Source organism: Rhodococcus sp. ABRD24, from assembly GCF_004328705.1.
Taxonomy (GTDB): domain Bacteria; phylum Actinomycetota; class Actinomycetes; order Mycobacteriales; family Mycobacteriaceae; genus Prescottella.
This window is the reverse complement of the sequence record NZ_CP035319.1, coordinates 2,876,807-2,934,477: the sequence shown is the minus strand read 5'-3', so window position 1 is coordinate 2,934,477 and position 57,671 is coordinate 2,876,807. Positions and strand designations below refer to the sequence as shown.

Annotated in this window: 48 protein-coding genes and 1 tRNA gene (2 of these 49 running past the window's edge); 22 read left to right on the top strand and 27 right to left on the bottom strand. The window is 64.9% G+C overall.

Features of this window, described 5'->3' with window-relative positions; translation table 11 throughout:
- The 6 genes from ERC79_RS12890 to ERC79_RS12865 form a co-directional block, all read right to left on the bottom strand.
- Positions 1-473, bottom strand: the 5' portion of a protein-coding gene (locus tag ERC79_RS12890; protein ID WP_131578721.1) for an adenylate kinase. The gene continues 127 nt to the left of window position 1, outside the view; the window shows 473 of its 600 coding nt (coding positions 1-473); its start codon is at positions 471-473; its stop codon lies off the left edge, out of view.
- 82 nt (positions 474-555) lie between these two features.
- On the bottom strand, positions 556-2,493 hold the full coding sequence (acs, locus tag ERC79_RS12885) for an acetate--CoA ligase (RefSeq protein ID WP_131581081.1): 1,938 nt from the start codon (positions 2,491-2,493) through the stop codon (positions 556-558).
- A 98-nt stretch (positions 2,494-2,591) separates the two neighbouring features.
- The gene (locus ERC79_RS12880) at positions 2,592-4,127 is read right to left on the bottom strand and encodes a glutamine synthetase family protein (protein ID WP_165497111.1); all 1,536 of its coding nucleotides are present in this window, start codon (positions 4,125-4,127) and stop codon (positions 2,592-2,594) included.
- A gap of 10 nt (positions 4,128-4,137) precedes the next feature.
- Positions 4,138-5,568 (bottom strand): amidase, encoded by a 1,431-nt coding sequence (locus ERC79_RS12875; protein ID WP_131578718.1) that lies wholly within the window; start codon positions 5,566-5,568, stop codon positions 4,138-4,140.
- A gap of 47 nt (positions 5,569-5,615) precedes the next feature.
- Positions 5,616-6,269, bottom strand: a complete 654-nt coding sequence (locus ERC79_RS12870; RefSeq protein ID WP_131578717.1) for an AmiS/UreI family transporter — start codon at positions 6,267-6,269, stop codon at positions 5,616-5,618.
- A 35-nt stretch (positions 6,270-6,304) separates the two neighbouring features.
- Positions 6,305-7,060 (bottom strand): type 1 glutamine amidotransferase, encoded by a 756-nt coding sequence (locus ERC79_RS12865; RefSeq protein ID WP_131578716.1) that lies wholly within the window; start codon positions 7,058-7,060, stop codon positions 6,305-6,307.
- Between the two features lie 124 nt (positions 7,061-7,184).
- On the opposite strand from ERC79_RS12865, the gene ERC79_RS12860 reads away from it, so the two are divergent.
- Complete coding sequence (locus ERC79_RS12860) at positions 7,185-8,597, top strand: PLP-dependent aminotransferase family protein (RefSeq protein ID WP_165497108.1); 1,413 nt, start codon at positions 7,185-7,187, stop codon at positions 8,595-8,597.
- A 37-nt stretch (positions 8,598-8,634) separates the two neighbouring features.
- Here ERC79_RS12860 and ERC79_RS12855 read toward each other — a convergent pair whose 3' ends face one another.
- From ERC79_RS12855 to ERC79_RS12840, 4 genes are all read right to left on the bottom strand, one after another.
- A complete protein-coding gene (locus tag ERC79_RS12855; RefSeq protein WP_131578712.1) occupies positions 8,635-9,843 on the bottom strand; it encodes a hypothetical protein in 1,209 nt (402 codons plus the stop codon).
- Between the two features lie 115 nt (positions 9,844-9,958).
- Positions 9,959-11,437, bottom strand: coding sequence for an amidase family protein (locus ERC79_RS12850; RefSeq protein WP_131578710.1), 1,479 nt, complete (start codon positions 11,435-11,437; stop codon positions 9,959-9,961).
- Between the two features lie 217 nt (positions 11,438-11,654).
- On the bottom strand, positions 11,655-12,665 hold the full coding sequence (locus ERC79_RS12845; RefSeq protein WP_131578708.1) for a LuxR C-terminal-related transcriptional regulator: 1,011 nt from the start codon (positions 12,663-12,665) through the stop codon (positions 11,655-11,657).
- A 101-nt stretch (positions 12,666-12,766) separates the two neighbouring features.
- On the bottom strand, positions 12,767-14,152 hold the full coding sequence (locus tag ERC79_RS12840; RefSeq protein ID WP_165497107.1) for a PLP-dependent aminotransferase family protein: 1,386 nt from the start codon (positions 14,150-14,152) through the stop codon (positions 12,767-12,769).
- An 84-nt stretch (positions 14,153-14,236) separates the two neighbouring features.
- Here ERC79_RS12840 and ERC79_RS12835 point away from each other — a divergent pair, with 84 nt between their 5' ends.
- Both ERC79_RS12835 and ERC79_RS12830 read left to right on the top strand, forming a co-directional pair.
- On the top strand, positions 14,237-15,496 hold the full coding sequence (locus tag ERC79_RS12835) for a benzoate/H(+) symporter BenE family transporter (RefSeq protein WP_242676544.1): 1,260 nt from the start codon (positions 14,237-14,239) through the stop codon (positions 15,494-15,496).
- 88 nt (positions 15,497-15,584) lie between these two features.
- On the top strand, positions 15,585-16,319 hold the full coding sequence (locus ERC79_RS12830) for a sulfite exporter TauE/SafE family protein (RefSeq protein ID WP_131578706.1): 735 nt from the start codon (positions 15,585-15,587) through the stop codon (positions 16,317-16,319).
- A 30-nt stretch (positions 16,320-16,349) separates the two neighbouring features.
- Here ERC79_RS12830 and ERC79_RS23460 read toward each other — a convergent pair whose 3' ends face one another.
- A complete protein-coding gene (locus ERC79_RS23460; protein WP_242676543.1) occupies positions 16,350-16,670 on the bottom strand; it encodes a hypothetical protein in 321 nt (106 codons plus the stop codon).
- Positions 16,671-17,556: 886 nt separating this feature from the next.
- On the opposite strand from ERC79_RS23460, the gene ERC79_RS12820 reads away from it, so the two are divergent.
- On the top strand, positions 17,557-17,772 hold the full coding sequence (locus ERC79_RS12820) for an IS3 family transposase (protein ID WP_131578704.1): 216 nt from the start codon (positions 17,557-17,559) through the stop codon (positions 17,770-17,772).
- 4 nt (positions 17,773-17,776) lie between these two features.
- Here ERC79_RS12820 and ERC79_RS12815 read toward each other — a convergent pair whose 3' ends face one another.
- The 4 genes from ERC79_RS12815 to ERC79_RS12800 form a co-directional block, all read right to left on the bottom strand.
- Positions 17,777-18,535, bottom strand: a complete 759-nt coding sequence (locus tag ERC79_RS12815) for a hypothetical protein (protein ID WP_131578702.1) — start codon at positions 18,533-18,535, stop codon at positions 17,777-17,779.
- 239 nt (positions 18,536-18,774) lie between these two features.
- Positions 18,775-18,864, bottom strand: a tRNA-Ser gene (locus ERC79_RS12810).
- 42 nt (positions 18,865-18,906) lie between these two features.
- On the bottom strand, positions 18,907-19,401 hold the full coding sequence (locus ERC79_RS12805) for a MarR family transcriptional regulator (protein ID WP_207390313.1): 495 nt from the start codon (positions 19,399-19,401) through the stop codon (positions 18,907-18,909).
- A gap of 19 nt (positions 19,402-19,420) precedes the next feature.
- The gene (locus tag ERC79_RS12800) at positions 19,421-20,602 is read right to left on the bottom strand and encodes an alpha-hydroxy-acid oxidizing protein (protein WP_165497106.1); all 1,182 of its coding nucleotides are present in this window, start codon (positions 20,600-20,602) and stop codon (positions 19,421-19,423) included.
- Positions 20,603-20,639: 37 nt separating this feature from the next.
- Between ERC79_RS12800 and ERC79_RS12795 the strand changes: the two genes are divergently transcribed.
- Positions 20,640-21,635, top strand: a complete 996-nt coding sequence (locus ERC79_RS12795; RefSeq protein ID WP_131578700.1) for an NAD(P)H-quinone oxidoreductase — start codon at positions 20,640-20,642, stop codon at positions 21,633-21,635.
- Between the two features lie 16 nt (positions 21,636-21,651).
- Here ERC79_RS12795 and ERC79_RS12790 read toward each other — a convergent pair whose 3' ends face one another.
- Positions 21,652-22,854, bottom strand: coding sequence for a cysteine desulfurase-like protein (locus tag ERC79_RS12790; RefSeq protein WP_131578698.1), 1,203 nt, complete (start codon positions 22,852-22,854; stop codon positions 21,652-21,654).
- A 136-nt stretch (positions 22,855-22,990) separates the two neighbouring features.
- On the opposite strand from ERC79_RS12790, the gene ERC79_RS12785 reads away from it, so the two are divergent.
- From ERC79_RS12785 to ERC79_RS12760, 6 genes are all read left to right on the top strand, one after another.
- Complete coding sequence (locus ERC79_RS12785) at positions 22,991-23,575, top strand: bacterial proteasome activator family protein (RefSeq protein ID WP_131578696.1); 585 nt, start codon at positions 22,991-22,993, stop codon at positions 23,573-23,575.
- Positions 23,576-23,621: 46 nt separating this feature from the next.
- Positions 23,622-24,503, top strand: a complete 882-nt coding sequence (locus ERC79_RS12780; protein ID WP_131578694.1) for an ABC transporter permease — start codon at positions 23,622-23,624, stop codon at positions 24,501-24,503.
- Between the two features lie 11 nt (positions 24,504-24,514).
- Complete coding sequence (locus ERC79_RS12775) at positions 24,515-25,345, top strand: ABC transporter ATP-binding protein (RefSeq protein WP_131578692.1); 831 nt, start codon at positions 24,515-24,517, stop codon at positions 25,343-25,345.
- Entirely contained in the window at positions 25,342-26,250 is a 909-nt protein-coding gene (locus ERC79_RS12770) for a glycosyltransferase family 2 protein (protein WP_131578690.1), read from the top strand. The genes ERC79_RS12775 and ERC79_RS12770 overlap by 4 nt, the downstream gene beginning before the upstream one ends.
- Before the next feature lie 152 nt (positions 26,251-26,402).
- Entirely contained in the window at positions 26,403-28,910 is a 2,508-nt protein-coding gene (locus ERC79_RS12765) for a LuxR C-terminal-related transcriptional regulator (RefSeq protein ID WP_131578688.1), read from the top strand.
- A gap of 114 nt (positions 28,911-29,024) precedes the next feature.
- Complete coding sequence (locus ERC79_RS12760; protein ID WP_131578686.1) at positions 29,025-29,885, top strand: class I SAM-dependent methyltransferase; 861 nt, start codon at positions 29,025-29,027, stop codon at positions 29,883-29,885.
- A 7-nt stretch (positions 29,886-29,892) separates the two neighbouring features.
- Here ERC79_RS12760 and ERC79_RS12755 read toward each other — a convergent pair whose 3' ends face one another.
- From ERC79_RS12755 to ERC79_RS12730, 6 genes are all read right to left on the bottom strand, one after another.
- Entirely contained in the window at positions 29,893-31,779 is a 1,887-nt protein-coding gene (locus tag ERC79_RS12755) for a glycosyltransferase (RefSeq protein ID WP_131578684.1), read from the bottom strand.
- 127 nt (positions 31,780-31,906) lie between these two features.
- On the bottom strand, positions 31,907-32,533 hold the full coding sequence (locus ERC79_RS12750) for a pentapeptide repeat-containing protein (protein ID WP_131578682.1): 627 nt from the start codon (positions 32,531-32,533) through the stop codon (positions 31,907-31,909).
- A gap of 113 nt (positions 32,534-32,646) precedes the next feature.
- A complete protein-coding gene (gene rfbB, locus ERC79_RS12745) occupies positions 32,647-33,642 on the bottom strand; it encodes a dTDP-glucose 4,6-dehydratase (RefSeq protein WP_131578679.1) in 996 nt (331 codons plus the stop codon).
- 15 nt (positions 33,643-33,657) lie between these two features.
- Positions 33,658-34,224, bottom strand: coding sequence for a RidA family protein (locus tag ERC79_RS12740; RefSeq protein ID WP_131578677.1), 567 nt, complete (start codon positions 34,222-34,224; stop codon positions 33,658-33,660).
- A 51-nt stretch (positions 34,225-34,275) separates the two neighbouring features.
- On the bottom strand, positions 34,276-35,208 hold the full coding sequence (locus ERC79_RS12735) for an alpha/beta hydrolase (protein ID WP_131578675.1): 933 nt from the start codon (positions 35,206-35,208) through the stop codon (positions 34,276-34,278).
- A gap of 35 nt (positions 35,209-35,243) precedes the next feature.
- Positions 35,244-36,887, bottom strand: coding sequence for an NAD(P)/FAD-dependent oxidoreductase (locus tag ERC79_RS12730; RefSeq protein WP_131578673.1), 1,644 nt, complete (start codon positions 36,885-36,887; stop codon positions 35,244-35,246).
- A gap of 413 nt (positions 36,888-37,300) precedes the next feature.
- Between ERC79_RS12730 and ERC79_RS12725 the strand changes: the two genes are divergently transcribed.
- A complete protein-coding gene (locus ERC79_RS12725; RefSeq protein ID WP_165497105.1) occupies positions 37,301-40,606 on the top strand; it encodes a protein kinase in 3,306 nt (1,101 codons plus the stop codon).
- Between the two features lie 95 nt (positions 40,607-40,701).
- On the opposite strand, the gene ERC79_RS12720 is transcribed toward ERC79_RS12725, so the two are convergent.
- Complete coding sequence (locus ERC79_RS12720) at positions 40,702-42,066, bottom strand: DUF2254 domain-containing protein (RefSeq protein ID WP_131578669.1); 1,365 nt, start codon at positions 42,064-42,066, stop codon at positions 40,702-40,704.
- A gap of 208 nt (positions 42,067-42,274) precedes the next feature.
- A complete protein-coding gene (locus ERC79_RS12715; RefSeq protein WP_131578667.1) occupies positions 42,275-43,645 on the bottom strand; it encodes an FAD-binding oxidoreductase in 1,371 nt (456 codons plus the stop codon).
- 328 nt (positions 43,646-43,973) lie between these two features.
- On the opposite strand from ERC79_RS12715, the gene fdxA reads away from it, so the two are divergent.
- From fdxA to ERC79_RS12690, 5 genes are all read left to right on the top strand, one after another.
- Complete coding sequence (gene fdxA, locus ERC79_RS12710; RefSeq protein ID WP_131578665.1) at positions 43,974-44,297, top strand: ferredoxin; 324 nt, start codon at positions 43,974-43,976, stop codon at positions 44,295-44,297.
- Between the two features lie 30 nt (positions 44,298-44,327).
- A complete protein-coding gene (locus tag ERC79_RS12705; RefSeq protein ID WP_207390312.1) occupies positions 44,328-45,701 on the top strand; it encodes an FAD-dependent oxidoreductase in 1,374 nt (457 codons plus the stop codon).
- Positions 45,702-45,818: 117 nt separating this feature from the next.
- Positions 45,819-46,694, top strand: a complete 876-nt coding sequence (gene rfbA / locus ERC79_RS12700) for a glucose-1-phosphate thymidylyltransferase RfbA (protein ID WP_131578663.1) — start codon at positions 45,819-45,821, stop codon at positions 46,692-46,694.
- A 2-nt stretch (positions 46,695-46,696) separates the two neighbouring features.
- A complete protein-coding gene (rfbC, locus tag ERC79_RS12695; RefSeq protein WP_131578661.1) occupies positions 46,697-47,293 on the top strand; it encodes a dTDP-4-dehydrorhamnose 3,5-epimerase in 597 nt (198 codons plus the stop codon).
- 4 nt (positions 47,294-47,297) lie between these two features.
- On the top strand, positions 47,298-48,401 hold the full coding sequence (locus ERC79_RS12690) for a trypsin-like peptidase domain-containing protein (RefSeq protein WP_131578659.1): 1,104 nt from the start codon (positions 47,298-47,300) through the stop codon (positions 48,399-48,401).
- Positions 48,402-48,413: 12 nt separating this feature from the next.
- Here the strand turns inward: ERC79_RS12690 and ERC79_RS12685 are convergent, their stop codons facing one another.
- Together ERC79_RS12685 and ERC79_RS12680 are read right to left on the bottom strand one after the other, a co-directional pair.
- On the bottom strand, positions 48,414-49,265 hold the full coding sequence (locus ERC79_RS12685; protein WP_131578657.1) for an LLM class F420-dependent oxidoreductase: 852 nt from the start codon (positions 49,263-49,265) through the stop codon (positions 48,414-48,416).
- An 84-nt stretch (positions 49,266-49,349) separates the two neighbouring features.
- Complete coding sequence (locus tag ERC79_RS12680; protein ID WP_131578655.1) at positions 49,350-49,820, bottom strand: GtrA family protein; 471 nt, start codon at positions 49,818-49,820, stop codon at positions 49,350-49,352.
- Positions 49,821-49,915: 95 nt separating this feature from the next.
- Here ERC79_RS12680 and ERC79_RS12675 point away from each other — a divergent pair, with 95 nt between their 5' ends.
- From ERC79_RS12675 to ERC79_RS12665, 3 genes are all read left to right on the top strand, one after another.
- Positions 49,916-50,545, top strand: a complete 630-nt coding sequence (locus tag ERC79_RS12675; RefSeq protein ID WP_131578653.1) for a superoxide dismutase — start codon at positions 49,916-49,918, stop codon at positions 50,543-50,545.
- Positions 50,546-50,693: 148 nt separating this feature from the next.
- A complete protein-coding gene (locus ERC79_RS12670; protein ID WP_131578651.1) occupies positions 50,694-52,118 on the top strand; it encodes an FAD-binding oxidoreductase in 1,425 nt (474 codons plus the stop codon).
- Positions 52,119-52,137: 19 nt separating this feature from the next.
- Complete coding sequence (locus ERC79_RS12665) at positions 52,138-52,899, top strand: decaprenylphospho-beta-D-erythro-pentofuranosid-2-ulose 2-reductase (RefSeq protein ID WP_131578649.1); 762 nt, start codon at positions 52,138-52,140, stop codon at positions 52,897-52,899.
- A gap of 72 nt (positions 52,900-52,971) precedes the next feature.
- Here the strand turns inward: ERC79_RS12665 and ERC79_RS12660 are convergent, their stop codons facing one another.
- A complete protein-coding gene (locus tag ERC79_RS12660; RefSeq protein WP_131578648.1) occupies positions 52,972-53,844 on the bottom strand; it encodes an alpha/beta hydrolase in 873 nt (290 codons plus the stop codon).
- 132 nt (positions 53,845-53,976) lie between these two features.
- On the opposite strand from ERC79_RS12660, the gene ERC79_RS12655 reads away from it, so the two are divergent.
- Entirely contained in the window at positions 53,977-55,836 is a 1,860-nt protein-coding gene (locus ERC79_RS12655) for a galactan 5-O-arabinofuranosyltransferase (protein ID WP_131581069.1), read from the top strand.
- Positions 55,837-56,280: 444 nt separating this feature from the next.
- Positions 56,281-57,671 carry the 5' portion of an ABC transporter substrate-binding protein gene (locus ERC79_RS12650; RefSeq protein WP_207390311.1) on the top strand. It continues 76 nt past the right edge of the window, so the window shows 1,391 of its 1,467 coding nt (coding positions 1-1,391); it begins with the start codon at positions 56,281-56,283; its stop codon lies beyond the right edge, outside the window.

Below are 57,671 nucleotides of genomic sequence, written 5' to 3'. Positions count from 1 at the left end.
ATCGGCCCGTAGTGCCCGAGTATCGTCTCCCGTTCCTTCTCATACACGGTGAGGCGGCGCCGAATCACGTCCTCGGTATCGTCACTACGGCCACGGGCCAATAGTCGTGACTCTAGTTCCGCATTGTCGAGGACGAACTCGATGACGTGGTCGACCTTGTCTCCCCGCCGCGCAAGGATGGCGTCGAGGACACGCGCTTGATCGTAGGTGCGAGGAAACCCGTCGAGAATGAACCCTGCCGCTGCATCGTCTCTCAACAGTCGTTCTGCGACGATACGTTCAGTAGCGACACCCGGGACAAGCTCACCTGCATCGATGTACGACTTGACGGACTTGCCCAGCGTGCTGCCGTTCGCGATGTGCCATCGAAAGAGATCACCAGTCGAGATGTGAGGAATCTTGAGGGTGCGGGCGAGCAAATGGGACTGCGTCCCCTTCCCGACCCCCGGCGGCCCGCTCAGGATGATGCGCATTCAAACTCTCCAATCATTCGATGATCGACCGTCAACATCAGTGTTGGACAGACAGGTTGACAGATGAAAGAACAAGAACTCGTCACCTGGGCGAGCGGTGCATCCGGATTGCGTCGAACACCTTGGGGTCGACCAGCGTCGAGGTGTCACCGAGGTCGCGGCCTTCCGCGACGTCGCGCAGCAGCCGGCGCATGATCTTGCCGGAACGCGTCTTGGGTAGCTCGGGCACCACGGTGATCTGGCGCGGCTTCGCGATGGGGCTGATCTCGGTGGACACCTGGGCCCGCAGTTCGGCGATCAGAGTCTCGCCCGTGTTTTCGCTGCCCTCCCGCAGGATGACGAACGCGACGATGCCCTGACCGGTGGTCTCGTCGGCGGCGCCGACCACAGCGGCCTCGGCAACGGCGTGGTGCCCGACCAAGGCCGACTCCACCTCGGAGGTCGAGATTCGGTGCCCGGAGACGTTCATGACGTCATCGACGCGGCCCAGGACCCACAGTGCGCCGTCCTCGTCGTACTTGGCGCCGTCTCCGGCGAAGTACCAGCCCTCCTCGGCGTACCGGGACCAGTAGGTGTCGCGGTAGCGGTCCATATCGCCCCAGATCCCGCGCAGCATCGCCGGCCACGGCTCGTCGAGCACGAGATAGCCGCTGCCGCCGGGGCCGAGCGGGCGGGCCTCGTCGTCGACGATCTTCGCGGAGATGCCGGGCAGCGGTGCCATCGCCGACCCGGGCTTGGTGGCGGTGAGGCCGGGCAGCGGGGAGATCATGATCGCGCCGGTCTCGGTCTGCCACCACGTGTCGACGATCGGGGCCTTGTCGCCGCCGATGACGTCGCGGAACCAGCGCCACGCTTCCGGATTGATGGGCTCGCCGACGCTACCGAGCAGGCGGATCGACGACAGGTCGTGCGCGTCGGGAATTTCCCTGCCCCACTTCATGAATGTGCGGACCAGTGTGGGCGCGGTGTAGTAGATGCTGACACCGTACTTTTCGATGATCTGGAAGTGGCGGTGCTCGTCGGGGGAGTTGGGGGTGCCCTCGTAGACGACCTGCGTGACACCGTTCGAGAGCGGGCCGTACACGATGTAGGAATGTCCGGTGACCCAGCCGATGTCAGCGGTGCACCAGTAGACGTCCTCGCCGGCCTTGTGGTCGAAGACGTTGTGGTGGGTGTACGACGCCTGCGTCAGGTAGCCGCCGGAGGTGTGGATGATGCCCTTGGGCTTACCGGTGGTACCGGAGGTGTAGAGGATGAACAGTGGGTGCTCCGCGTCGAAGGGCTGTGCCACGTGCTCCGGGGAGGCCTTCTCGACGGTCTCGTGCCACCACAGGTCCCGACCGTCGGTGAAGTCGACGTCGATGCCGGTGCGCTTGACCACCAGCACGTTCTGCACGGATGCCGCCCCGGTTACCGCCTCGTCGACGGCCGGCTTGAGCGGGGCGGCCTGCCCGCGCCGCCACTGCCCGTCGACGGTGACGACGAGCTTGGCCTCGGCATCGTCGACGCGCGAGCGCAGTGCGGTCGCGGAGAATCCGGCGAACACCACCGAGTGGGTCAGTCCCAGTCGGGCGCACGCGAGCATCGTCACGATGGCCTCGGGGATCATCGGCATGTAGATCGCGACGCGGTCGCCGGCGACGAGGCCGAGGTCGGTGAAAGTGTTTGCCGCCCGGCTCACTTCGGCGAGTAGATCGTTGTAGGTGACGTCACGGCTGTCGCCGGGCTCGCCTTCGAAGTGGATCGCGACCCGGTCACCGTTGCCGGCGAGTACGTGCCGGTCGACGCAGTTGTAAGCGACGTTCAGGCTGCCGCCGACGAACCACTTCGCGACGGGGGCGTCCGACCAGTCGAGGACCTCTGTCCACGGAGTGACCCAGTCCAGCCGACGTGCCTGCGCGTCCCAGAACGCGAGCCGGTCGCGGCCGGCCGCGGCCTGCAACTCGGGGCCCGCGTTCGCGGCGGCGGTGAACTCCGCGCTCGAAACGAACACATCACCGATCTGCCGGGAACCACTCATCTCAGACATAGAACCTTCCAACACATCCAACCATCCAGCAATGAACCTCGGAGAAGACTCGGGAACCCCGCCGCCGACAGAGCGGCGGGGGCGCCCGATCAGTAGCTGCGGAAGTACTCCCGCTGCTCCCACTCCGTCACCGAATTCTGATCTTCACGAATTCCGTTCTCTTCCAGGTACTGGATGTACCTGCGCCATTCGTTCCGCTTCAGCCCCAGGTAGAAGTCGACGAACGCATCGCCCGCGCTGCGCCGGAACAACTCGCTGGCATCGAGCGCATCTGCCGCCTGCGCCAGGCTCGACGGCAGACGCGGCAGATCCTTCTCGTGTGGATTGTCGGTCAGCGGTCCCGGATCGATCTTGTTGTCCACCCCGTCCAGCCCGGCAATCAGCTGAGACGCCATGTACAGGTAGGGATTGGCTGCCGGTTCACCGAGCCGGTTCTCGAAGTGGGTTGCGGGGTCACCGGGACCGCCCAGCACTCGCAGATAGGTTCCGCGGTTGTCAGCGGACCACGTCGCCCTGTCGGGTGAGAGCGAGAATCGATCGCTGAATCTCTTGTAACCGTTTACCGTCGGTGCCGCGAAGATGGCGGTCGCCGCCGCGTGATGAACGAGCCCGCCGGCGAAGTGTGTGGCGAACTCGGAGACGAAGTCGCCTTCCTGCTGAGCCACGAACACATTCTCACCGATGCCCTTGTCGAAGAGCGACTGATGGAGGTGCCACCCGCTCGCGTCGAACCCGCTGAGCGCAGGAGCGCACATGAAGGTCGCGTGGTAACCGGCGCGTGCGCACAGCTGCTTGACAGTGGTCCGGAACAGGAGCATCGCGTCCGCGGCCTCGAGGGCCGGCATCGGGTCGAACGTGAACTCCATCTGGCCCGGGCCGGACTCGTGCTCTGTCGTCCGTAGCGGGATACCGAACGACAACAGCGTGGATCGAATCTCTCGAATCAGACCCTCCACTTCATCGATCAGATTCTCGCTGTTGAACTGATAGCCCAGGTTGACCGGTGCGACAACCGGCGCGGCACCTGGGGACCCGAAGCCGCCCACGGACTCGAGATCGTTCTTCAGGTCGACCAGGCGGGTGAGATACCACTCGACCTCGAGACCCACGACGTACTGCAAGTCTCGTGCCTCGACCTCCGCCAACATCCGCTTCAGCAGTTGTCGCGACGAGAACGGCACCGGGCGCCCCGACTTGAAGTACTCGTCACCGATGATCCATCCCACCTTGTCCGCCCAGGGGAGGACACGAAATGTTTCCGGATCCGGAACCAGCACGAAGCTGCTGGCACCCGTCATCTCGTCGTCGTTGAGTCCACCACCGCGTTCGAACGGATTGAACACCAGGTCCAGACCGGTGTCGAAGATGAACGGACCAGGACTGCAATCGATCCCGTTCCTCAGGACCGACGCGAAGGAAGAAGCAGTCACTGCCTTGCTTCGCGACAGGCCGTGGGGATCACAGAAGGACATGCGGATCACCTCCAGCCCGCTGTCCTCGATCTGCGCAAGGATCTCGGCGGCCTTGGCCTTCTGCCGCGGTGTCCACAGATTGTGCATCTCGATGAACCCCGAACGGCCGGTGCTCAGGTTCTTCAGTGTCGCGGTACTGATGTTCTCGGACATGTGCATTCCTTCAGTAGGTCGAGTGATTGACGAGCTCTGGATAGACGGGCTTCCATGCCCGGTTGGCCTCGTAGTCGGCGGCAATGCCGAGGACGCAGTGGTCGTCGCCGAACCGCCCCACGAACTGGATTCCGATCGGAAGTCCGCGAGGGTCGAGTGCGGCCGGCATGCTGACCGCGGGCTGCCCCGTCAGATTGAAGGGGTACGTGTACGGCGTCCACGAAAGCCCCTCGGAGACCTTCCCGTCGACGACGACGGACTCGCCCTGATCGGACGGGAACGCGGTGATCGGTGTCGTCGGCGTCAGGAGGATGTCCACGTCACGTGTCGCCGTCCGCACAGCCATCGTGTAGTCGTGGCGAAGATCGTGCGCACGCGCGAGTTGACCGGCACCGAGCTTCCGACCTCTCCGGATCAAGCTCGCGTACCCCGGGTCGAGTAGGTGCGCGATCTCGTCGAAGTTCTCCCAGTGACTCGCGGCCTCGTGACCGGCCCAGATGGTGTCGAGAATCCGGTAGGGGTCCGGAAGGTCGATATCGAGTTCGACAGTGTCGTAGCCGATCTCGCGCAGCAGTGCCGCTGCGTCGTAGAGTGCGCTCTCCACGGATGCATCTGGTTGTACGTTTCCGAGCGAACTCGTGACACCTACTCGCAGCGAACGCGTGCCGGCACCGCTGCGCGTCAGAAGCTCGACCCGATCACCGATACCGCTCAGACGATCTCGAGGATCTGGGCCACTCATGACCGCCACCGATCGAGCCGCGTCCTCGACGCTGCGGGTGAGCACCCCGATGTGGGACAGGCCGTCGGACGAATGAGGCCAGTACGGGATGCGTCCTAGTGTCGGTTTGAAGCCGACGACCCCGCAGAAGGCTGCGGGAATCCGCACGCTACCGGCGCCGTCCGTCCCGACCGCGACCGGCCCGAAACCCATCGCTGCGGCGACACCCGCACCGCCGCTCGAGCCGCCGGCGGAGCGCTCGTGAGCCCACGGGTTGAGCGACGGTCCGACAAGTTGGTTTGCAGCATCACCCTTCCAACCACCTTCACTGGTGTTGGTCTTCCCCACTATCACAGCTCCGGCTTCCCGTAGTCGCGCTACGGACGGAGAATCCTCGTAGGGTACAAAGTCTTTCGTGACAAGCGATCCGCGCGTCGTGCGGAGACCACGGGTGCGAATCAGGTCCTTGACGGTGACAGGGATGCCCAGCAGAGGCTTCTCGGGGGTCGGCCCGTGGCGTTCGAGCGCTCGTGTCGCCACTTCCGCCTGCGCTCTGCATCCGTCTTCATCCAGGGTGATGAAGGTATTCAACGACTCGAAAGCCCGCGCACGGCGGAGGATGTCGTCGACCACCTCGGATGGCGTGAATTCTCTCGTCCGGTAGGCATTGTGAAGCTCGGAGATCGAGTAAAACCCCGGCTCCACTCGCGGTACGGTCATCTTCTTCTCGATTCGGTTTCTTGGTGGGCATGATCGCGGTGCGCACGTCACCGATGCAGTTCGAGATCCCTTTTCTCGCCGACTGTTTCAGGTTCCAGGTGCGTCGTCCTTGCGCGTGCCACGAGTGCCAGAAAGACGGCGACAACGATGACCTGAACGGCGACGACCACCGTCGTACTCAGTTCGTTCCAGGTCCCCGTGAGCTGCATAGCACCCGGGATCGTCGTTGTCGTGAACGCCTGCAGCACTGCCAGCCAGCCAGTTGGGCGCTGTAGCCACTCCTGTCCCAATGCGAGAACGAAGAAGAAGGCCGAGAACAGAACCACCCACGACAGCCAGATGAATCCGAACTTGACGTCCGAGAATCGGACGAAGTTGACGGCAGCCAGGAACGCGGATACCAAGGCGGCCCACCCGCAGTACCAGCCGAGACCATCTCCCGGCAGACTTCCGAAGTTGTTGAATGCCACGTAAAGGTAGGTGAAGGCGAAGAGCAGGAACCCCGTGACACCCAGCACGACATCGAGCTGCCCGGCCTCCGCTTTCAGACTCGAGAGCACCGCAGACAACACGGTGATCACCAGAGCTGAACCGATGAACACGTTGACCGGAGCGGTTGCCTTCGGTCCGACAACACCCAACAGGCCGAGGCCGTTCAACAGTAGGACGGACCCCACGAACATGAGAGACAAGCTGGACATTACTTCTCCTGATCATTCCCTGATGAATGCACCGATTACCGATCCACGAAATTGTCGAGCCATGAGCTGAAGATCTTCCTGGCAATTTTCATATTTCCGTCGATGTTCAGCCTCAACTCTTCCAAGATCTTCCGCGAGGCGCCCTCACCGTGAATGGACTCCAAAGCCTCCTTGTATTCCGGGATATCGCCCCACTCCGCCGCAAGTGACTCGGTCACTTCGACATGGAACTGGACCCCATAGGCCGCGCCGCGGGCAATGACCTGATTCTCGTACAGCTTCGATTCGCACAGCCGAGAGAATCCCTCCGGAAGCACGAAGGAGTCCGAATGCCACTGAAACACGGGAAACGAGGATGGCAGCTCGGAAAACACCGGGTCCCGCTCGGCCACTGCGGTCAGAGCAACCTCGTTCATGCCGACCTCCGGCACCTCACCTGTGTAGATCTCGGCACCGAACGAGGCAGCCAGGAGTTGCGCTCCCAGGCAGACGCCCCAGTACGGCATACCGGCCCGCACGGCATCTTCGATGAATTTCCGCTCGTCGACGAGCCAGGGAAATTCTTCGTCGTCGACCGCACCCATCGGTCCGCCCATCGCGATGATGGCGTCGTACAACCGCCAGTCGGGCAACGTATCGCCCCGATCCAACTCGATTCGATCGATTTCGATGCCGCGTTCGACGAGCACATCTTCGAAGGCTGCCGGCGGCTCACATTCGACGTGCTGAATAACGAGAACCTGGTGACCGGTTTTCCCGTTGAAACCTGCAGCGGAGTTCTGTTTCGACATATACGCCTCTCACATTTCATGGTTGCAGTGGTGGCCTCTGCAGACGATGATGTAGCTGTGATGCCCAGCACACAAGAGGCCACCCATTCGAGATTGGACTTGTTTCTTGTCGACCATGAATAGAATGATCATCTGGCACTTGCTCCGAACCGAAGGCGTTCCTGGACCCCGGTATCGGAGCATCGCGGAGTGCTTCGAGGCATTGATCTGCGCCGGACACATCCGAGTCGGCGAGAAGCTCCCCGGCGAGAGGGACATAGCCGACGCCCTCACCGTGAGCAGAACGACGGTGGTGCAGGCCTACAGGAGACTCAAGGAGATGGGCTGGGCCGAGAGCACCACGGGGAGAGGGACCTTCGCCCGTCGCCCGGTGAAGGAGCGCGCGACCAGGATGATGGACTGGGTCGAAACCCCCGAGAGTGACCCAACCGCCGGGTCGGCCGTGCATTCGCCAGTTGTCGATTTCGTCAGTCCCACGCCACCTGCCCCGATCGAACTCCACGACGCCGTCACATCCAGCGCTGCCGAGGTTGTTCGGCTCGCCGACAGCGCCGTGCACTATCTGCACGGGCTGCCCGAGCTGCGGCAGTGGATCGCCGAGTGGTACACGGCCCGAGGACTGCCCACCCGATCGAACGAGGTGGTGGTGACGTCGGGCGCACAACAAGCGCTCGCACTGGTGTGCCGGCTCTTCATGCGTCCGCGCGGATCCGTTATCCTCGAAAGTCCCACGTACCTGGGGGCATTGGATCAGATGCGCTCGCGCTCTGCGCACATCGTCTCGGTCCGGTCCGGTTCCGCAGGGTTCGATCCCGACCACCTCACGGAAGCGATGAGGAGTCACCGACCGGATCTGATCTACACGATGTCGACCTGTCATTCCGTGACCGGAACCGCCATGACCGACGAGCAACGCCAGCACGTCGTCGACCTCGCAGCGGCATCCTCGACCGTGATCGTCGACGACGATGTCTACGCGGGTCTGTCGCGAAGCGGTGCCCGCCAGACGCCGCTGGCCGCCACGAATCCGGATGCACCGATCATCACGATCGGCGGAGTCGGAAAGCTCTTGTGGGACGGACTCCGAGTCGGATGGCTGCGCGCACCTGCCCCCATCGCCGAGCGTCTCGCTCGACTCAAGGGCGTCGAGGACTTGGGCACATCGCTGATCGCCCAGATCGTCTCGCTCGAACTCCTGCACCACCACACGGAGATCGCGGAGCGGCGCAAGCTCGAAGCAGCCGAAAGTCTGCAGCTCACGCAGTCGCTTCTCAGGGCCGCTGTACCCGACTGGACATGGCACAATCCGGCCGAGGGTTGGTCTCTGTGGATTGCACTACCCCACGGCTCTGCGACACAATTCGCTATCGAGGCCCGCAGGAACGGCGTACTGATCGCCGCCGGGTCCACCTTCACCGCGGACGGTAGCGGCGATGACCATCTCCGCCTGGTGTTCTACAAGTCCGCAGCCGATATCGAGGCGGGAGTGCGGCGACTCGGCGAATCGTGGATGCAGTTCGGTGCCGTGTCAGGGTGAACACACCAGGTTCACCTCTTCCGTGAGCCTTCCGGCGTCAGAGAATGGCTGTCAGCGACCAGTACACGACAAGAGTGGTCACAGCCATCGAGGTGACGTTGGCGATGAACGGATGGAACAGCGGAGGAAGCGGCTTTGCGAGCAGTCGGGCAACGGGGGCCCCGAGTACGGCGCCGAGAACTGCTCCCAGGACGAGAGCAGACCAGCTGCCGCCGAAGGCGACCACGGCGGTAGGTGCGCTCGAGACCACGGGAACGTAGGTCGCAGTCCAACCCCCAGCGCGATACCACTGCCGCCACAGCACCACCCCGATCGCGGAAGTGAGTACCTGGGCGAAAAGTATCCGGGGTAGCAGTTCGAGACCGTAGCCGGCGAAGGTCGGGTCGATGAGGAACCCGACGCACGCGCCGACGATCATCAGTCCGCCGGCCCATTCGCTGCCGATGAACTGTGCCTCCGAGAAGTCGGCGAGCACGCGGCGAACGGTCCATGCAGCTTCACTGTGTCCCACGTTCACTCGGACCCGCCCGTGCGGTGGCGGCGGATCGTCGGTCACCCTCATCCAGGGCAAGAAGCGACACGCTGCGCACGCGATCGCACCGCCGATGGCCATCGCCGAGACGATTCCGACGACATTCGGGATCCCCGTTGGGACACAGAGGTTCGCGATCAGAACCATCGCGAGAGGCGGTACGGTCACGACTCCGAGGACGGCAGCGGTGCCCAAGACGGCCCAGCCGCGCCCGTAGAGCAGCACGACAGCAGCGGGGACCGAGGCGACGACGACGAAGGTCGGCTGCCACGTCCCGTCCACGAGCATGCCGCGGAACAACAGATTCGTCGCCAGCAGGGACAGAACCACCGCTCCGATCATCCAGGGAAAGCGGGCCCCGAACCCGTACGAGACCGGTGTGCCGGCGAACCGGGACGAGGACCGCCACAGGAGATACGCGGCGAACGCGCCCACGAGCAGCCCGATCGACGCGAGTGGACTCTTGTACGAGGTCGGCTCGGTGAAGTCTCCGAGCACCCACGTCCACCACGCCGTCCACGACTTCGAGATGTCGGCGGTCCACTGCTCGTAGCTCCGCGTCGAGCTCGAGCGCGCGGACGTGGCAGCTTCGAGCAGGAGCGCGACACCCAGAGCGGCTACACAGACGATTGATGCACCGAGCGCTGTTCCGACAGAAGCATATTGGCTGGTTCTTGCGATTGAACGTTCACTAGAGGACTTGGTCGTCGACATGCTGACCTTTCCAGGGCTGATGGGCACAGAGCCGCGACCGGCGGGGGTCGCGTCAGTGAGCTGACCTATCTGGAGGGGGAAGGAAGTGAGGACCTCACTTCCCCCTCCAGCCCGGTCACAGTGGGCGGGTGTCAGGAATGCGGTAGTGGTCGGCCCACGGGCGTGCCTGCTCGAAGGCAGCGATCGCTGCCATGACGCCGGCGTCGTCGTGTCTACGCCCCATCACGAGCATGCCCACCGGGAGGCCGTTCGAGAGTCCGGCCGGCACAGATGCACTGGGGTTTCCCGTGAAGTTGGTGAAATAGGTCATGCACCAGCCGATCAGTGGGTCCACCTGTTCACCGTTGATCTCCGTCGGCCCCTGGGTTTCTCCGTCGTGGCCGTTCAGGACGGGCATGCACGCCAGCGTCGGCGCAACGATGTAGTCGTAGGTGGCGAAGACATCCGCGAAACGATCGTAGACGCTGGTCCTCATCCGCTGATCCCGGATGAGATCGTCCGGGCCGAGGGTCGGAACCAGATCGACCCAGCGCATCATCGACTCCGGCAGTTCGCGTGGAGTTTCCGATCGTAGGTCGAGGCCGTTCTCGGCGAGAGATGCCAGCGTCTCGTGAACTCCGAGCGCTGTCACCCGCGACCACATGTCGCTCAGTTCACGCTGCGAGACGGTGAAGCCGAAGTCGACGGGTTCGACGACGGCACCGAGCTCCTCGAACACCCGCACCGCGTTGTCGACGACGTCCCGCACCTGCTTGTCCACCGGGTAGATCCCGTAGTCGGCGGTGTATCCGATGCGCTTGCCCTTCACTCCTCGCGTGAGCGCGCCCATGAAGTCGACGGTCCCGTCGAGAGCGATCGGGTCCCGCGGATCGAAACCGTGCAGTGCCGTCATCGCGAGCGCGGAGTCTTCGACGGTGCGCGTGATCGGCCCTTCATAGAGGAAGCAGGAGGTCCCGAAGGCGTTCGGCCGGGCGACGAAAGGCAGGCGGCCCGCCGATGGCTGAAATCCGACCACACCGCTCCACGCGGCAGGGATGCGGATCGATCCGCCACCGTCGGTGGCGCCTGCGAGCGCAACCATTCCGTCCGCCACCGCCGCCGAACTTCCGCCGGACGAGCCGCCCGGATTCCGGGTCGGATCGAACGGATTCCGGGTGGGCCCCACGGTTGCGTTGTCCGTCGTGCCGCGAAATCCGAAGGCGGGACTGTTGGTCTGCCCGACGACGATACTGCCGGCGGCCTCGACGCGGGCCGGGAACATGCTCCAGGTGTCGGAGATGTTGTGGCGCAACGCCGACAGCCCGCCGAGCGTCGCGGGCCAGCCCGGCTTGAAGCCGAACAGATCCTTCATGAGACTGGGCACGCCCGCCAGCACCCCGACGTCTTCGCCCTGCACAATCTGCGCTTCCAGCTGCCGCGCACGGGCGCGGGCTTCGTCATACCCCTTGTATGTAACGGCATTCAGACTCGGGTTGCGTCGTTCGATCCGTTCGATCGCCGCCTCGGTGGTCTCCACCGGTGAGAGGTGCTTGGCTCGAACGGCTCGGGAGGTCTCCGCCGCGGTAAGGGTATCGAGTTCGGAAGATGTCGTCATCGGTGTCTCCTCGCGCCGCGAACGCAACGGTTCGCGTAGGGCTGACTCGTGTAGCGGAAGCTACGACGAGGCCGGCGGAGGGCAGGCACCGGCTTATTCCGGCATTCCACACACTCCTCCGCCTCGGGCCGGATCGAGAGTTCCGCGAACGGATCCGCCGACCCCCGAGTGGCCCGATGCGGGAAATGTAATGTGCGTCACTGGGGTGATGCGTCGGTCAGATTGCGTATCTTTCGTCGAAGCTGAGCAGCCCTTCACGATCGGCGAGGAGGGCGGCAGCTGTTCGAGTGGTGACCGAGAGCTTGGCAAGAATGTGTTCGACGTGCGTGGTGATCGTTCGAACGCTCGTCGACAGCGCCTGTGCGATGGCGGCGTTCGACGCCCCCGTCACCAACACGGCGAGAACATCCAGCTCACGCCGGGTCAGACCGTACGGAAGCGGTTCCTGACGCCAGCTCACGACTGCGCGACATGTCGAACCGCTGAAGGGAAACAACTCGACCGTCAGTGGTTGCGCCCGCGATTGCCTGCCACGGCGATCGCCGTCACGATCGCACCAGCGGAACCGTGTCGGGCGGTCCGTCCTCGACAGAACCTCGGCTATCGCCTCCAGCAACGCCGGAGGAGGCAAATCTTCGGGGGTCAGCGGCACCCACCCGTGGACCCGATCGAGTGCGGCGGCGGGAAGCTGCGGTGAGTACATCGAGACGAACTGCCGTGCCGGAGCGAGGCGATCGACGAGCGGAGACATCCCGGCCCCCACGATCCCCAGAACTTCACGTACCTCGTCCGCGGGCGGCGCGGCCACCTCGAGGTTCAGCAACAGCATTCCCAGGTACACGCCGTCGATGGCACGCAGCAGCATCGTGGCGCCCTCACGGAATCCGTGCGCCTCGACTGCCTGGACGTAGAACGCCGATTCGCGCCGATCGAACGGGCAGTCCTTCCAGAAGACCGGTTCCGCCCGCTGCTCCAGCACACCCCAGACGCGGTCGGTGCGATACCGGGGCCCGTTCAGCGCGGCACGCATCTCCTCGGTGTATCCGCGGCTGGCGACAGTGTGATGCGTCGACGTCATCGGGTCCCAGACCGCGATCTGCGCGGCATCGTAGGCAACGATCTTCGCCAGCTCACCGAGCACTGCTTCGGCACGCTGATCCATCGGTGCGGTGTCGGCAACGATCGCCGAGATCCGTCGCGCCGAGTCCACCATCGATGACCTGGACATGGCGTCATCATAGGACGGAGTGGCGCTCGAAGTTCATGCGCGCGGGAGACGCACTCCCGGAAGCCAATTGACGAGACCAGCTTGTCTACGATACGTCGCGCTCATCCTCGGTCCATGAGCCGCGCGATTCGACGGATGCCTTCGCTGATCTGCGGAACTGAGGCGGCGGCATACGAGAGGCGGATGTAGGCCGCAGGTGGCTCGTCGAAGTAGAAGTGCCCGCCGTCTCCGATCAGCACGCCGGCATCCTGGGCCGCGGCCGTCAACGCCGCCGTATCGGTACCTTCCGGCAGCTTGGCCCAGAGGTGGATGCTGCCCTGGGGAGTGTGCGGAACTCGCACGTTCGGGAGTGTGGCAGCGATCTCCTCCAGCATTGCGTCACGACGCTCCGTCAGGTGCGATCGAAGCCTTTTGAGGTGCCGCGGCCAGGCACTGGAAGTGAGCAGGCTCAGAGCGACCTCCTGAACCAACGGAGGCACACACATGTCGTCGGCGATGCGCGCTGTCCGTAGGCGTTCGCCGGCTGGTCCCCGCGCGGCAATCGCAGCGACACGCAAGCCCGGCGCAGCCGATTTGCTCAAGGTAGCAATCGAGACCACATGCCCATCCGGATCTTGAGTGAACAGCGGCGCGGGCGCACGGCCATCGATAGTCAAATGCCGGGCCCAGTCGTCTTCGATAATGAATGCCCCGTGACGAGCGGCGAGCCGGAGCACCTCTTCGCGGCGAGAGACACTCAACACGGCACCGGTCGGATTGGCATAGCAGGGTTGGAGATAGACCACCGTCGCGCGTGTGCGTTCCAGAGCATCGGCGAGTTTGTCGGGCCGGATGCCGTCAGCATCCGCGGGCACAGCAACCAGCTCGAGGCCGGCCGCTTGGGCGGCGATCATCGCACCGGGATAGCTGGGGCTCTCGGCAATCACCGTCGAGCCGGGATCGGCAAGGGTTCGCAGTGCGTAAGCGAGCGCCTGCTGTCCCCCGGGCACGATCAGCACGTCGCTCGGATCGGTGTGGAACTCCTCGGAAAAGACTCTGCGCAGATCCGGCAAGCCGGACGGGGGCGCCATCATCCACGCCCGCGGGCTTCGCGCGGCGCGAGCGCCCAAAGATCTAAGGTCTTCGAGCGGCTGCAACTCAGGGGCTAGATATCCCCACGACAGCTGGATGTCGTCGGCGGTTCCGTAGGCTCCCAACCGGGAGGTTCTGCGCGCATCGACCCGTGCGTGGCCGAGAGATTGCGATTGCCACGAATAGTCGGGTTCCGGACCCCGGTCTCGGCCGACGATGAACGTGCCTCGGCCCGGTTCCGCTTTGACCACCCCGAGCGCTTGAAGCTGCGCGATGGCCTGGGAAACCGTCGCAGCACTGGCCTGGAACTCACGTGAGAGCTGACGAACGGGGGGCAGTTTCTCACCGACACGCATGGAGGCCGCCCGACTCCGCAGGACCGCGGCAACATCCGACGCTCTGTTATTGTTGTTCATGAGACCATTGGATAACGTTACTCACGTACTGTCAATCACGTTACTGTCATGGACTGCGGTCGACCCTCGACGGAAGTTCGTCGCATGAGTGTGCTGCGCTCTGTGCTCAGGGACGCTTCAGCGTCCGCACTCGTCGCCGGAGTGATCTCCGCGTTGGTGAACTACTCCGGTCCGTTCCTCATTGTGCTCGAGGCGACTCGCGCGGCCGGGTTGAACGAGGCGCAGACCGCCTCGTGGGTGTGGGCTGTGTCGATCGGCAACGGCGTGTGCAGCATCGCGTTGAGTCTGTTCACACGCATGCCGATCATCGTGGCATGGTCGACGCCGGGCGCCGCCCTCCTGATCGCGTCGCTGGGCGGGTTCAGCTTCTCCGACGCGGTCGGAGCGTTCCTGGTCGCGTCCGTCGCGGCGGCCGTCGTCGGATACACGGGGTGGTTCGGATGGCTGCTCGACCGCGTGCCCGCGCCGGTGCTGCAGGCGCTGCTGGCCGGCATCCTGCTCCCCTTCGTCATCTCGGCCGGCGCGGCGTTCCAGGCGGCTCCAGTGCTGGCCGGCAGCGTGATCATCACCTTCTTCGTCGGTAAGCGGTACTTCGACCGGTACGCGGTCCTGGCGGCGCTGATCGTCGGCGTGACGGTCGCCGCGGTGACAGGTTCCTTCAAATCGATCAACGTGGGGCTGACGATCACCGGCCCGGTCTTCACGATGCCGACCTTCAATCTCACCGCGCTCGTCAGCATCGGTCTTCCGCTGTTCATCGTGACGATGGCCTCGCAGAACGCACCGGGACTGGCGTTGCTGCGCTCCGAGGGTTACCGGCCCAACGATCGGCTCCTCGTCGGGTCCATTTCCACGGTCTCCGCGCTGCTGGCCCCGGCCGGCAACCACGGCATCAACATCGCGGCCATCACCGCGGCCATCGCCGTCGGCCCCGAGTCGCATCACGACCGGAATCGCCGTTACATCGCAGGGCTTTCAGCCGGTGTCGCCTATCTGCTCGTCGGAGTCTTCGGCAGCTTCCTCGTCGCGGGCTTCCAGTCCATCCCCACCGCGACCATCACGACACTCGCCGCGGTAGCACTGCTCGCCTCGACGCTCACCGCGTTGAAGGGCGCGATGGGCGGCGACGCCCGCACCGGTGTCTCGGCGCTCACCACGCTCGCGGTCACGATGTCGGGCATCGTCCTCGTCAGCGTGGGCAGCGCATTCTGGGGACTGCTCGCCGGTAGTGCCGTGTACGTGATGTTGGGCCTGCCCACGGTGAAGCGTCGCCCCACCCGCGCCACCAGCGTCGAGAGCCCTGACCCCGACCCGGATCCCCTTGCCGAGGAGGTGATCCGCTGAGATCGCCCGCACTACTCGATCGGTGCCCGAAGGTGCGGCGACGATCCGAACGGGTCGGCGCCGCACCAAGACAGCAGGACTGTGAATCATGCTCGAACTCGCCCTCATCGTCCTGGTGTTCATTGGCGCGGTGACGCAGAGGCTTGCAGGACTGGGGTTCTCGATGCTCGTATCCCCCTTCCTCGTACTGTTGATCGGTCCGCAGCAGGGCGTCCTCGTTGTCAACGCACTGGCGTCGATCGCCGCGCTCGTCGTCGCTGTCCGAGTGTGGCGCGACATCGACTGGCACCTGCTGCGGTGGCTGATGCCGCCTGCTGTCGTCACCGCGCTGCTGGGTGCCGAGTTCAGTGCGAGAAGCTCGAATTCAGCGCTTCTCGTTGTCATCGGCTCCGTTTCGGTTGTCGCGCTTGCGGGATCGATACTGGTCAAGTATCTCGATGTCCGCGCCTCCGGCCGTGCCGCGACGGTGGTTGCCGGGGCGGCGGCAGGGATCACCAACTCGACAGCCGGTATGGGAGGACCGCCGATCACGGCATACGCGATCCTCACCGACTGGCCGCACCGCTCGTTCGTGGCGACGACACAACCACTGTTCTTGGTTCTCGGAAGTGTCTCATTCTGCGCGAAGCTGGCGATTCTCCCAGCCGGAGCGCCGGCTTGGCCAGTGTGGATGTGGTGTGCAACCGCTTCCACCCTCCTTGCTGGTACAACGATCGGGGATTTACTAGCCCAACGGTTTACGCCATCGACGATACGTATCTTTGTTGTGACCGTCGCGCTGGCGGGAGCCGCTTCTGTCCTGCGGGAGGGGCTCTTCACATGAGCGGTCCCCCTCTTCCGGAGTCCATGCGGGCTAGTTGATCTCACCCACCACGTCGCCTCCGACGATCCGCGTGACGTCCGCGGCGATGTTGTCATAGATGGTCGCGTGGTCGACTCGGCCGATCGCGTCGACGACCAGCGTCCACAGCTCTCGCGGATCGAGGTCGCCGAGCGGATCGGCGTCGCGCCCGACACACTGCCGCGGCGCAAGCTCTCGACACCGAATCCTGCCGGATCCCTCTGTCTCACAGCGACCTCCATGCGTCCGGACTGCGACCGGCAGCATCGTCTCCCGGCGCCGTAACGAACGATGACAGGACAGCGGCCGAAACCACAGGGGCCGGGCCGTCACGTTCGGACGCACCCTACGTATGCGGGTCCCCCCATTGGGACCAAGCAGACGACGGGACAGCTAACCTCAAGGTGGGAACCATGTTGGAGGTTCGCCTTGCATTCGTCACCACACCTGCATCCCATTCGCACGATCCGGTGTCAGCAGCACGGGACGCAATCGCGGCGCAGGCGAGCACCCTGCTCCGCGCGGTCGCGCGTTCGGAGGTTGGTCGGCGGCAGCACCGTCCTCCGGAGGGCCGACCCTGACTGCCGATCGTGCTGCACGGTGACGGCTGGAGCGCACGGTACGCAGCCGAACGTCCGGTGACCGGTCACGTGCAGGTTAGGGAATCCTGATCGCGTAGGAGGACTTCTACGGAGCTGACGAGGTCCGCGGTCTGGTCACCCGAGTACGGCTCATCACCACGACCTGGCAGCTCAGCGACGCCGACCCACATCGTCACGAGTTCGTCCCCGGCAGCCTCCGTTTCACCGACGTCGACGAATCCCTTACCATGCGCTACTCAACCAAGGCGGCGCCGGTGGCTCACCCCCACCGACATCCTCGACGGCCGCAGCCCGCTTGGCGACCTCGAGACAGGCGACCTCACCGAGATCGCGATCGACATCATCCTCGACAGCGCGCCGGGGCATGTGACCGGGTGCGCACCTACAACGGCGCACCCGCGCACATCGACATCATCGCCGAGGGCACCGTTCGACCGGCAGATCATCGCCCACTCGATCGGCCCGTCACCGAGCCAGGAGCTGACCAACAGCTCTCTGTGTGCCGCGCCCGCGACTCTTGACGACGGGCAGGCCCCGATCGTGTATTCGGACCAGGGATTCCAGTATCAACACTCGTCCTGGCGGCGAATACTCGCGGATGCGGTGCGAGCCAATCGATGTCCCGCAAGGCCAACTGCTACGACAACGCCGTGATCGAGAACTTCTTCGGCCACCTCAAAGCCGAACTCTTCCACCACACCCTCTACCTCGACACCGACGCACTGACCACCACTCTTGACGACTACATCCACTGGTACAACACCGAACGGATCTCAACAAAGCTCGAGGACCTGAGCCCGGTGCGATACCGGGCCCAGGCCCTCGACGCCTAGGCTCTTACTTAGCCGGTCCAACTATCGGGGACCAGTTCAGAACGGTCAGCACCGAGGCTGGGAGTTTCAGTGATCGCCGTGCGCGGGTCGTCTTGCCATTCTTTTGATCAATGGTCCAGCCTGTAACGCGAACCCTGGTCCGCACGGCCACCGTGATTCGTCCGGCGTCCAAATCAATTGCGCTCCAACGCAGCCCCGCCAGCTCACCGCGCCGAAGCCCGATCAGCGCAAGGTGCACCATCGGCGCATGAACCACAGCCATGTACTGAGGCGACCGTGGCCCGCCAACCAGGGGCAGATCCACCCTGGAGTGCATCTTCACCAACCGCGCAACCTCGTTTTCACCGAGTCGGTCGGACAAGTCCAGGGCGCCCTCGTAGGCGTCGGCGTCGTCTTTCTTGCGCAGCGGCTTTATGTTCTGGATTGGATTGTCGCTGAGCACCTTTTGCCGCTCCAGGTCTTTCCAGACAGCCTTGGTGCGCGCGAGCATCGGGTTGATCGAGGTTTTCCACTTCGGCCCGCCTGGCCCGGTACCAGCGGCCAGGTCCTGCACGAGCTGCTCAACCTCGCTGTCGCCGATCGTCCGCACATCGCGACCATCGAACCGGTCGACCAGTGGCGCCAGCGCCGCCGTGTAGGCCGCAAGCGTGGCCGGATTGATCCGCTGCGCCGCGAGCCAGCGCTCGACCGCCTGAGCCACCGTGACGACCCCCGCCTCGTCGGCCGCAGCCTGAGTGGCTTCCTTCTTGAGCGTGTCCTGCAACTCGTCGCGGAACTCCCCCGCCGCCTTCGAGGTCTCGAATCTTCAGCGCAGCTGACGTCTCGCGCCGTCTGGGCCGGCCACCCGTGCCCGGACCTGGTACCGGATGTCCCCGCGCGGCAGCTCGACTTTCTCAACGCCACGCCCGCGATCCTAACGATCACGTGTCATGTCTGTGTCACATCGGGGCGTTGCCGGATCTTCCGACGTCAGGGGCGGTTGTTTGAAACCGCCCCTGACCTTGGCGGAAGCGGAGGGATTTGAACCCCCGGTGGGTTTAACGCCACGCTCGCTTTCAAGGCGAGTGCATTCGGCCGCTCTGCCACGCTTCCGTGGCAGATCCTAGCCGCATGCACGGCAGGGGGCGAAACCGATCAGCTGACGGCGCGGTCTCCGATGGCTTCGTCGACCTTTTCGAAGACCTCCGCGAGCACCCGCATCTCGGGCTTGCTGAGCAGATCGATCATGTAGTTGCGGACCCCGGCGAGGTGGGTGGGTGCGGCCTCGGCGAGCCGTCGCCGGCCCTCATCGGTGATGACCGCAAGCACTCCGCGGCCGTCCTCGACGCACTGGCTGCGCTCCACCATGCCCTCGGCCTCCATCCGGCGGATCTGATGAGTCAGTCGGCTGCGCGACGACAGGACGCCGTCCGCGAGGTCGCTCATCCGCAGCGATCCGTCCGGCGATTCCGACAGCATCACCAGGATCCGATACTCCGCCAAAGACAGGTCGTGCCCTGCCTCCAGCTCCCTGTTCAGCACGTCCATCAGTCGCTGACTGCCGTCTATGAAACTGCGCCACGCGCGCATCTCGCCGGCACCGAGCCACTCCGTCGCGGCTCCCGTGGTTTCTCGAGCATCTGCTGTCACAAATGCATCGTAGTGCTACCTACCGATCGGCAGTACGGAGCATACTCGAGTCGATCTCGGCGATGCTGGACAGACCGGCCAACCCCATCGTGACGTCGAAATCCGCCAACAGGATTCGCAGTGCGTGCCGAACGCCCTCAGATCCCGCCAATCCCAGTCCGTACACCCACGGTCGACCGTAGAGGACCGCATCGGCACCTAGCGCGAGTGCGGTCAATACATCCGCGCCACAACGGATCCCGGAGTCCAACAGCACCGTTGCGCGGTCTCCCACCGCGGCAGCGACGGGCCCCAGGGCATCGAGTGCGGCGATCGCACCGTCCACTTGTCGGCCCCCGTGGTTGCTCACCACGATGCCGTCCGCGCCGGAGTCCACCACCGCACGCGCATCATCCTCGTGGACAATGCCTTTCACCAAAACGGGGAGACCGGTCCACTCGACTATCTTCGCGATATCCGACGCGCGTAGCGCATGGTTGCCGAACAGCGACACCCACGTGAGCACCGCCATCTGCATCGCCTCGGCACTCTCCTCCGGCGGGGTCGCCAGCCGGGAGCGGAACACCGGATCCGACAGGTAGTTCGCGATACCCTGCGCCCGCAGGAACGGCAGATGGCCGAGTTCCAGATCTCTTGGTCGCCAACCCATTCCCGGGGTGTCGACGGTCACGATGATCGCCTTGGCGCCGGCCTTCGCGGCGCGCTGCACCAATGACTGCGCCAGCTCGTCATCGGCCGGCCAGTACAGCTGGTACCACCAGTTGTCGCCGGAGACCGCGGCTACCTCCTCGATGGTCGACGACGCCGCCGTCGACAGCACCGAACCGATACCCAACCCCGCGGCGACCTCCCCGACGATCGCCTCGCCGTGCTCGTGGACCAGACCGAGCACCCCGATCGGGGCCGTGAGGATCGGCGCCGCCAGCCGGGTGCCGAGGATGTCGACGCTCAGATCGCGGGCGTCCGGCGCGCCGGTGCCGCGCATCATCCGCGGCACCAGCATGTGGCGGGTGAAGGCGTCCAGATTCGCGGCAGCGGTGCGCTCGGTGGACGCGCTGCCCGCGATGTACGCGTACGCCTCAGCACTGAGCTTCTCCCGGGCCCGGGCCTCGAGACCCGCCGCGGTCATCGGCAAGCCTGGGCGCGCCCCACCGATACCGGTCAGGTAGATCTCGTTCTGCATGTTGCCGAAGAAGGTCATTCGGTGACGCTAGCGCGATCCGGCTAGCGTCACAGGTATGTACGCGATCACGATTTCCGAGCCCGGCGGACCCGAAGTGATGACCTGGTCCGAGGTTCCCGATCCGACACTCGCTCCCGGCGAGGTGCTTGTCGATGTCGCCGCGACCGCAGTCAACCGGGCCGATCTGCTCCAGCGCCGTGGGATGTACCCGCCGCCACCCGGTGCGAGCGACATTCTCGGCCTCGAATGCTCCGGTGTGATAGCCGAGATCGGCGACGACGTCCACGGCTGGAAGGTCGGAGACCGGGTAGCGGCCCTGCTCTCGGGCGGCGGCTACGCCGAGAAGGTCGCAGTCCCAGCCACCCAGCTGCTGCCGGTACCCGACGGACTGGACCTGCGTGCGGCCGCGTCATTACCGGAGGTGGCGTGCACGGTGTGGTCCAACCTGGTGATGGAGTGTGGCCTGCACGCCGGCCAGGTGCTTCTGGTGCACGGCGGCGGCGGGGGTATCGGTACCCACGCCATCCAGGTCGGCAAGGCGCTCGGCGCGCGGGTCGCCGTCACCGCGGGCTCCGCCGACAAGCTCGAGCGCTGCCGCGAACTGGGCGCCGACATCCTGATCAACTACCGGGACGCCGACTTCGTCGAGGTGCTACGGGAGAAGACCGGCGGCCATGGCGCCGACATCATCCTCGACAACATGGGCGCGTCCTACCTGGATCGCAACCTCGACGCCCTCGCCCCCGACGGCCAATTGGTGATCATCGGAATGCAGGGCGGACGCAAGGGCGAACTGGACATCGGCAAGCTGCTCGCCAAACGCGCGCGGGTGCTGGCGACCGGGCTGCGCGGTCGGCCGAAGACCGGCCCGTCCAGCAAGGCGGTCGTGATCGCGTCGGTGCGGGACAAGCTGTGGCCGCTGGTCGGCGACGGCATCGTGCAGCCGATCGTGCACGCGGAGCTGCCGATCACTGCGGCGCCGGCGGCGCACGCGATGCTCGACTCCCCCGAAACTGTCGGCAAGGTGGTGCTCAGCATCCGCGAGGACTGACGACGGAGAACTGGACCTACCCCAGCGTCCCGAGGTGCTTGACGAGCTGGTTGATCTCGTAGCGGGTGGTGTAAGGCGCGAGGCCGATCGTGATCGCACCGCCCTCGTCGTTGACACCCAGCGCGTCGAGCAGCCGGCCGCCGCCCTGGAATCCGCTCACGGTGGCGATGCGGTTGTCGGCGAGATGCGCGGCCACCTTGTCGGCGGGGACGCCGGCGACCGTGAAGCTCAGTGTGGGAACCCGGATCGGTGAATGCCCGATGACCGTCACGTGCGGCAGCCCCGCAAGTGACCGCATCAGGAACTCGAACAGTTGATCGTGGTACGCCTGCAGTGAGCTGATCGACGTCTCGAGCCGCTCGCGACGGGTGCCGGTGGCGGTCTCCTCGAGCCCGGCCAGGAAATCGATGGACGTGGTCAGCCCGGCGAGCAGCGCGAACTGGTGGCCGCCGACCTCCATCCGCTCGGCCCCGCGAGCGTACGGGTTGAGCGAGACCGCGGGAATGCGGTCCAGCAGCGTCGGATCCCGGAACACGAGGGCCCCCACCTGAGGTCCGCCCCACGAGGGTCCGCTGACGGCGATGACATCGGCGCCGAGGTCTTCGATGTCCACGTGTGCGTAGGGGGCCGCACCGATCGCATCGACCACTACCAGCCCGCCCACCTCGTGGATACGATCTGCGGCCACCCGCACCGCGGGTGCCGAGCCGACGATCGGGGACGCGGCGGTTAGCGCCATCAGTCGCGTCGTCGGCTGGATGAGTTCTGCAAACTGCCAGCTGGGCAACTCGCAGGTCTCGATCTCCACCTCGGCCCATCGCACCTGCGCGCCGTACCGGCTCGCCACCCGCAGCCACGGCGCGACATTCGCCTCCTCGTCGAGGCGGGAGAGCACCAGCCCGGTACCGAGCCCGAGGCGTGAACTCAGCGATTCCGCCAGCCACGCCAGCAAGACCGCGCGGTCCGCGCCCAGCACGACACCCGCGGGATCGCCGCCGACCAGGTCCGCGACCGCTTCGCGCGCAGCCTCGACAACTGCCGCGCTGCGACGGGACGACACATGGCGTCCCGTCGACGAGGACGCGGAAGCGCGGAAGGCCGTCGAGACGGTGCGGGAGACCGCATCGGGAATCTGCATACCGGCTTGCGGGTCGAGATGCACCCATCCGTCGCCCAGCGACGGGATCAGTCCCCGTACCCGGGCAACGTCGTAAGCCATGACCGACACTCTAGGACCCGCTGTCAATGCCGCGTGATCCAGATCCGACTTTTCGGAACGTGCTTTACCACACAACACATTCGGGTCAAGCGACCCGCCCTCGGCAAACGATTGGCCAAACGTACAAGATAGAGCCATGACGCAACCGGAGAATGAACGCGTGCTCGTAATCGGACCCGACGGCCACCCCGTTCCCATGCCCGGCTACGGGGACCGCGCCGGACACCTGCAGACCGAGTCCGAGGACACGGCCGCCGAGAAGGACGACCAGGATTCGCTCGCCGACATGGTGGAGCAGCCGGCGAAGGTCATGCGCATCGGCACGATGCTCAAACAGTTGCTCGAAGAAGTGCGAGCGGCCCCGCTCGACGACGCCAGCCGTACCCGGCTCAAGGAAATCCACAAGTCGTCGGTCCGCGAACTCGAACAGGGACTCGCCCCGGAGCTGCGGGAGGAGCTCGAGCGGCTGACGCTGCCGTTCGAGGAGGACGCGGTGCCCACCGACGCCGAGCTGCGCATCGCCCAGGCCCAGCTGGTCGGCTGGCTCGAGGGCCTGTTCCACGGCATCCAGACGGCGCTGTTCGCGCAGCAGATGGCGGCGCGGGCGCAGCTCGAGCAGATGCGTCAGGGCGCACTGCCACCCGGGATGAGCATCGGCCCCCAGCACCGGATGCCGGGACCGGACGACAGTGCCCCGCCCGGCACCGGTCAGTACCTGTAATGCGCGGACGCCGGTATCCGCACGCCGAACGGTAGGCTCGGAACCCGTGTCAGCAGCAGCCTTGGATCCTGAACCGGCGTCGGACGCCGACACCGATAGCCATGTCTCCGATTCGCAGACGTTCCGTCGCGCCTTCAAGGACCTGCGGGACGGGTTTGCGCAGCGTGAGCTCTGGCTGAACCTGGGCTGGCAGGACATCAAGCAGCGATACCGCCGCTCGGTGATCGGCCCGTTCTGGATCACCATCGCCACCGGCGTGCAGGCCACCGCGATCGGCATCCTCTACGCAGCACTGCTCGACATCCCGATCCAGGAGTTCCTGCCGTACGTCACGGTCGGCCTGATCGTGTGGAACATGATCAGCGCGTCGATCCTCGAGGGTTCCGAGGTCTTCATCGCCAACGAGGGTCTGATCAAACAGCTGCCGTCGGCGCTGAGCGTGCACATCTACCGGTTGGTGTGGCGCCAGCTGTTGCTGTTTGCGCACAACCTGCTGATCTACGTGATCATGCTCTTGGCATTCGGGGTGTGGCGGCACCTGACGTGGCCCGATCTGGCGGCCATCCCGGCGCTGGGGCTGATCGTCCTCAACGCGCTGTGGGTGTCGATCGTGTTCGGCATCTTCGCCACCCGCTACCGGGACATCGCGCCCATTCTGCAGAGCCTGACGCTGCTGCTGTTCGTGCTCACCCCGATCATGTGGACGACGCAGAGCCTCGAAGCGCAGGGTCCCGAGGTGGCCAAGCGAGCGAAGATCGCCGAGATCAACCCGTTGTTCCACTTCCTCGACATCGTCCGCGCCCCGATGATCGGCCAGGACCAGCAGGCCTACCATTGGTACATCGTGCTGGCCTTCACCGTCGTCGGCTGGACGGTCGCGATCCTGGCGCTGCGCAAGTACCGGGCCCGCGTGGCCTACTGGGTTTAAGGGGCCACGACATGACCAGCAATGTGTGCATCGAGACGCGCGGCGCGTGCGTCGACTTCCCGATTTTCGACGCAAAGTCGCGGTCGCTGAAAAAGGCGTTCCTCGGCAAGGCCGGCGGCACCATCGGCCGCAACGACTCCGACGTCGTCGTGGTCGAGGCGCTGCGGGACATCACGCTGTCCCTCGAGGAAGGTGACCGCGTCGGCCTCGTCGGACACAACGGCGCCGGCAAGTCGACGCTGCTGCGCCTGCTGTCGGGCATCTACGAGCCCACCCGCGGCAGCGCCCGGGTCCGGGGCCGTGTCGCGCCCGTCTTCGACCTGGGTGTCGGCATGGACCCGGAAATCTCCGGCTACGAGAACATCATCATCCGCGGCCTGTTCCTGGGGCAGACGCGTAAGCAGATGCTCGCGAAGATGGACGAGATCGCCGAGTTCACCGAGCTGGGTGAGTACCTGAACATGCCGCTGCGCACCTACTCCACCGGCATGCGGGTGCGTGTCGCGATGGGCGTGGTCACCAGTATCGACCCCGAGATCCTGCTGCTCGACGAGGGCATCGGCGCGGTCGACGCCGAGTTCATGAAGAAGGCACGGATCCGGCTGCAGAAGCTCGTCGAACGCTCCGGCATCCTCGTGTTCGCGAGCCACTCCAACGAGTTCCTGGCGCAGCTGTGCGACAGCGCGATGTGGATCGACCACGGCCAGGTGCGCATGCACGGCGAGATCGAGGACGTCGTCCGAGCGTACGAGGGCGATGATGCCGCCGACCACGTGCGCCAGGTGATCGCCGACATGGAAAGAGACGGCCACCAGCAGGCCGGCCAGGAGCAGGCCCGGTGACCGAACGCAGCGAACACATCGTCGGCGTCGTCGTCACACACAAGCGTCGCGAGCTGCTCGCGCAGTCGCTGAAAGTTCTCGCCTCGCAGACCCGCCCGCTCGATCACCTCGTCGTGGTCGACAACGCCGACGAGGTCGACGTCCGCGCGCTCGTGGAAGACACCGCGGAGCGCGCCGGGATGACCACCACCTATCTCGGCTCCAAGCACAACCTCGGCGGCGCCGGCGGCTTCGCGCTCGGCATCCTGTACGCGCTGTCGCTCGGCGCCGACTGGGTGTGGCTCGCCGACGACGACGGCCGCCCCGAGGGCCCCGACGTCCTCGCGACGCTGCTCGACTGCGCGAAGAAGCACGGCCTCGCCGAGGTCTCCCCCGTCGTGTGCGACATCGCCCAGCCGGACCGGCTGGCGTTCCCGCTGCGCCGCGGCGTCGAGTGGCGGCGGTGGCGTCACGAACTGGGCGACGAGGAGCTGCTGCCCGGCATCGCGTCGCTGTTCAACGGCGCGCTGTTCTCCGCGGCGGCGATCGACACCGTCGGCGTCCCGGATCTGCGCCTGTTCGTGCGCGGCGACGAGGTGGAGGTGCACCGCCGCCTGGTCCGCTCGGGACTACCGTTCGGCACCTGCCTGCAGACCGCGTACGTGCACCCCGACGGCGCCGACGAGTTCAAGCCGATCCTCGGTGGCCGGATGCACACGCAATACCCGGACAACGAGACCAAACGCTTCTTCACCTACCGCAATCGCGGCTACCTCATGGCGCAGCCGGGCATGCGCAAGCTGCTGCCGCAGGAGTACGCGCGCTTCGGCTGGTACTTCCTCGTCGCCCGCCGCGATCCCAAGGGGTTCGTCGAGTGGATGCGGCTGCGCGGGCTCGGGCGCCGGGAACGGTTCCAGCGGCCCTGACGGCATCGCCGGCGAACGGATGTCCGGTTTGTGGTTCTTGGCACAAAACGACCGGTACGGGCCACATGACGGGCCCTGATCGGAAAGGCTGATATCCCTCAGGTCGGCGATCAGGGGCGCCGTGCCACGCCGTCTGCGAAGGAACCACGACTGTGACGATCCCATTTCCCAGCCGTATCGGTGTGCCGACATCGCGGTCCATTTCGACGGCGCTTCCACGACCCCGGCTGTTCGACATGCTCGGGCAGGAGCCGGATCTGGCGATCGTGCAGGCCCCATCGGGCTTCGGCAAGACCACCCTCGTCGCGACCTGGCTGCATGCCGGCGGTAGCCCGGACCGCGAGGTGATCTGGATCGACGGTCCGGCCCTCGACGGTCCAGCGTTGCCCGACGTCCTCCGGGCGACGCTCGACGCGCGTCCCGACAGAACGGCGCCGTGTCTGCTGGTGCTGAACGGCGTGGACTCTTCCCGCGCCGGACCTGCTCTCGTGACGGTCGTGGACCTGATCGAACAGTGTGCGCTCACCGCCGCGGTGGTGTGCGTGCACGGCGCCGTCGAGTTGCCGCTGTCCGCGATGACCGACGGCATCCGCTGCGTATCGTTGCGGGCCGACGATCTCGTGTTCACGGCGGACGAGACCCTGGCATTGTGCCGGTCGGCCGAAACCGAACTCACCGAGCCGCAGTGCCAGGACCTGTGCGCGAAACTGCGCGGCATCCCGGCGCTGGTGTCGTCGGCTGCCTCCCTGCTGCGGACCTTCCCTGGTCCGCCCATCGATGAGAACGGGCGGCTCACTCCCGTGCTGCGTCGACTCCTCGACGAGTACACCGACGAGCGACTGTCGGAACTCGACCACGACACCCGCACACATGCCGTGACGGTGGCCGCCTCGCGAAACCCGAGCCCAAGCGAGGTCACCGAACTCACCGGCGTCGAAGCGTCCGAACAACTACTCGAGCGAATGGACGCCGCCGGCCTTCTGGTGGGTACCTACGACGGCGGTTCCCGATCGTGGTCGTGGCCCGACGCGATTCGCCAGGCCGTACTGGATATCTCTCGTCGCGAGCGCCCCGGCCATGTGGACGAGCTGATGGCGCGACTGGCATACCGCAGCCTCGACGCGGGCCGTTTCGCGGACGCCGCCGGGTATGCGGCCGACGCCTCCGAATGGCCGGTGGCGATCCGGATCGTGGAAAAGCACTGGAGCGACATGGTGGCGGGCCACTTCGAGCTGTTGGTCCAGATCCTGCGCATGCTGCCCGCCGAGGTCGCAGACGACCATCCCCCGGTGGCCGCCGGCAAGGCGTTGTTCGTCCACACCGTCATCGGCCATCCCCTCCTGAACCAGCCGATCCCGACCGGGGCGGCGGAGCTGACGGCACTGGGCGCGGATCCAGTCGCGGCCCAGATGCTGCACATCGGAACGGTCCAGTCCGTCGCGCTGCGGATGGCTGGCAGCCTTCGGGAAGGATCGGAGCGGGCCGGTCATATGGTTTCGCTGGCCGACAGCATGCTGGCAAATCAGCCCGACAACGTGACGCCACAGCTGCCCACGGTCCAGCTGCAGTGGGCCATCAGCATGCAGCTGGCCGGGGACCTGGAACCGGCGACAGTGCAGTTCGAGCGCGCATACCGGGGCGCACACACCGCGCGCTTCGACTTCGTCGTGCTGAACGCCGCAGGAAGCATCGCACTGAACTGGGCGCTGCTGGGCGATCTTCCCCGAACCCGGGAATGGCTCCGCGCGGAGGCGCGGGTGGACACGAGCGTCGGCTACTGGGACGAGATGATCCGCGTCGGTGGCCGAGCCGCCGCGGCGCTCGCGGATCTCGACCGGCTGGACTTCGACGGCGCCCGGTCCTTCCTGGATCTGCTGGGTACGCCGAAGTCGCGGGAAGAACTGTGGGGGTTCGTCACCTACGCCGGGGCCCAGCATGCTCTCGCCACCGGCGATCCCTACGGCGGTCTGGCCTTGCTCCACCGCAACCTGGTCGGTCACCGCAGCCTGCACCAACCGGGCGGGGCGTCGCACGTGCTGCTGACCGCGGCGGAGATCGACCTCAACCTCGCACTCGGCAACAGCACGGTCGCGCGGAGCCTGGCCCCGCGCGACCTCGGTGTGCATCCGCTTGTGCTGGTGTCCGTCTCGCGGATGGAACTGCTGACCGGACACCCCGAGACCGCGCGCCAGGTCCTCGCACAGGTGTCGTGGGCCCGGTCCGGATGGCTACGCGCCCATATCGAGGCACTGCTCATCGAGGCCGCCTCCTACTTGGACGACCACCCCGAGCTGGCGACGCGGGCCTGGAACCGCGCCTGCACGCTGGCCGGGCCGCTCGGGAACAGGCGCGCATTCACGACTCTGCCCGGCCGCTACATCGAATCACTCTCGGCCCTGAGCGGGACGGCGGTGCCCGGCGGCCCGGTGCCCTCGGTGTTCCCGGACGCCGTGGCCGAGGTGACACTCTCCCCGCGCGAGCTCACGGTGCTGGAACGCCTTGCAGCCGGGACTAGTCCGAAGTCGATCGCGGCGGAACTCTTCGTCTCCCCCAACACTGTCAAGACCCAGCTGCGCAGCATCTACCGCAAGCTCGACGTGCACAGCGGCACGGAGGCCGTCACCCGCGCACGCGAGCTGCGCCTGCTCGGCCGCTCCTGACGCGACGGCATCCACAACCGGTCCGCTCACCTTCGGCTTCATCCAGGCGAGGGCACCCGAAACCTGGCAGCATGGGAGCGGACTCGACGTTCAAACGGGAGAGGGGCGCCACGCATGCTCGATCGGTTCCGAAGGTCGACCAGACTCAAACTGCAGCGGGCGGTCGCGGAGGTGGTTCGCGAGTCCGACCGCGCATCGCGGATCGCGCACGAGAACCGGCACGATCAGCTACTGGCGGAACTCGCCGCGCACAACGGTGAGATGAAGCGGGTGCTACAGGAACTGGCCCATGCGCGCGGACAGGTCGCGTCGGTGAGCGAGCGTCTCGACCAGCTCGAACACCGGACCCGACGGGACATCGCCCACGCCCTCGATATCCGTGCTACCGCAGAGAGCGCCGAGTTCGTGCTTGCGCACATGCCGAAGGCGCCGGTGTTCTGGCATCCGCACGACACCCTGCTGCACGGGCTGGAACTGGTGAAGGTGGACGGGCTGGCGCTCGAGTTCGGCGTCGCGAGCGGCACCACGCTGCGGATCATCGCCGAGGCGCTGCGGCCCACCGGCCACGACGTGTGGGGCTTCGACGTGTTCTCCGGGCTGCCGGAGGCGTGGCGGACAGGGTTCCCGGCCGGCGAGTTCGCGCAGCAGACGTTGCCGTCCGTGCCGGGCGCGAATCTGGTGTCCGGGCTGTTCGAGGACACCCTGCCCGGATTCCTTGCCGAACATCCCGGCCCGGTCGCGTTCGCGCACCTCGACGCCGACCTGTACTCGTCCACCCGCACGGTGCTCGATCTGCTCGGCGATCGTCTGGTGCCCGGTTCGGTGCTGGTGTTCGACGAGTACTTCAACTACCCGGGCTGGCAGCAGCACGAGCACCGGGCGTGGACCGAGTTCGTCGCCCGCACCGGCCTCGAGTTCGAGTACCTCGCATATACCGCGGACCACGAGCAGGTCGTGGTCCGCCTCCGCGAGTGAGCGGCGCTCACTCGCGGTAGAGCCGGCCCCAGTTCTCGCGGCTGGTCAGCTGCGGCAGCGCCGCACGGAACTTCGCCTGCGCGTCGCCGCCCTCCGCCCGGAACCGCTTCATCAGCTTCGCGGTGCGGGCGGTGAGCTCGCGGGCAGTTGCCTTGTCACGCTTGCGAATCCGCACACCCGACTGCGACGCATCGGTTACCACAGCCTGATCGAACAGCGAAACGTGCCACCAATGCGCTTCGGATGCAGGGATGTTCGCAACACCCGGTACTGTTCGGCCGAGCCACTGGTACGTCGCACGCTTGGCGAGCACCGCGTCGATCCGCTCGCCCTTCGGCTCGAAGCCAGCTAGCCGCGTCACCAGATCCGCCGACCGCACCCCCGGAATGTTGTCGGCAGGATGCTTGACGGTCTCAGGGAAGACGCTGCGCTCCTTGCGAATCGAGCCGAGCACCGACTGGCCGCCGTCCTGCAGAATCGTCGGCCCCGCAAGAAAGTCCTCGATACCGCGGAGCATCGTGTACGCGAGGCCGTACTGCATCGATACCAGGTACTGAGCGATCTCGCGGGCCAGCAGTGTGCTGAGCGCCTTCGTGTCGAACTCGCTGTGCAGCGCCGCCACGATCAGCGAGTTGCGGATGCTGAAGTACTTCGCCCAGTCGTCGCGGTCCTTCCAGTGGAAGTCCGCATGCCACACACCAGCATTCGGCAGGGTGACAGTGACGAACCCGGCGGCACGGGCGCGGATGCCGTACTCGATGTCGTCCCACTGGAAGAACATCGGGATCGGCAGGCCGATCCGAGACACCACCTCTGCCGGGATCAGGCACGACCACCACGCGTTGTAGCCGGCGTCGACGCGCTTGTCCTGGCGCTTCTTCTTCAGATTCGCGTCATGCAGCGAGTTCGCCGCCCAGCGACCGGCTTTGAGCTTGGTCAGGTCCGCCTCTTCTGCGCTCACGTGCAGGTTCTGCGGGTTCATCAGATACAGCATCTGCGCGCCGACGAGCGTCGGCTCGGTGGTGACGTTCGCAAACGCGTTCATCCGCAGCACCGTTTCGGGCTCGCACAGGATGTCGTCGTCCATCAGGATCACATTGGCGTGCTCGTTGATCGCCGACACCTCGTACATGCCACGAGTGAAGCCGCCTGCGCCACCGAGGTTGGGCTGACGCAGGTAGACCAGCTTGTCGCCGAGCTGCGCGGCGACCTCCCCGAACAGCTCGCGGTCGGACACGTGATCGCTGCCCTGGTCTACGACGTACACCGCGTCGATGCCCTCGAGCATCTGCTTGTCGCGGGCGATCGCGGCGACGGTGTCGGCACAGTCGTCGGCGCGGTTGAAGGTGCAGATCGCGATCGCGGCGGGCCGGATCACTGACGGCGCCGGCACCGTCCACACGAGTTCGCGGACGACGAGGCGGCCGTCGATCGCGGTGAACTCGATCCACAGCGAACCGCCGTCGAGGTACGCGTCGAGCGTTGCCGACAGCGTCGCCGTCCCGCCACCGTCGATCTCGAGTGTGGCGAGCGTGCGCTCGTTGCCACCGGAATCCGAGCCGCGCAGCAGTACGCGGGACGGGCCGTCGGCCTCATACGCGAAGCCCACCGAGACCTCGCGGACTGTGGTCCAGCGCTGGTAGTAGCTGGCGGCGAAGCGCCCGAAGTAGGTGTCGGTGTCGACCGTCGCGCCCTGCTCGAGGGTCAGTACGAACCGCTCCCGATGGGCCCGACCTGCCGAAATGCTGGCGTACAGGTCGTCGTCGACCTTCGCGGTGGGGCCGGTGAACACACCGCGCGCCACTGTCAGCCGAGCTGGCGCGTCGTGCTCGTGCAGTGCGTTGCGCACCGCCTCCGTGGTGGAATCCACAGGTCCAACCGACCGCTTGCTCATAAGTTGCTTCCCACCGTTCCCGACGACATTACGACCGGCGAGAACCCGACTTCTCCCGCCTGACGCAGGGTATCAATGCCGAGACCGCCACACCGTGCATGATCGATCGACAGCGGGACGAAGCCGGTCAGCTGAGCGTGCCGATTCCGAGCGAGCCAGCGGCCAGTGAACCGATACCCGTCTTCATCGATCCGTACGTGAGCGAGCCGGTGTTCATCGAACCCAGATTGGCCGAGCCGGTATTCGCGGAGCCTACGTTGCCGGAGCCGGTATTCGCGGAGCCGATATTGCCCGATCCGGTGTTAGCCGAGCCCACGTTCGCGGATCCGGTATTGGCTGAGCCGACGTTGTCCGATCCCGTGTTGGCCCAGCCCGTATTGAAGGAGCCGGTGTTGTCAGGACCGATGTTGTTCCAGTCGATGCTGCTCGCGCCGATCAGCCCGAGACTGCCGAGTCCGGCGACGACGGCCGAACCGATCAGACCGGCCTGCACCTCGGCTGGGCCGACGACGCCGACACCGACCGCGTCCTGACACGGAATCGGCAGCTCGAGACCTGGCGCCACCGCATTGGCGGCGTTGGCCAGCAACCCTTCCAACCGCACTGGCGAGCACGGCGGGGCGCCTGCAACGGGGTCGGCCGCGGCTTGACCTGCGGTGGCCAGACTCACCGCTGCGACGGCGGACGCAACCAAGACGGCCCGCACGAGCCCGCGGTGGCTGCGGCGTGACATGTTCTGCGGTCCGGCCCCCATACGAGTGCCCCCTCCGGTTCGACCCCGAGTGATGATCCCGACACGAACGCTGGTGACGCTACCGCGGCGAGGCCGTCTCCGTGGCCGGAACGAGCTGTTGGACCCGGCTGGGGCTACTGCCCGGTGCGCGCGTATCCGGCTTCGGTGGCCGATTTCGCCGGACGCCACCACTCAGGATGCTCGCGGTACCACTGCACGGTGGCCTCGAGACCACTGCGGAAGTCACGGTAGCGGGGCTCCCAGCCGAGCTCGGTGCGCAGCCGCGCCGAGTCGATCGCGTACCGCAGGTCGTGGCCGGGGCGATCGGGCACGAAATCGAAATCATCAGCGGGTCGCCCGAAAAGCTCGAGCAACATCGCAATCACCGTGCGGTTGTCGACCTCTCCGTCCGCGCCGATCAGGTACGTCTCCCCGATGGTGCCGCGCTCGAGAACGTCCCACACCGCACGGTTGTGGTCGTCGACGTGGATCCAGTCGCGGACATTGCGGCCCTGTCCGTACAGCTTGGGGCGGACGCCGTCGAGCAGATTCGTGATCTGCCGCGGAATGAACTTTTCGACATGCTGGAACGGACCGTAGTTGTTGGAGCAGTTCGACAGCGTCGCGCGGATCCCGAACGAGCGCGCCCACGCCCGCACGAGCAGATCGCTCGACGCCTTTGTCGACGAGTACGGGCTCGACGGGTTGTAAGCGGTGGACTCGGTGAACCGCGCCGGATCGTCAAGCTCGAGATCGCCGTACACCTCGTCGGTGGAGATGTGGTGGTAGCGGACGTCGTGGTCGCGGACGGCCTGTAGCAGCGTGAACGTGCCCACGACATTGGTGCGCACGAACGGCCACGGGTCGGCGAGGGAGTTGTCGTTGTGGGACTCGGCCGCGAAGTGGACGACGGCGTCGGAATCGGCGACCAGACGATTCACGACGTCCGCATCCGCGATGTCGCCATGGACGAACCCGATCCGGTCCGCGACCGCGTTCAGCGAGTCCATGTTCCCGGCATACGTCAGGGCGTCGAGGACCGTGACCCGGACGTCGGGCCGTTCCGCGACGGTCTGGTGGACGAAATTGGCACCTATGAACCCGGCGCCACCGGTGACGAGCAGCCTCATGTGGACAAACAGTACTCACGACTGCGGCGGACAGCATGCGCCCACCGATTCGGGAGAAGCGGTAATACCCTGTCGAAACCCAGTTCTATTTCCGGCCGGCTGAAATTCGACTCTGGGCCGAGGATCCGGAAAACCGGGCCAGTTGACAAAGGAAAATTCGATTTCGACAGTGGCACCCAGAGGGAGAGCGGATACACCCACCGCAGATCTGGCGGGCGGGGCCGCTTCCCCTTCGAAAACCACACTCCATGCCGCATTGATCTGATCGAACTTATCGAACTCAGTTGTGTATATTCGTGCGATCAACAGTTCCCGAAAGCTCACCCCATAGTCCGGCATCGCCAGCTTCAGGTTGGCGAAAACCCGCGCCACTTCAGGACCCGGTCCGCCCGAAACGAGTTCTCCAGTTTCCGGATCCAAACCGACCATTCCCGAAATCTGCACAATGGGGCCGATACGAACGCACGGACTGTAGGGAAACCTCGGCGAAGGGATCGAGTCGGATGTCAAAACCCTCCTTTCGGAGTCCAAACCCGCAGGCTCGGCGTTCACGAGTTCCTGCCCGGAAACTCTCTCGTTCATACAATCTCCCTATCGCACAGGACTATTGACAAATATCATCATCCAGTGGGCTCAGCTGGCGAACTGCTTCGACAGGAACCGGACGATTGCGTCATGGATTTCGCGACTGCGGGGCACCGCGCCGGACATCCAGTAGGCGCCGTGCATCAGACCATCGAGGCGCACGGCCTCGGTCTCGACACCTGCCTGCGCAAGTTGCCGTGCATACGCCTCTGCCTCGTCGCGGGAGACTTCGCATTCCGTCGACAGAACAAGTGCGGGTGGCAGATCGGCGAGGGACTGCGCCCTGGAAGGCGTGGCCAGCGGGCTCTCCGCGGCCGCCAGGGACGGGAGGTACTGCTCCCAGAACCAGTCGAGGGCAGAGGCCGTGATGACATACCCGTCGCCGAATTCTGTCCGCGACGGCAGATTCGCGGTCGAATCGACGACCGGATAGATCAGAACCTGCGCGGCAAGGTGAGGTCCGCCCTCATCACGTGCGCGCTGAGCTGCGACAGCGGCCAGATTTCCACCCGCGCTGTCGCCCATGACGGCGATTCGCTCCGGGTCACCACCGAATTCTGTGGCATGTGCGGCAACCCATTTCAGAGCGGCGAAGGTGTCATCCGTCGCGGCAGGGAACTTGTTCTCCGGAGCAAGCCGGTAGCTGACAGTGACGACTATCGTCCCCACGTCGTTTGCCAACGCGCGCGCAGGCTCGTCCACGACGGCCAACCCGCCTCCGACGAAACCTCCACCATGGAAGTAGACGACGATCGGTAGCGGTCCGACGGCGTCGGGAATGTAGATTCTGAGGCTCTGGTCGCCGGCGGGACCCTGGTAGGTGGAATCGAGAACCTGCGCGACCTCCTCGGGTGGCGCCTGGAGTCCGGTGAAAGTGTCGACGACCTCTCGGCATTCCTGTGGGGTCATCAGCTCGAATGGACGTGCCCCCTGGTCCGCCATGGCGTCGATCAGGGTTTGCGCACGTTCGTCTAGTGGCATGTCGTTTCTCCTTCGGAGGGCTGGATTCGAGTGGGCTAGGCCGTGAGGACGCGAGAGCTCGTGAGGGCGAAACCGTTGTACCCCTTGGCTACGACCTCGTCGCAGGTCGCTCGGTAAGTGGGTGCGCCGCCCAGGTACACCATGCAGGCACGGGCTTTGCCGGGAATGTTCGCGCCCATGTACCAGGATTCGGCCTCCGGCATGAGAGTTCCCTGAGCGATTTCGTATACGTGCTCGACCCACTGGTCTTCGGCCTCGAGAGTCGGCTCGATGACATCGATTCCGTTCTCGCTCATGTACTTCATCGCATCGGTGGCGAAGTCGACATGATCTTCGATCGCGAGCGGCATGTTGTAGAGAACCGACGGGCTTTGCGGCCCCGTGACGAGAAACAGGTTGGGAAAACCGTTGACCGCGAGCCCGAGGTAGGTTCGAGGGCCTGCAGCCCACTTGTCGGAGAGCTTCGTGCCCTCACGCCCGACGATTCCCAGGTTCATCAATGGCCCGGTCATGGCGTCGAATCCGGTGGCAAGGACGATGACATCGAGCTCGAAGTCACTGTCGGCGGTGCGAACTCCGGATGCAGTGATCTCCTGGATCGGAGCGCTCTTGACGTCGACAAGCGTGACGTCGTCCTGGTTGTAGACCTCGTAGTAGTTCGTCTCGAGCGGCGGCCGCTTGGTTCCGTAGGCGTGATCCTTGGGGACGAGCAGCTCGGCAACAGCCGGGTTGTCGACGCGCTCGCGGATGCGGTCGCGGATGTAATCGGACACCGTGTCGTTCGCGGCCTTGTCGAAGAGGATGTCTTGGTAGCTGTCGACAAAGAGCTGGAAACCACCGGCGTTCCATCGCTCGTCGAAGGTCCGGCGCCTCTGTTCTGCGGACACCGCGAGCGCCGAGGGCTGAACCTGGGTGTACGGGACACCCAGGAAGTGGTTACGCGAGGCGTCACGAATCTCTGCGTAGTTGGCTTTGACCTCACGCACCATGTCGGGACAGGAAGGCCCGTTGCCGATCGGCGTGGCGTAATTCGGTGTCCGCTGGAAGACAGTCAGGTGGCCTGCCGTCTTCGCAATCTCGGCGATGGCCTGAATTCCGCTCGAACCGGTACCGATGACGCCGACCCGCTTACCTGTGAAGTCGACTGGCTCATGGGGCCAGTTCCCGGTGAGATACACCTCGCCCTTGAAGGATTCGATGCCGTTGAACTCCGGCTTCTTCGGTACCGACAGGTTTCCGGCGCCCGAGATCACGAACTTTGCAGTTGCGGTCGTCCCGTCCTCTGCGCCGATCCGCCACAGAGATTCGTCATCGTCCCAGACCATCGACGTGACACGGGTGTTGAACTGGATGTCTTTGCGCAGGTCGAACCGGTCGGCGACGTGGTTGAGATAGCGGAGAATCTCGGGCTGGGCGGCAAACTTCTCGGTCCACTCCCATTCCTGCTGCAGTTCTGCAGAGAACGAGTAGGAGTAGTGGATGCTCTCGATGTCACAGCGAGCACCGGGATAGCGATTCCAGTACCAGGTTCCGCCTACATCGGAGGCGACGTCGAAGACACGAGCGGACAAGCCCATCCGGTCCCGCAGCTTGTGGAGGGCGTAGAGGCCGGCGAACCCGGCGCCGATGACGATGGCGTCGAAATCGGCAGTGCGCCCATCTGTGGTGCGAGCAGTCATGGTGTGCCTCCCAAGGGATTGGACTGTGTGATCGGTGTCATAGAGTCGTCCTCGAACCTCCCCGGCGCTGGGGGGAGATCACCCCATCGGGTACCTGTGTCACAGATCACGTCGAATACGGGTAGGTCGCTGCAGCAGGATCCGGGCAGCCATGGCACGCCGCACAACACAATCGGTCGGTTTTCGGATCCGAGGGTTGAGCGTGCTGCCGAGGCAGCACACGGCATGGCACGGTTTCCGTCCAATTCACTTGAGCAAGATGCCTGAACGGTCTGCGTCGACCTTGCACAAGATCTAGGATCTCGGGCACGCTGCCTGAGATGCCCGTTCGGCTGTTGCCGTCCTTGGAGACCTCGCGGGTCATCGATAGTGTCAGCCGGACTTCTCCAACAGACCACCAAGAAGTTGAGGCAATGGCCGAACGCAACCCAGAATCAACCCGATGTCGACAAGCGGTCGACCCGTGCGCCGAGCTCGAAGCTGACGGATTCGAGAACGCCCACGAGGTTGGCCGCGGTAAGTACGGGGTTGTTTACAGTTGCTTCCAACGCGCGCTTGACCGAACCGTGGCCGTCAAGGTTCTGGCACCTGGTCTCGACGATGAGCATCTCGAGCACTTTGTCCACGCACATCAGGACATGGGGCGACTGTCCGACCATCCCAACATCGTCAGCATTCTTCAGATCGGAGTGACCGCCACTGGTCGCCCCTACATCGTCATGCCGCAACATCCACAAGGATCGCTCGACACCCGTATTCGGCGGGAGGGACCCGTGCCCTTGGGTGAGACTCTCGATATCGGGGTGAAGCTCGCTGGCGCACTGGAGACCGCGCACCGGGCCGGGGTAGTCCATCAAGGCGTCAAGCCCACGAATGTGATCTTCAGCGAGTACAACGAACCTCAACTCACCGATTTCGGCATCGCTCGCGTCTGCGATGACGTTCGACCGTCTACCAACTTCGAGGCGGCGCCGCAAACCTGTACACCACCAGAACTGATCCCGGCAGAGCCGCCGAGCGTTGCATCGGACGTCTACGATCTGGGAGCTCTGCTTCTCAGCGCTCTCACCGGGTACGCGCAGTTGGAACAACAGAGCGTCGAGCCGTCCCATATCCCGCCCGTGCAGGCCGACACCGTACAGGGTCCAGATCTGAACCTGGATGGGCTACCCGAAGCTGTGCGTAAGGTGATCGAGCGCGCAATGGCGGAGGATCCGGCCGCCCGGCACAGTTCCGCGGCAGAGTTGGGCGACGACCTGCGCAATGCCCAACGCACTTGCGGGCTGACTGTTGGCGAGATGGCACTACCAGCCCTCGCCCGCGATCGCATGGCTGAGCAACCGCCGGCGATTCGCCCCGCTTCGCGACGGCAGAATCCACGCACCAGAGCTGTCCCGCACATCGCGGTGACCAGTTTCGTCGGTAGGAAAAGGCTCCTCTCCGAGGCGCGAACGACACTTGCGGAATCCCGCCTGGTGACGCTGACAGGTCCAGGGGGAGTTGGTAAGACGAGGATCGCTTACGAACTCGCCGAACGCTCCCGCAAGACCTTCCGCGACGGGGTGCGCATCGTCGAGTTGGCGAGTGTCGAAGATGCGTCTCGCGTCGCCGACGCCGTCGTGTCAGCCCTGGCGGTACCGGATCAGTCCAATCGTGAGGCGATCGGCAAACTCATCGACTACTTACACGACCGCCAGATGCTGATTGTGCTCGACAACTGTGAGCATCTTCTCCGGGCGGCGGCCACCATGGTCGCAGAGCTGCTCGTCGAAGCGCGCGGTGTTCGAATCCTTGCCACCAGCAGAGAACCGCTCTCCATCGCCGGTGAGCACATCTACGTGATTCCGCCCCTGTCCACGCCACCGCTGGACGGGCCCTGTACGCCCGACGGTATCGACCATTTCGAGGCGGTACGCCTTCTGATCGACCGGGCCCGCAGCATCACTCCCGAGTTCGAGGTGACCGAGCGGAACGCGAACGCCATCGTGCAATTGTGCAACCGGCTCGACGGAATTCCACTTGCAATCGAACTCGCATCGGCCCGCCTTCGAACCCTGTCCGTAACACAAATCGTCGAGCGCCTCGATCGTCGATTCCAGCTGCTGACCAGCGGAGACCGAGTGGCGTTGCCGCGGCAGCAGACTCTGCGTGCACTCATCGACTGGAGTTACGAACTGTGCACTGAACCCGAAAAGGTCTTGTGGTCAAGGCTTTCCGTGTTTGCAGGCAATTTCGATCTCGAAGCCGCGGAACAAGTATGCGGATTCGGCGACCTCACCCCGGACGTCATACTCGATGTGCTGGACCGATTGGTGGCCAAGTCGATTCTCGTAACCGATCGCGACGGCGAAATCGTCCGATACCGCCAGCTGATGACAGTACGCGAGTATGGTTCCGAAATACTTTCTACCTCAGGCGATTACGCTACCGTCAAACGCCGCCACCGTGACCACTACCTCGATCGCGCCGCGCGGATGGTCGAGACCTGGTGCGGACCGGGCCAAGCGGAAGCATTGGCAGAGACGCGCCGCAATCACTCGAATCTGATCTCCGCACTGGAGTGGTCGACCAACACTCCGGAGGAGTTGGGATCTGCGGCAGAACTTGCAGCGCTCCTTCGATATCACTGGATAGCCGGAGGCTTTCTCAGTGATGGGCGACGGTGCCTCGAAGAGATCCTGGCTGCAATGGTTGATCCCAACCCGCAGCATGGAGAGGCTCTCTGGGTAGCGGCCTGGGTTGCGCTCATCCAAGGGGACCGCAACAGCGCTGCGGCATGGTTGGCCGAGTGTGATGAGTTGGCCCGCAAGAATGACGACCCTCGGCTCGCAACACATGTTGCGCAATGGAAAGCGGAGCACCACCTCTTCTCTGGTGACGCGGCGGGTGCGATCAACCTGCTCGAGCAGGCTCTCACTCGACACGTAGAGCTAGGAGACCTCGCCTCACAACTCACGACCCAGTTCCAGCTGGCCATGGCCCAGACCTACAACGGTCACCACATCGAGGCCTTGCAGACGTGTCGTGATGCCCTGGCACTCAGTAACGGACAGGGCGAAAGGTGGGCACGCTCGTACGCATTGTGGATCAGCGGAGTCTGCCACTGGCATCTCGAGGAATTCGACCGAGCCCAGCAGGACGCCCTCGACGCGCTGTCCATGCAGCACGACTTCAAGGACAGCATCTGCACCGCACTCACCATCGAGCTGCTCTCCTGGATTGCGGCGTCCACATCGAACTTCGACCGGGCAGCTGAACTGGTGGCCGCGGCCGGCGCGGTCTGGAGCAGGCTCGGTACCTCGGTCGAGGCCTTCGGCCCACATCTGCAGCGCGACTCGATCGAGTCGGCGAAGAAGGCAGCGAACGTGCTGGGAAACAAACGGATGACCGAACTGTCGGAGTCGCATCTCAAGCTGGACAAGGATGCCGCTATCGATCTGGCAATCGGCGCCGCCCGAACAGCCGGCCAGCGTCAACCTCACGAGTCGGCCACACCGACGTCACCCTTGACGAAACGAGAGCATGAGATTGCCGCACTGGTCTCCAGGGGACTGAGCAATCGAGCGATCGCCGAATCACTCGTCATCTCGACACGAACAGTCGACGGGCATGTCGAGAGGATCCTCGCCAAGCTCGACTTCACATCGAGAACGCAGATCGCATCATGGCTCGCGAGCAGAACTGCGCTCGCCGGTGAGGACGGCCCGCAGCGCACCTAGTCTCGGCTCTTCACGGGGCCGAGCAGTCCAGAGACTGGTGTTCCCTTCTCGGGGCGAACAATCGGCTGTGCGTGACGTCATCCCGACACGCCACCTCAACCCTTCTCGAGTTGGTCGTTCAGGTCGAGCAATACCTGATAGCGGCGGCTTACGTCGTCGCGATCGGCTGCCTCGGTCACCGTGGCGAGGTTGGCCCGCTGGATCATCGCGGCTTGATCGAGGAGCACCTGCCGACGTTCGAGCACATCCGTCTTCCCGAGGATCTTGGCAAGTGCATCGAGTTGACGGATCATCACAGCAGGCATACCTCCGCTGGCCTGACGGATCTTCTCGAAGGCGCGTTGCACAAGCCGGTCGTACTCGGGCTGGTAGGTGATCAGACGGATGCGTCCGTCACGATCGCGGCGGATCCGTCTCGGCTGCCAGTCGGTGGTGATCCGACACAGGCCGTCGCTGAGCCAGTCGATGCAGTTCAGCGCGGTGAAGGTGTCGTTGACGGCGGGAGAGAGGGCACGCAAAGCTATTTCGACGAGCTGGTCGACCGCGAAGGACACGTCCTGAGTCAGCGTGCGGTACGGCCCGGTGACGTGCCCACGCTCGAGATGCTCGGCAACTTGGCCAGCCGCTTCCGCCGGCCACACGTGGGCGAGGACATGCCCACGGACGAGGAAGTGCCCGGGCCGATAGGGCAGGTGGATGACGGCTCCGGCGTCGGTCGCGATCTGCACCAGCGTTTCGTGCCGGATGAACTGTAGGTAGCCGCTACGTGGGGTGTAGACGACGGCGCCGCTCTCATGGATCAAGGCCAGCGATTCCTCCACGGACGGGCCGCTGCGGCACTGGTCCTCCGTGGCATCGCTCTGAACATCGATCTCCTCGGATAGATCGGCTGCGATACCCGCAATGACTTGTGGCAGTTGGATGGTCGTGGTGATGTGGTTTATGAAGTAGATCAGAACTGCGAGATCGGTAACCGTCAATGCAAGCGCGACCGTGACGGACAGGTGTGGCACAAAGTCGCCGTGCGGCCCCGGACTGATCGAGACCAGCACCATGACGGCGTAGAGGAAGGTGGCCACGAACGTGCCCAGGGTCAACTGCGTTCCGCGGTCGCGGATGAAGTTGCGCAACATGCGCGGACCGAACTGGGTGGAAGCGAGGGTCAGCGCGACGATCGTGATCGAGAACACGACGCCGACCACCGTGATCAGCGCGGCCGCGATGGTGGTCAGAGTCTGCCGGGCCGCATCCGCGGTGCCACTCACCACCCAGGACGGCCATGCCGTATCGCTGGAGTAGACCGCCCGGTCGAGCGCCTGCGTCACGCCGAAGAGCCCGATGACGACGATCGCCTCGATAGCCGGTACCAGCCACAGGTTGGTGCGCAACGCCTCCCGACGCCAATCGGCTTCGAGATAGGCCCCGCCGCGTACCGGGAATGGCCGCAAAATTCTTCGCATTGCACGCCTTGATGGTCGAAGGAGTAACTGTTCGCCGACCAGACTTCCCGGCTCGCCATGTTCGGCGAGCTTAACTCACTGGGACCACCTCCTCGCGAGCACCGATACACAGCCTTCCCAGATCACCGACAAGGTCCGTCCAGCCTCGCGGTGCCCGGGGTCACTGTGGTGCACGCCGTACTGATTCGAGAAGCGCGCCCTGACCTGGCTACGGGATCAGAACATCGGGATTGAGGATGTTGGATGGATCGATTGCTTGCTTGATGCGCCGGTGCAGCGATAGGAGTTCCGGTGCCACGCTGGCTGCCAGAGCGGCTCTCTTCTGACGGCCAATACCGTACTCGGTCGAAATGGTGCCACCGAGTGCAGCAACGAGTTCATGAACTTCCCTTCTCGCCACCGCTGCAGCGACAGCGGCGGATTCGTTGCCGTGGGGGTAGCTCAGGACTGGGTGGGTCAGTTCATCGGCAGCATGTGTGCAACTGACGATGGTCGTGCGATTCCGCTCCGCTATTGCTGCTAGGCCCTCGGTCAACGCCGAGAGATGTCGATTTGGTACCGCTACGTCGTCACTGATCACCACTCCGGCCTTCTCGAGCGCCTCATAGATCGCATGACGCGGGCGATCGAACAGCTCCCCTTCGAACCGGTCGTCGGTCTTGAAGACAGCTGTGCTGTTGAGTTTTTCGCAGATCTTCTCCATCCTGGCCACCTCACTCTCCGCTGCTGCGCCCGCATCGGAGCATGCAATCAGCAGCGCTCCTGCCGTCCGGTCGAGATCCATCCTGAGGAAGTCCTCTGCCACATTGACAGCGGCGTTGTCCATGATCTCGAGCTGGGACGGCCGGAGAGCAACCGCAATATCGTGCGAGGCAGCAGCTGCTTCGCGCATGTGCGGGAAGTAGGCAACCAGAGTGTGCGCCGGAGAGGGATGAGGGACGAGACGCAGTGTGATGCTGGTGATCACCCCGAGGGTCCCCTCGCTTCCGACGAAGAGCTTCGCCAACGCCAAACCAGGTGAATCCTTCACACGAGCCCCACCGAGCTCAACGGCTGAACCATCGGCGAGAACAACCGTCATACCCAATACATAGTCACTGGTAACACCGTATTTCGCACAGCACGGCCCGCCCGCATTGGTCGCCACATTGCCGCCGATCGAGCAGATCTCGTACGACGACGGATCCGGGGGATAGAACAAACCAGCGGCGGCGGCAGCCAACTTGACGTCGACAGTGAGAGCTCCTGGCTCGACGACAGCAGTCCGTGATGCCGGGTCGACATTGATGGCGGTCATCCGCTCGAGGCTGAGGGTGATGGCTCCGTCGATAGCCGTGGAACCCCCGACCACGCTGGTTCCCGATCCACGGGGTACCACCGGAATGCCGTATTCGTTGGCGAACCTGAGCACTTCCTCGACTTCCGCCCTGTCGGCGGCGCGGACAACTGCCGCAGGCGTTCCGGAATCCGGATCAAAACTCCAATCCTGCCGATAGGACTCGAGCAAGTCAGGATCTGTGAGCAGAGAGCCCGGTGACAGTCGATGTGCGAGTACGTTCAAATTCTCGATGCCATGCATGCTCGGCACGATATCCCGATCGATGGCCAAAATTTCGACTAAATGTGTTGCAAGTCACCAAAGTTGGAGGAGATCTCAACACATATCTCGATCGGACCACTCCCCCGAGCTGGTCCGGCGGCGATGCCCCGAGAACTCGACTCGAGATCCGCTCCACTCGGCAGCCGTTCCATTCTTGCCTAATCCTCAGCGTGACAACGCTACTCGTGACAATCAGCTGAGGCGATGTCTCCGCAGCAGTCCAGTCGAGCTTCTCGACACACAGGCGGAACGGGATTCTCGCCGCAGACTTGACCTCAACCGCTGTTGAAGTTCTAGCGTAGCGCCCATGACGTATGTGATTGCACTGCCATGCGTGGATCTCAAAGACAAGGCGTGCATCGAGGAATGCCCTGTCGACTGCATCTACGAGGGCGGACGGATGCTCTACATCCATCCTGACGAATGTGTGGATTACGGTGCATGCGAACCAGTTTGCCCAGTTGAAGCCATATTCTACGAAGACGATCTTCCTGCCGATTTCGCCTCCTACTACACCGCGAATGTCGACTTCTTCGCCAGCCTCGGCTCGCCAGGAGGTGGCACCCGGAAAGGTCCGATCCATCGCGATCACCCCATCGTCGCGGCGGTCCAGCCGAAGACGCCAGACTGAGCGCGCTCAGAACTTCCGAGGAGCTGCACCTTGACGTCGCTGTCGTCTCCACCCCTTCACGTCGCCGTCGTCGGAGCCGGACCCGCCGGCATCCATGCGGCCGGCGTCCTCTCCCATCTTGCGCCGCGCACGAAGATCGACCTTATCGAGCTCCTTCCAGCCCCCTACGGGCTTGTCCGGTACGGGGTTTCGCCCGACCATCCGAGAATCAAGAAGATTGTCGAATCGCTCCACGGCGTGCTCGACGGCAGCAACATTCGCCTGTTGTGCAACATCGAGATCGGAACCGAAATCACCGTCGACGAACTGCGCGATGCCTACGACGCTGTCATCATCGCCACCGGCGCCTCCCGCGATGCGACGCTGGACATCCCCGGTATCCGACTACCCGGATCGTTCGGCGCAGCCGACTTCGTCTCCTGGTACAACGGGCATCCGGACGCACACACCACGTGGCCACTGAGCGCCGAGTCGGTGGCCGTGATCGGCGCGGGCAACGTCGCCTTGGATGTGACCCGGATGCTGATCAAGCACGCGCATACGTTGTCCGATACCGACGTTTCCGACAGGGTGTACCAAGACCTCGCGGCGAACCCGATTCGTGACGTCCACCTGTTCGCCCGGCGCGGCCCCGCCGACGTCCGCTTCTCGCCGATAGAGCTTCGCGAACTCGGTGACCAGCTCGACGTCGACGTGATAGTGAATCCTGCTGATCTCGAATCGAATCCGCACCTCGACCGGATGACGCGGCAGTTCACCCCGGTCCACCACATCGTGGAGACCATGCGCGAGTGGTCCCGCATCCCGGCAGACCGGCGCACGGCATCACGGCGGGTGTACCTGCACTTCCACCACGCTCCGGCTGCAGTCCTCGGCGCCGACACCGTCGAGGGTCTGCGCACCGAGGTCATGGCCCCTGACGGATACGGGCACGCATTCGGATCCGGCGAGTTCGTCGAGCATGACGTGCAGGCGGTCTACCGCGCCGTCGGGTACGCGAGCACAGCACTGGCTGGCGTCCCGTTCGATCATGCCTCCAACACCGTCCCACACGTCGCGGGCGCTGTCGTCGACAATCACGGCAATCACGTTCCCGGGCTTTACACGACGGGATGGATCAAGCGCGGCCCCGTCGGGCTGATCGGGTCGACGAAGTCCGACGCCCGCCAGACCGTTGACACCCTGCTCGCGCGGGTCGCCGCCGACGCTCGTCCGCGCCTCGACAGGCAGGGCGTCGACGGCCTACTCCGGGACCGCAACCTTCGGACGGTCGACTGGGACGGCTGGCTCCGGATCGACTCCGCAGAAAGAGAACTCGGCGCAGCGTGTGGCCGGGATCGCATCAAAATCGTCGAACGCGACGAACTGGTCACTATCGGCACGCAACCACGAGATCAAACATAGCGGGTCGGTGTGCGCAACGGGGTCGACACCCTGGCGGAGGCGGCAATCCGGACGCGGAACGGCCAGCCCTGGCCACTCTCACGAAATCCCGCGCCGGTGCATGAAACACTGCAATACATGCGCGGAATCATCCTGGCCGGCGGCACGGGCAGCCGACTGCACCCGATCACGCTCGGTGTGAGCAAGCAGCTTGTGCCGGTCTATGACAAGCCGATGATCTACTACCCGCTCACCACGCTCCTATTGGCCGGGATCCGCGACATCCTGATCATCACCACCCCCGGCGACGCCGAGCAGTTCCGTCTACTCCTCGGCGACGGGTCCCGCTTCGGGATTTCGCTGAGCTATCAGGTGCAGGCCGAACCGAACGGTCTCGCGCAGGCCTTCGTGCTCGGCGCCGACCACATCGGCACCGACTCCGTCGCGCTCGTCTTGGGTGACAACATCTTCTACGGCCCTGGCCTGGGCACGACGCTCACCCGCTTCCACCACGTCAAAGGCGGCGCCGTGTTCGGCTACTGGGTGTCCGAACCCCGCGCGTACGGCGTCATCGAGTTCGACGACGACGGGATGGCAGTCTCACTGGAGGAGAAGCCGGCGACGCCGCGCTCCAACTATGCGGTGCCGGGGCTGTACTTCTACGACAACGACGTCGTGTCCATCGCCCGCGACCTCGAGCCGTCCGCGCGTGGCGAATACGAGATCACCGACGTCAACCGGACATATCTCGAGGCCGGACGGCTGCAGGTCGAGGTTCTTCCGCGTGGCACTGCTTGGTTGGATACCGGCACATTCGACTCGTTGCTCGACGCGTCCAACTACGTGCGGACCATCGAGCAGCGGCAGGGTCTCAAGATCGGCGTGCCCGAGGAGGTCGCGTGGCGACGCGGCTTCATTTCCGACGACGAGCTGCGTGAGCGCGCCGAACCGCTGGTCAAGTCCGGCTACGGCACGTACCTGCTGGCACTGCTCGACCGCGGTAGAGAATGGTGATCATGGATTATCGGGAATTGAAGGTTCCAGGAGCGTGGGAGATCACGCCCCGACAGTTCAGCGACGACCGAGGGCTGTTCCTCGAGTGGTTCAAGGAGCCCGGATTCTCGGATGCCACCGGCCGGACACTGGATCTGCAGCAGGCGAACTGCTCGGTATCCGCAGCGGGTGTACTGCGCGGCGTGCACTTCGCCGACGCCTCGCCCGGGCAGGCCAAGTACGTCACATGCGTAAATGGCGCGGTGCTCGACGTCGTGGTCGATTTACAGGTCGGCTCGCCCACGTTCGGGCAGTGGGATTCGATCCTGCTCGACGACATCGACCGGCGAGCGAGCTTCATCTCCGAAGGTCTCGGCCACGCTTTCCTGTCCCTCGAGGACGGCTCGACCGTGGTGTACATGTGTTCGACGGGTTACAACCCCGAGCGCGAGCACGAGGTGAGCCCACTGGATCCGGAAATCGGCATCGACTGGCCCACAGTCGGACGCGACGGCACCCCACTGCAATGGAAGCTGTCGGACAAGGATCTTGCCGCACCCACACTGCGACAGGCTCTGGACTCGGGTCTGCTGCCGCAGAACGAGGAGGGGGTGCACTGACTCGGTGACCGCGAATCGTCTGCGCCGCAGTGTTTTCAGTGCTGCTCTGGCAGTGCTCGCGGCCGCAGGCCTCGCGCTCGTGGCAATTCCGCTCGAACACGGCACTATCGACGCTTCGCCGCCGGCTGCCGTCGTCGCACCCGCGCCACCATCGGCGATTGCGCTCAGCCCCGAGGAGATCTCGAACCGGGTGGTTCCCACCATCGTGACCATCACCGCCACGTCGGGATTCACTGAGATGGCCGGCACTGGGATCGTGCTCAGCCCGGACGCCGTGGTGCTCACCAACCACCATGTGATCGACGGCGGATCGGACATCACGGCAACGAGCATGCACGACAAGGCGAAGTATGCCGTCGAAGTACTCGGATACGACAGCTCCCGAGATCTCGCGGTGCTGCGGCTCACCGGGGCGAAGGGCCTGCCCGCGGCCGTCCTGGGATCGTCGAATGCGGTCCGGGTCGGCGACGCCGTCACGGCGATCGGAAACGCCGAGGGCGGTGGAGTTCCGGTATCCGCACCCGGCGCCGTCACCCGCCTGGGCGTGGCGGTGACGACCCGAAATACGACGGACGGCTCCCGCAACCAGCTGTCCGGCCTGATCGAAGTCGATGCGAACGTTCGGCCGGGCGACTCCGGCGGCCCACTCGTCGACGCTCTCGGCAACGTGATCGGTGTCAGCAGTGCGGGCAATGCAGTCGACGGCCACGCCGAGAATGCGCCCACACCCAAGTCGTTTGCCATCCCCATCGGCGCCGCAATGCCGCTCGTCGACCAGATTCTCGCCGGCCGCTCGTCCGAGACCGTGCACATCGGTCCAACCCCGCTGCTGGGCGTCAGCGTCCGCGATCACCGCGGCCCGCAGTCCCCCGGACCCTCCGGCGCGCAGGTCGCCGCCGTCGGGTATCGAAGTCCCGCTGAGGGAGTCGGGCTGGCGCGCGGCGATGTGATCACCGAGTTCGACGGCGTGCCGATCCGGGCCGCCGCCGATCTGACCACCCGGATGATCGCCCTGCACCCCGGGGACGCCGTGAAACTCCGATGGATCGACGGAGCCGGGCTTGAACGGGTGGAATCCGTCGTACTGGCGGAGGGGCCGCCGCACTAGTAGATCCGGAACCTAACCGCCGATGCCGAGCCTGCCGGCAAGCCGCTGCAGGTAGGCCACCACCTGCGCCTCCTCCGCGTCAGGCGTTCCGAACATCGCCTCACTGACCCCGAGTTCCTCCCAGCGGGCCAGCCTGTCGGCATCCGGCTTGCCGGAGAGCACCACGATCTCGGGCCGCCCGGAACGTCCAGCGTCGATCCAGATCGTGTTCAACAGCGCGACGTTCTCCTCGATGTCTCGCTCGATCGGCGTGGTGATCCAGCCATCCGCAGACCGGGCGATCCACGCGAACGTCTTCTCCGACGCGCCGGCGCCGACCAGGACGGGCGGGCGCGGCTGCTGGATCGGCTTGGGCCACGCCCAACTGGAGTCGAACTTCACGAACTGCCCGTCGTACGACGCCTCCTCCTTCGTCCACAACGCATTCATCGCCTCGAGGTACTCACGCAGCGCGGTGCGGCGCTTCTTGGGATCGATACCGTGGTCGGCGAGTTCCTCGGTGTTCCAGCCGTATCCGACACCGAACGTGACGCGCCCGCCGGACAGGTGATCGAGCGAGGCAATAGTCTTCGCCAGCGTGATGGGGTCGTGCTCGAGCGGCAGCGCCACCGACGTACCCAGCCGGATCCGGGAGGTCACCGCCGCCGCAGTCGCGAGCGCTACCCACGGATCAAGGGTGCGCATGTAACGGTCGTCGGGCAGCGCCTCGCTGTCGGTGCCGGGGTAGTTCGACTCTCGGTTGACCGGGATGTGCGTGTGTTCGGGCACGTACAGCGCGTCGAAGCCGCAGCCCTCCACGGCTCGCGCCGCAGCCGCCGGGGTGATCCCCCGGTCGCTGGTGAACAGGCTGATGCCGTAGCGCACGATCTGGCTCCTCCACGTCGAATGACCGCCAGAAATGTAACCTGTTCCGGTTCGATCCGGGAGGGTTTCCAGACAAGCGTCCAGTCATCGGCCGATCTTGAAGATCACCGCACGCTGGACCACGAAGTTGATGACCGTCGCGGTGCCCTGAGCGATGACGAAGGCCAGCGGAATCCGCCACCATTCGTCCGGAAAGACGTCGTTCATCACGGCATTGAGGCCCACCTGCACCGCGAACGTCACGGCGTACAGCACCACAACCGCGACGAAGCGCGCCCGATTGGGCTCGGCCTTGAACGTCCAGCGACGGTTGATGAGGTAGGCCGTCGTGGTGCCGGCGATGAAGCCGATGGCCTTCGCGATGTCGCGCGGCAGCCCGAGCGCGAGCATCAGTACGTACAACCCGAAGTCCACGACGGCGGACAGTCCGCCGGTGAGCACGAAGCGCACGATCTGCGTCTTCAGGTCCGGCGCATCGTCGGCGATGGACTCGGTGACGGGGATCTCGACCGGCAGCGGGACGTGCGGCTCGTCGGCGTGGGGGGTTCCGGGCACGCACCGAGCGTAGGCGACCGCGCGCACCGATCCGGTCGTGACATCCGGCACACGGAGTAGACCTCGAGTGCACTAGAGGTTGCAAGATCAAGTCCATGACCGTTTACACGCTGCCCGAACTCCCCTACGACTACGCCGCCCTCGAGCCGCACATCTCCGGCAAGATCATGGCCCTGCACCACGACAAGCACCACGCCGCCTACGTCGCCGGCGCCAACACCGCCCTCGACAAGCTCGCCGAACTCCGCGAAGCCGACGCCCTCGCCCCCGTGGTCAACCTCCACGAGAAGAACCTCGCCTTCCACCTCGGCGGCCACACCAACCACAGCGTGTTCTGGAACAACCTCTCCCCCGACGGCGGAGACAAGCCCGAAGGCGAACTCGCCGCCGCCATCGACGACCAGTTCGGCAGCTTCGACGCCTTCCGCAGCCACTTCTCCGCCAACGCCAACGCCATCCAAGGCTCCGGCTGGTCCATCCTCGCCTGGGACTCCATCGGCCAGCGCATGATCATCGTCCAGCTCTACGACCAGCAGGGCAACATCAGCATCGGCCTCACCCCCCTGCTCATGCTCGACATGTGGGAACACGCCTTCTACCTCGACTACCAGAACGTCAAGGGCGACTACGTCAACGCCTTCTGGAACATCGTCAACTGGAACGACGTCGCCACCCGCTTCGCCGCCGCCCGCACCCAGACCGCCGGACTCATCGTCCCCGCCTGACCCGTCCCCCACTCCCGCGTTTTGCGCACTTATCGCGCTTCCGGACCCCGGAAACGCGCGATAAGTGCGCAAAACGAGGATAAAGAAGTTGTGGAACGGCACACGCGTGCCGGGGCAGGGGCACTACCGCCAGGTAGCCTCGTATCCGATGTCCACGACAGCAGAAGAGACGGCTCACGAGCCGCTCCCCACGCAAACCCGCACCCTCACCGGATGGGGACGCACCGCGCCCACCACCGCCCAGGTGCTGTCCACACCCGACGTCGAGCTGATCGCCAAGGCGGTCGCCCAGGTGGCGGAGCAGAACGAGTCGAAGCCCGCATACCTGCGGCGAGGCGTCATCGCGCGCGGCCTGGGCCGCTCGTATGGCGACCCTGCGCAGAACGCCGGCGGACTCGTTGTCGACATGAACGCGTTGAAGCGGATCCACAACATCGACGCCGACACCCACATGGTGACGGTGGACGCCGGTGTGAACCTGGATCAGCTGATGCGCGCGGCACTGCCATTCGGGCTGTGGGTTCCGGTGCTACCGGGCACCCGCCAGGTCACGGTTGCCGGCGCGATCGCGTCCGACATCCACGGCAAGAACCATCACAGCGCCGGTAGCTTCGGCAATCACGTGCGCTCGATGGATCTACTCACCGCGGACGGCCAGGTGCGCACCCTCACCCCGGCCGGCCGGAACTCGAAGCTGTTCTGGGCCACGGTCGGTGGCATGGGCCTGACGGGCATCATCCTCAAGGCCACTATCGAGATGACACCGACGGAGACCGCATACTTCATCGCGGACAGCCGACGCACGGCCGACCTCGACGAAACCATCGCCCTGCACAGCGACGGCAGCGAGGAAAACTACGACTATTCGAGCGCGTGGTTCGACGCGATCTCGCCCGAGCCCAAGCTGGGCCGGGCCGCGGTCTCACGTGGCAGCCTCGCCAAGCTGGATCAGCTACCGAAGAAGCTGCAGAAAGACCCGCTCAAGTTCGACGCCCCAACGTTGCTCACGCTGCCGGACGTCTTCCCCAACGGTCTCGCAAACAAGTTCAACTTCTCGGTGATCGGCGAGCTGTACTACCGGAAGACGAAGAACGCGGACAACCAGATCCAGAACCTGACGCAGTTCTACCACCCGTTGGATCTGTTCGGGGAGTGGAACCGCGGCTACGGCTCCAACGGATTCCTGCAGTACCAGTTCGTGGTGCCGCCGGAGGCCGTCGGCGAGTTCAAGCAGATCATCCGCGACATCCAGTCGTCCGGGCATCACTCGTTCCTCAACGTGTTCAAGCTGTTCGGCGAGGGCAACAAGGCACCGCTGAGCTTCCCCATGGCCGGCTGGAACATCTGCGTCGACTTCCGGATCAAGCCGGGACTCAACGAGTTCGTCACTGAACTCGATAAGCGCGTGCTCGAGTTCGGCGGCCGGCTGTACACCGCGAAGGACTCGCGGACCACGGCCGAGACGTTCCATGCGATGTACCCGCGGATCGACGAGTGGATCAAGGTCCGCCGATCCATCGACCCCACAGGCGTTTTCGCCTCCGACATGTCCAGAAGGTTGGAACTGCAATGACAATGGGAGCTGAAGCTCGGTGATCAACGCTGTCGGAAACCCCCAGACCCTGCTGCTCCTCGGAGGCACGTCCGAGATCGGCCTGGCAATCTGCGAGGAATACCTCAAGAAGTCGCCGCTGCGCGTCATTCTCGCTGCGCTGCCGAACGATCCGGGTCGCGACGCCGCCGTCGCACAGATGAAGGCCGCGGGCGCCACCCAGGTCGACGTCATCGACTTCGACGCGCTCGACACCGAGAGCCACCCCAAGGTGATCGACGAGGCCTTCTCGAACGGTGACGTGGACGTCGCGATCGTCGCGTTCGCCCTCGACGGCGACGCTGAGGAGCTGTGGCAGAACCAGCGCAAGGCCGTGCTGGTCGCGAACGTCAACTACACCGCATCCGTCTCGGTCGGTGTGCTCGTCGGCGAGAAGATGAAGGCGCAGGGCTTCGGCCGCATCATCGCGATGTCGTCGGTGGCCGGTGAGCGCGTCAAACGCGCCAACTTCGTCTACGGCTCCACCAAGGCCGGCCTCGACGGCTTCTACCTGGGCCTGGGCGAGGCGCTGGCCCCGTTCGGTCCCAAGGTGACCGTCGTGCGACCGGGCATGGTGCGCACCAAGTTCAGCGCGCATGTCAAGGAAGCCCCGCTGACCGTGAACAAGGAAGACGTGGCCGCGCTGGCGGTTGCCGGCTCCGACAAGGGCAAGGAAATCGTCTGGACCCCGGGTCCGTGGCGCTTCGTGATGATGGCCCTGCGGCACGTCCCGCGTGCCATCTTCCGCAAGCTGCCGATCTAGTTCCCGCGTTTTGCGCACCTGTCGCTGTTCCCCGCGCCTCCAGGGAGCAACGAGTGCGCAAAACGCGGGTATCTAGGCTGCCTCCCAGGCAGCCAGCACCGTTCGGATGCCCGTCACGAGGGCCAACGGCTGATCGATCATCGTGTGGTGTCCGGCGGCGGGAATTTCTGCGATCAGCGCGGACGGCCCGAACCGCGCCCGCATGTGTGTCATCAGTTCAGGAGAGACGATGCCGTTCTCGGCGCGGAAGTAGGCCAGACGGCACCGCGGCGATGCCTCGACGAGGATGTCGCCGCCCGATCGGGTGAAGACCGCCGGATCGAACTTCCACGACCAGCCGCCCTCGACGTCCACCAGTGACGTCTCGGCGACATGCTCTCGCACGCACGGGACGGCCGCGTTCTGCTGCGGCACGAACCGGAATCGTGCCAGTGCCTCCTCGCGATCGGTGTAGAGCTTCTTCGGTCCGAACGCCGCCTTACGGCGGGCCGCCTCCTCCTCGGGTGTCCGCTGCCGGATGGGCGAGTCGATGATCTGCACCCCGGCCAGCCGATCGCCGTACAGGTGCGCGGCGACGTACGCGACGATGCCACCCATGCTGTGACCCACCAGCACCGGAGCACCGGCGATGCCCGACACCTCCGCAACCGACACCACCTCGTGTGCCCACTGATCCAGCGAGTAGTACTCGCGGGTATCGCTGTCACCGTGCCCACTCAGGTCCAGTGCGACGACGCGACGATCGCCGGCCAGCTGCGGGCCGATGTGATCCCACCAGCGCGAGTGCGCCGCGCCGCCGTGGATCAGCACCAGCCCGGGCCGACCCGACTCACCCCAGGCCCGAAAGTGCACACCGACGCCGTCTACCTCGACGCTGCCGGTATCGACCGGTGCGGCCAGCGCATCGATGAACCACTTCGGCGGCGATACCTGCTCATCACTCATCCCTCGAACCTACTGAAAGCGAATCCGGGTCTTGCACCCAAGTAAGCTCGGCCCGTGTCGCAATCAGGTGCCGCCCCCGTCGAAGAGTCGCGAGTCGCCCCTGCCCGGCGGGCCGCCTCCACCGCGGCCGATATGATCCTCGCAACCGTGGTCGCGGTGGCCGTCACCGTAGTTGGCCTGTTCGCATTCGATCAGGTGTCGTGGCCGGCGTTCAACTCGTCCAACGTCACGCAGGCCGTCACCACAGTCGGGCAGCTGGGGACCATCGCAGTGCTCGCTGGGTGCGTGATGCTGTACCGCGCCGGACGATGGGTCCGGGCGGCGACGGTGCTGTCATGGGCGAGCTTGTCGGCGTTCGTGACCGTGACGCTCGGCATGCCGCTGAGTGCGACCAAGCTGTACCTGCACGGCATCTCGGTGGATCAGGAGTTCCGCACCGAGTACCTGACCCGGCTCACCGATTCCGCTGCCCTGCATGACATGACGTACGCGGACCTACCGCCCTACTACCCCGCAGGCTGGTTCTGGATCGGCGGCCGCGTCGCGAATCTCCTCGGCATGGACGGCTGGGAAGCATTCAAGCCGTATTCGATCGGTTCGATCGCGGTGGCCGCAGTGCTCGCGCTTGTCCTGTGGAACAAGCTGATTCGCTCCGACTGGGCGGTGGTGGTCGCGCTCGCGACCACCGCATTGCTGGTCGCATATGGCTCCGCAGAGCCGTACGGCGCAGTGATCGCAATCCTTGTCCCGCCGGTTCTCGTGCTCGCGTGGGGCGGGCTGTACCGGCCGGAGAGGTCTGCTCAGACGCATAACGGCGGATGGGGAGCCATCGTGGGAACCGGCGTGTTCCTCGGCGTCGCGGCCGCTTTCTACACGCTGTACCTCGGGTTGGCCGCGTTTGCGGTGACGCTCATGGCACTGGTCGCCGCAGGGCTGGCCGTACGGGCTCAGGGTTCCTGGCGCGCGGCGATGGACCCGCTGCTGCGGTTGATCGTCACAGCCGTGATCGCCGGCCTACTTGCGCTCACCGTGTGGCTGCCGTACGTGCTCGAGAGACTGCGCGGCACCGTCGCCGACAGCGGCACCGCCACCCACTATCTGCCCGACGCCGGTGCGCATCTGCCCCTGCCGATGATCCAATTCACCCTCGCCGGGGCGTTGTGTCTGCTGGGCACGATCTGGCTGGTGGTGCGGGTTTCATTCTCGCGGCGCGCACAGGCGCTCAGTGCCGGCGTGATCGCGATCTACCTGTGGTCGATACTGTCGATGACAGTCACGGTCGTCGGGAGCACGCTGCTCTCGTTCCGACTCGAACCGCTGCTGATCCTGCTGTTGGGCACCGCGGGCGTGTTCGGGTTCTTCGAGTTCTCCCGCTGGCTGGTTCTGGCGACGAGTGAGAACCCACGGGTCAAGGCATCGGTTGTCGTGATCGGGCTCGCTGGCGCCATCGCATTCGTGCAGAACATTCCCCAGGTCCTCGCCGGCGACATCACCGTTGCCTACACCGATACCGACGGCGACGGCGTCCGCGCCGACAAACGTCCGGCCGGCCCCGCCGCCTACTACGGCGATGTGGACCGCATCATCACCGATCAGCGGCCGCAGGTACGCCGAGACACCGTCGTGCTCACCACCGACACCAGTTTCCTCAGCTACTACCCGTATCTCGGGTTCCAGGCCCTCACGTCGCACTACGCGAACCCGCTCGCCAACTTCCGCGAGCGGGCCGAGGCGATCGAGAGCTGGTCCGAGCTCAGCACCCCCGACGAGTTGATCGCAGCAATGGACAAGAGTCCTTGGCGCGCACCGGACGTGTTCGTCTTCCGAAAGAGCGCCGCCGGGTACACGCTGAGACTGGCCGAGGACGTATACCCCAACGATCCGAACGTCCGCCGATACACCGTGACGTTCCCGAAGGAACTGTTCGACGATCCCCGGTTCACAGTGGACGAGGTGGGCCCGTTCGTCGTGGTGACCCGGTCCGGCCAGTAATGCGGTGACTGCCCGCCGGACGTCCCGGGTCGTGCAGCAACGGACTGCGCGCTGCCAGGACACCTGCTCAACCTCAGGGTGGCATCAGACCGCGATCGCGGAAGCCCCCTGATACCCGCACGCGTCCGCCAACCAGCACAGGTTCCGTCCCAAGGGTCGCTGAACTGCTGGTGAACCAGCACCCCGACCGCCCGAATCCAAGTGATCCCACTCACGTGGTTGACACTGTGTGATCCAGCCCATACCCTCATTTCCATTGATTGCAATCGTTTACATCCACCCGCGAGGGACCAGTTTCAGGGAGCGAGCATGGCCAGAAGAAGCAGCCGCTGGAGACTACCGGCCGCAGTATGCGCAATCGCATTGTCCGTCAGCGCTTGCGGCGCAGGGGGTTCCAATGATGCCGCCAATGAAAACGTTCTCATTGCAGCATCCCAGAGCGAAGTGCCCTCGCTGGATCCGCAGGCGATCAACGGTACGGTCGGGTTGCGGATCACTGACGCGATCTACGACACCCTGGTTCGCGAAGACCTCAGCGCGACCACCAAGGAAGCAACGGAAATCGAGCCGTTCCTTGCGGAGAAATGGACGGTGTCCGCGGACGCCACCAGCTACGTCTTCACCATTCGCGAGGGCGTGACCTTCCAAGACGGAACTCCGCTGAATGCCGAAGCTGTTCACAAGAACTTCGAGCGTCTGCTCAATCCCGACGCAAGCTTCTACTCCCGAACCGCCGCGGCAAACATGGGATTCCTCACGCGCTGGATCGGACGAACCGAAGCCACCTCCGATCGGGACCTCACCATCACCTTGAAGGCGCCCTTCGTCGAGCTTCCGCGACTTCTCAAGGATCGCAGAATGGGCATCATCAGCCCAACAGCTCTCGATCAGATGACGGAAGAAGAACTCGCGACACATCCTGTCGGCACCGGCCCTTTCATGACGACCGGTGTCACGCCGGGTGAGTCCATTCGACTCCAACGGTTCGACAACTACTGGCGAGGTGAGCCCAAGCTCGAATCCATTGTCTTCGTGACGATTCAGGATCCGGGATCGATGGCCACCGCGATGCAGACCCGGCAGGTCGACGTAATTCTGAGTGCTGGCGCCCAGCAGATCACGCAGCTCTCGAACGATGAAGGCGTCACCGTTCAGTATCCGGACGCGGCAAACCAGTACTTCATTCGCTTGAACACGAAGAGCGGTCCTACCGCGAACAAGGACGTGCGACAAGCACTGAACTTCGCCATCAACCGCGAGGCCCTGGCGACTGCGACGGATGGCCAGGCGCGGCCCCTGCACGGCTCGCTCCCCAGCGGTAACACTCTGTGGCAGAGTGATTCCGAGGAGATCTACAGCCACAACCCGGATCGGGCGAGAGAGCTTCTTGCCGCGGCTGGCTACAGCGATGGCTTCAGCATGAAGCTCCTGGCGCCGAGCGCCGGCCCCGGCTTCTCGCAGTCCAAGCAGATCATGGCCCTCGTCCAGCAGGATCTCGCATCGGTAGGTGTCAATCTCTCAGTCGAGTACATGGACTTCACCACGCTCGTGGCAACCGAAGGCCCCGGTTACACGGACGGCGTCGCCGGCTCCTACAACGGCTGGACCACCGGCGCAGACAACGCGTACTGGCTGGAGACAATGTTCAGCCCCACACTGGTTCCGCCCGCCGGGGTAAATCGTGGTTGGTACGTCAACGATCAGGTCGGTGCGATGTTCGGCGAAGCCCGCGGGACGGTGGATGAGAACGCTCGCCGCGACCTCTACCGCAAGGCCGTCCGGCAGATCGACGAGGACGCACCCTGGATCTTCCTGTACCAGGACCGCCTCCCCCG

Excerpts from the sequence above, each read along its gene's own strand:
- acs (WP_131581081.1), bottom strand. The coding sequence starts at position 2,493 with ATGAGTGGTTCCCGGCAGATCGGTGATGTGTTCGTTTCGAGCGCGGAG.
- ERC79_RS12880 (WP_165497111.1), bottom strand. The coding sequence starts at position 4,127 with ATGTCCGAGAACATCAGTACCGCGACACTGAAGAACCTGAGCACCGGC.
- ERC79_RS12875 (WP_131578718.1), bottom strand. The coding sequence starts at position 5,568 with ATGACCGTACCGCGAGTGGAGCCGGGGTTTTACTCGATCTCCGAGCTT.
- ERC79_RS12870 (WP_131578717.1), bottom strand. The coding sequence starts at position 6,269 with ATGTCCAGCTTGTCTCTCATGTTCGTGGGGTCCGTCCTACTGTTGAAC.
- ERC79_RS12865 (WP_131578716.1), bottom strand. The coding sequence starts at position 7,060 with ATGTCGAAACAGAACTCCGCTGCAGGTTTCAACGGGAAAACCGGTCAC.
- ERC79_RS12860 (WP_165497108.1), top strand. The coding sequence starts at position 7,185 with ATGATCATCTGGCACTTGCTCCGAACCGAAGGCGTTCCTGGACCCCGG.
- ERC79_RS12855 (WP_131578712.1), bottom strand. The coding sequence starts at position 9,843 with ATGTCGACGACCAAGTCCTCTAGTGAACGTTCAATCGCAAGAACCAGC.
- ERC79_RS12850 (WP_131578710.1), bottom strand. The coding sequence starts at position 11,437 with ATGACGACATCTTCCGAACTCGATACCCTTACCGCGGCGGAGACCTCC.
- ERC79_RS12845 (WP_131578708.1), bottom strand. The coding sequence starts at position 12,665 with ATGTCCAGGTCATCGATGGTGGACTCGGCGCGACGGATCTCGGCGATC.
- ERC79_RS12840 (WP_165497107.1), bottom strand. The coding sequence starts at position 14,152 with ATGAACAACAATAACAGAGCGTCGGATGTTGCCGCGGTCCTGCGGAGT.
- ERC79_RS12835 (WP_242676544.1), top strand. The coding sequence starts at position 14,237 with ATGAGTGTGCTGCGCTCTGTGCTCAGGGACGCTTCAGCGTCCGCACTC.
- ERC79_RS12830 (WP_131578706.1), top strand. The coding sequence starts at position 15,585 with ATGCTCGAACTCGCCCTCATCGTCCTGGTGTTCATTGGCGCGGTGACG.
- ERC79_RS12820 (WP_131578704.1), top strand. The coding sequence starts at position 17,557 with ATGTCCCGCAAGGCCAACTGCTACGACAACGCCGTGATCGAGAACTTC.
- ERC79_RS12800 (WP_165497106.1), bottom strand. The coding sequence starts at position 20,602 with ATGACCTTCTTCGGCAACATGCAGAACGAGATCTACCTGACCGGTATC.
- ERC79_RS12795 (WP_131578700.1), top strand. The coding sequence starts at position 20,640 with ATGTACGCGATCACGATTTCCGAGCCCGGCGGACCCGAAGTGATGACC.
- ERC79_RS12790 (WP_131578698.1), bottom strand. The coding sequence starts at position 22,854 with ATGGCTTACGACGTTGCCCGGGTACGGGGACTGATCCCGTCGCTGGGC.
- ERC79_RS12785 (WP_131578696.1), top strand. The coding sequence starts at position 22,991 with ATGACGCAACCGGAGAATGAACGCGTGCTCGTAATCGGACCCGACGGC.
- ERC79_RS12775 (WP_131578692.1), top strand. The coding sequence starts at position 24,515 with ATGACCAGCAATGTGTGCATCGAGACGCGCGGCGCGTGCGTCGACTTC.
- ERC79_RS12760 (WP_131578686.1), top strand. The coding sequence starts at position 29,025 with ATGCTCGATCGGTTCCGAAGGTCGACCAGACTCAAACTGCAGCGGGCG.
- ERC79_RS12755 (WP_131578684.1), bottom strand. The coding sequence starts at position 31,779 with ATGAGCAAGCGGTCGGTTGGACCTGTGGATTCCACCACGGAGGCGGTG.
- ERC79_RS12750 (WP_131578682.1), bottom strand. The coding sequence starts at position 32,533 with ATGGGGGCCGGACCGCAGAACATGTCACGCCGCAGCCACCGCGGGCTC.
- rfbB (WP_131578679.1), bottom strand. The coding sequence starts at position 33,642 with ATGAGGCTGCTCGTCACCGGTGGCGCCGGGTTCATAGGTGCCAATTTC.
- ERC79_RS12740 (WP_131578677.1), bottom strand. The coding sequence starts at position 34,224 with ATGAACGAGAGAGTTTCCGGGCAGGAACTCGTGAACGCCGAGCCTGCG.
- ERC79_RS12735 (WP_131578675.1), bottom strand. The coding sequence starts at position 35,208 with ATGCCACTAGACGAACGTGCGCAAACCCTGATCGACGCCATGGCGGAC.
- ERC79_RS12730 (WP_131578673.1), bottom strand. The coding sequence starts at position 36,887 with ATGACTGCTCGCACCACAGATGGGCGCACTGCCGATTTCGACGCCATC.
- ERC79_RS12725 (WP_165497105.1), top strand. The coding sequence starts at position 37,301 with ATGGCCGAACGCAACCCAGAATCAACCCGATGTCGACAAGCGGTCGAC.
- ERC79_RS12720 (WP_131578669.1), bottom strand. The coding sequence starts at position 42,066 with ATGCGAAGAATTTTGCGGCCATTCCCGGTACGCGGCGGGGCCTATCTC.
- ERC79_RS12715 (WP_131578667.1), bottom strand. The coding sequence starts at position 43,645 with ATGCATGGCATCGAGAATTTGAACGTACTCGCACATCGACTGTCACCG.
- fdxA (WP_131578665.1), top strand. The coding sequence starts at position 43,974 with ATGACGTATGTGATTGCACTGCCATGCGTGGATCTCAAAGACAAGGCG.
- rfbA (WP_131578663.1), top strand. The coding sequence starts at position 45,819 with ATGCGCGGAATCATCCTGGCCGGCGGCACGGGCAGCCGACTGCACCCG.
- rfbC (WP_131578661.1), top strand. The coding sequence starts at position 46,697 with ATGGATTATCGGGAATTGAAGGTTCCAGGAGCGTGGGAGATCACGCCC.
- ERC79_RS12675 (WP_131578653.1), top strand. The coding sequence starts at position 49,916 with ATGACCGTTTACACGCTGCCCGAACTCCCCTACGACTACGCCGCCCTC.
- ERC79_RS12670 (WP_131578651.1), top strand. The coding sequence starts at position 50,694 with ATGTCCACGACAGCAGAAGAGACGGCTCACGAGCCGCTCCCCACGCAA.
- ERC79_RS12660 (WP_131578648.1), bottom strand. The coding sequence starts at position 53,844 with ATGAGTGATGAGCAGGTATCGCCGCCGAAGTGGTTCATCGATGCGCTG.
- ERC79_RS12655 (WP_131581069.1), top strand. The coding sequence starts at position 53,977 with ATGATCCTCGCAACCGTGGTCGCGGTGGCCGTCACCGTAGTTGGCCTG.